Origin of the sequence: Mycolicibacter engbaekii, assembly GCF_002101585.1 — a bacterium.
GTDB lineage: Bacteria > Actinomycetota > Actinomycetes > Mycobacteriales > Mycobacteriaceae > Mycobacterium > Mycobacterium engbaekii.
Genome location: NZ_LQOT01000004.1, coordinates 57,672 through 101,759, shown reverse-complemented (window position 1 = coordinate 101,759; position 44,088 = coordinate 57,672). Strand labels below are relative to the sequence as shown.

Sequence of the window (44,088 nt, the reverse complement as noted above, 5' to 3'; positions counted from 1 at the left end):
TCTGTCGCCGGGTGGGTGGGGTCATGCGTCGGGCGCGCTGCCGCCGCACCTACCGGGGTCGGCCCGACGGTGGCGGTTGCGGGACGGCGCGCCACCCGGCGACGCTCGTCGGGCAGCCGGATCTCGCCGAGCCCGATCCGGTTCTGGAGGCGTTTCATCCAGCGTGGCGCCCACCAGCAGTCGTCGCCGAGAAGCTTCATCACCGCGGGCACCAGGAACATCCGGATGACGGTGGCGTCGAGCAGCAACGCCGCCATCAGGCCGAACGCCAGGTACTTCATCATCACCAAGTCGGAGAACACGAACGACGCGGCGACGACCGCCAGGATCAACGCGGCGGCGGTGATCAGCCGGCCGGTGGTGGCCGTACCGATCCGGATCGCCTCGGTGGTCGACATTCCCGATTCGCGTGCCTCCACCATTCGGGAGACCAGGAAGACCTCGTAGTCGGTGGCCAGGCCCCAGCCGACCGCCACAACCAGGGCGATCACCACCACCATCAGTGGTGTGGGCGTGAAGTTCAGCAGGCCCGCGCCATGGCCGTCGACGAACATCCAGGTCAAGATGCCCATGGTCGAGCCGATGGTCAGCGCGCTCATGACCGCGGCCTTCAACGGCAGAACCAAAGACCCGAAGGCCAGGAACATCAGCAGGGTGGTGGTGGTCAGCAAGATCACCAGCATCAGCGGTCCCTTGTCCACCATGGCGTGGATGCTGTCCTGCTCGAGTGCCGGGGTGCCGCCCACGAGCACGGTGAGGCCCTTGGGCGTGCTCATCGCGCGCAACGCCTTGATCTTCTGCGCCGCATCGTTGCGGTTGATCAGGCCGTTCTCGATCACCCGCACCGAGGGATCCTTGGATGCGCCGGGAAGGTACGGGCGTTCCTTCCACATTTCGCTGGGGTCGTCGTCGGGCACCACAAACCCGCCGATCGACATCGCCCGGTTGCGGATGTCGGCAACCTGCTGGTCGGTGACCGGCTTGCCGGCGTCGCTCTCGATCACCAGCGTCAGCTTCTCGGTGCGGAAGCCGGGGAAGATCTCGTCGAAGTGCTCCTGGGCCACCCGCGCGGTGTTGTCCGGCGGCAGGTACTTCTCGCTCATCCCGCCGAACGACAGCTTCCCCAGCGGGATGATCAGCAGGATCATCGCCACCACGATGGGAATCGCGAATGCCAGCGGCCGCTGCATGACGTAGTTGACCAGCTTGCCCCAGAATCCGGCCTCGACCTCTTCGCGAGTCTTGGTCTTCTGGGTCTTCTCGGCGAACCAGGCGATGATGCGGTTGGAGAATTCCCATTCCCGCAGGAACGGGATGCGGTACAGGGTGCGGACGCCGAGCGCGTCGACGTTGGTGCCCAGCACGCCCAGGATGGCCGGCAGCAGGGTGATCGACAGCAGCGCGGCCAGCCCCACCGAGGCGAAGAACGCATAGGTCAGCGAATGCACGAAGCCCTGCGGAAGTACCAGCAGGCTGGCACACGACACGATGATCAGCACCGCCGAGAACACCACCGTGCGTCCCGCGGTCATCACCGAGCGCCGGACCGCTGCCTCGGTGTCATAACCCTCGGCGATCTCTTCGCGGAACCGGCTCACCACGAACAGTCCGTAGTCGATCGCGATGCCCAGGCCGATCAGCGACACCACCGGCTGGGCGAAGAAGTGCACCGGCCCGAAGTGCGTGGTGAGCTGCAGGATGCCGGTCGCCCCGGCGATGCTGAGGCCACCGACGATAACGGGCAGGCTGGCGGCGATCACCCCGCCGAACACAAAGAACAACACCACCGCCACCAGCGGCAGCGCCAGCACTTCCATCCGTTTCTGGTCGCTGGCGATGGTGCCGGTCAACGCGTTGGCGATCGGTTGCAGGCCGCCGAGCTCGACCTTGCCGCCGTCGAGTTTCTGCAGGTCGGGTTCGACCGCCTGGTAGTTCTTCAGGATCGTGTCGTCGTCGTCGCCCTTGAGCTGGATCGACGCGAAAGCATGCTTTTTCTGCGGGTCGGCCATCGAAGACAGCGCTTCGGGATTGGTGAAGTAGCCGACCCAGCTCAGAATCTCGTCGGGGTGCTCTTCCTTGACCTTGTTCAGGCCACCCTTGACCGAATCGAACCATTCCTCATCGTCGACTGTCTCGCCCTTGGGAGCGGTGAAGACGGCCACCACATGGCTGGTGCGGTCTCGTCCGTAGACCTCGTCGCCGACGATCGATGCCCGCACCGACTGGCTGCCGTCGTCGTAGAAGCCGCTCTGGGTGACGTGGTCGCCCAGACTCATCCCATAGACGCCGCCACCCAGGCAGAGCGCCACCATCACGCCGATTACGATGAACCGGTAGCGGTATACAGTTCGACCCCACCAGGCGAACACCTATACGCTCCTTACTAAAGTCTGTGGAGACATCTTTTGGACCCGCGCTTCGCTGACATTCGGGTTCTCCAGTTGTCACTCTCGTGAGTTCAGCAGTGAACTCAGCGGCCGGAACGGCTGGAGCCACGCCCCCTGTTCCGGCAGCGAATCCAAGCTGATCCGCGGCAGCCGCTCCCGAAACACACCAGGGATGTCCTCGAGGTCGACGAACTCCAAGGTATCCGAGGCTAGCGCCCAGCTCGCATGTTCGCGAAATCCGAGCACGGTGACGGCTATGCCGAGTCCGCTAAGTTCTTCCAGCGGTTCCCGGAACGCCTGACCGTCGGCGGATGCCACGGCCACGGCCACCAGTCCCTGGTCCTTGCGGAGCGCGATGTGTTCGAGCATGTCGGAATCGACATCGCTGTCCTCATCGATCTTCGGCTTGGCAAAGACTGCGAAACCCACATTACGCAACGCTTCGACCCACGGGCGGACAACGTCGGCGCTGCCCGGAGCGATGTTGGTGAACACCGTGGCCTCAGGTTCGACGCGGATCTGCGGGTGTGCCGCCGCCACCTCGGCGGTCCGCTGGAGCAACCAGCGGCCCAGGGCGTCGAAGCGGGGCCGCTCCACCCCGGTCGGGCGGCGGCCCAGGATGGCCCCCAGGCCCATGTCCAGGTTCGGGGCGTCCCACACCAGCAACACCCGCTGTGCCGGCATCTCCTCGCTGCCCGGTTCGGCTCCGGTCGGCTCGGCGGCCAGCTCGGCGGCGGTCATGGGATCCGCTCCCAGACGAACTCGTTGATCGCGCTGCCCGCCGCACGGCCTTTGGCCTCGTACTTGGTGGTGGGGCGATCGATCGAGATCGGCAATACCGCGTCCCCGGACACCCGGCGCAGGCCCGGTTCTCCGTCACCGGCCTCGGCGATCTGCAGGGCGTAGTCGGCATGATCGGTCGCCGCATGCAGCACCCCGCCGGGCCGCAACCGATCGGCGATCAGGGCCATGGTGGCCGGTTGCAGCAGCCGCCGCTTGTGGTGGCGTGCTTTGGGCCACGGGTCCGGGAAGAACACGCGCACCCCGGTCAGCGATGCCGGGGCGATCAGGTACTCCAGCACGTCGAGACCATCGCCGCGCAACAGGCGGATGTTGCCCAGCTGCTCGCGTTCGATCGCGCACAGCAGCTGTGCCAGCCCGCGCTCGTAGACCTCCACGGCCAGCACGTCCAAGTCAGGCTCGGCCTGTGCCATCGCGACGGTCGAGGTGCCGGCTCCGCAGCCGATCTCGAGCACGACCGGGGCGTCGCGGCCGAACCAGCGGCGGGGATCCAGCGGTTGAGGACGCTCGGACCCCTGCGGGGGCACGACGTCGGCGCCCAGCTCCGGCCAGAGCCGCTCCCAGGTCTGGCGTTGGCCAGCCGACAGTGCCGAGTGCCGATAGCGGACGCTGAAGTTGCGGAAACGGCGTGGAGCGGAGGCTTGGACGCCAGGGACGTCTGATGTCGTTGCGACGTCGCGCGGCGAATGCATGCAGTCCATGGTGGCCCATAGACCCGTGAGTACCCACTTCGCGGTCCACATTGATACGCAACAGTTGCCTGGCGCAGCGGTGACTCGCGGCGCGGCCGCGCAGCTGAGACCATGGCCCCGGGCCGATTGCGGGGAGGCAGGGTCGTGACACCGGGACACCAGCACTTCGCCACCGAGCTGACCGGTCTGGCCGCCCAAATCTCCGACCCCCGGCTGGCGATGCTTGCCGCCGGCATCACCGCGCCGCTGCGGGTCGCCGTGCACGGTAGGCGAGGCGTCGGTCGACGGACGGCGGCTGCGGCGCTGGCCGCCACGGGGCTGCACATCGCCGAGCAAGCCGATGCCGCCGACCTGACCGTCCATGTGGTCGCCGAGGTGGTCAAGCCGGAGGACATCGCCGCGGTGCGCGCCGCGCGCGAGCCGGTGCTGGTGGTACTGAACAAGGCTGACCTGCCGGGTCGCGGCGGGGCGGCGATGCCGATCCCGGTCGAACCCCTCTCGGCGCTCTTCGCGCTGGCGGCGCGCCCCGGCGGGCTGGACGATCCCCTGTGGGAGGCGCTGGGCCGTCTGGCATCCCGGCCTGCCGATCTGCGCTCGGCCGAGCACTTCGTGAGCTGTCCGCATCCGGTGCCGCGCGCAACGCGAGAGCGGTTGTGCGCCGGTATCGACGTGTCCGGGGTCGCGGCGCTGCTCGGCCTGGCCGGGCAGGGCGGCACCGCGGCGCAGGCGCGCGCACTGCTGGGCCGGCTCAGCAACCTCGACGGCGTTGCGGCCCGGCTGGCGGCGCTGGGTGCCGCTGTTTACCACCGGCGCATGGCGGAGGCGGTGACCCGGTTGGCGGCGATGGCCGTCGCCGACGATCGCATCGACGATTTCCTGGTTCGCGATGCGACGGTGGCCGCCCGGCTGGCGGCCGCGGCCGCCGCGGTCGCCGCGCCGGACGAACCGGTGCTGGCGCGGGCCCGTCGCTGGCAGGCCCTGCGCAGCGCGCCGGTCGGTGCCGCCCAGCGGGCGTGTGCGGCCGATATCGCCCGGGGGTCGCTACGGGCCTGGGCGGCCACCCGGGGCTCGGTGTGAGCGTCCCGGACCCGGGCCCGGCCGCCGGGGTGGATGCCCTGATCGCCGAAATCGCCCCCGGGCTGCGCCCGCCGGCGGTCCGTCGCCGCGACGTGGTGGTGGTGACCGGGCCGTGGCTGGCCGGAGTCGGCGCGATGACCGCCGCGCTTGCCGACCGGTTGCCGCAGTGGCCGGTGCGGGAGGCCGGCGATCTGGCCCCCGGGGACGTGCCCCTGGCGGTGGTGTTCGTGGTGTCGGCGGCCGCCGCGTTGACGCCGTCGGACTGTGCGTTGCTCGATACCGCGGCGGCCCACACCGACGTGGTGATCGGCGTCGTGTCCAAGATCGACGTGCACCGGCAGTGGCCGCAGATGCTGGCGGTGGCACGCGAGGTCCTCGCCGGCCACGCCGCGCGCTACCGCGATGTGGTCTGGGTGGGAGCGGCCGCCGCACCCGAGCGCGGCACCCCGCGGGTTGACGACGTGATCGCGGCACTGGCCGCCGCGCTCGGCACCGGCGATGCCCACCGGCGCAACCGGTTGCGTGCCTGGCAGTGCCAGTTGCGCGCCGACGCCGACCGCACCGACCGCGACGTACGCGCCGAAGGGCGGCGCGCTCGGGTGCAACTGGTGCGGGAGCGGCGCGAGCAGTTGGTGCGCCGGCAGCGGATCGTGAAGGCGGAGCGGGTGATCTCGCTGCGCAGCCGCTTCGCCCAGGCCCGGGTGCAGCTGTCCCAGTTCGCCGACAGGCGGTGCGCTGCGGTGCGCGGCGAACTCACCGAAGACGTCACGGGCATGACTCGACGCAGGCCGGCCGAGTTCCAGACCTATGTCGGCGACCGGATGGCCGAGGTGGCGGCCGAGGTCGACCATGCGATCGGCGACCAGGTGGCCGGCATCGCGGGGGGACTGGGGCTGGCCGAGGGTTCGTGGTCGGCGGGGGACCGCCCGCCGATGCGTGTGGCCGACCCCGGTGCGCCTCCACTGGAGTCCCGACGGCTGGAGACTCAGCTGATGACGGTGCTGGGCATCGGTTTCGGGCTGGGCACGGCGTTGACGTTGAGCCGGGTCCTCGCAGATCTGGCGCCGGGTCTGGCGGCGGTCGGGGCGGCCGGCTGTGCCGTTGCCGGACTGGCGATCGGCGGGTGGGTGGTGCGGATCCGGGGAATCCTGCGCGACCGGGCGGTGCTCGAACGCTGGGTCGGCGAGGCCGCCGGCGTGCTGCGCTGCGAGCTACGGGATCTGGTGGCCCTGCGGCTGGTGTCCGCCGAGGCGGCACTCTCGGCCGAACTGGCCGCCCGCAACGAGGCCGACGCCGCGCGCGTCGCCGGCCGGGTAGCCGAGCTGGATCGGGAACTGCGCGAGCACGCCGCCGCCGCGGCCCGGGCGGCGGCGGTCGCGGAGCGTGCGCTGCCGCAGCTGCGGCGGGCCCTGGAAAGAGTCGGCGCTGAGCTGGGAGAATCTGCGTAACCCGGTGCCGACGGCCCGGCTCGGCGCCGGCCGGATGTGGCCGCTTCGACCCGCGAAGCTATCCACGGTAATCTCTTATCTAATGACGGTATAAGAGGTGAGCAGCGGCGCGCATCTGCGGCAACGCCACCAAGTGACACAGGTTACACAGGAGAGCTCAATGACCTCAGCGACCATTCCCGGTCTGGACGCCGCCCCGACGAAACACAGCGGGTTGCTGGCCTGGGTGCGGGAGGTCGCGGAGCTCACTCAGCCCGACCGCGTGGAGTGGTCGGACGGCTCCGAAGAAGAGTGGAACCGGCTGATGGCCATGCTGGTGGAGTCCGGTGCGGCGGTCAAGCTCGACGAGGAGAAGCGCCCCAACTCCTACCTGGCACTGTCCGACCCGGCCGATGTGGCCCGGGTCGAGTCGCGGACCTACATCTGCAGCCGCACCAAGGAAGACGCCGGCCCCACGAACAACTGGGTGGACCCCGACGAGATGCGGGCCACCATGACTGAGCTGTACCGGGGCTGCATGCGCGGCCGCACCATGTACGTCATCCCGTTCTGCATGGGCCCGTTGGGTGCCGAAGACCCCAAGCTGGGCGTCGAGATCACCGACTCGCCTTACGTGGTGGCGTCGATGAAGGTGATGACCCGGATGGGCACCGCGGCGCTGGAGAAGATCGGCACCGACGGGGATTACGTCAAGGGTCTGCACTCGGTGGGTGCGCCGCTGGCCGACGGAGAGCAGGACGTGCCGTGGCCCTGCAACGCCGACAAATACATCACCCACTTCCCGGAGACCCGTGAGATCTGGAGCTACGGCTCGGGATACGGCGGCAACGCCCTGCTGGGCAAGAAGTGCTACGCACTGCGGATCGCCTCGGCGATGGCCCACGACGAGGGCTGGCTGGCCGAGCACATGCTCATCCTCAAGCTGATCTCGCCGGAGAACAAGGCCTACTACATTGCGGCCGCGTTCCCCTCGGCGTGTGGCAAGACCAACCTGGCGATGATCCAGCCGACCATCCCGGGGTGGCGCGCCGAGACCCTCGGCGACGACATCGCCTGGATGCGCTTCGGCAAGGACGGCCGGCTCTACGCGGTCAACCCCGAGTTCGGCTTCTTCGGGGTGGCGCCGGGCACCAGCCGCAGCTCCAACCCCAACGCGATGGTCACGCTGGAGGCCGGCAACACCGTCTACACCAACGTCGCCCGCACCGACGACAACGACGTCTGGTGGGAGGGCATCGACGGGGACGTCCCCGAGCACCTGATCGACTGGAAGGGCAACGACTGGTACGGGGGTAAGACCGAAACCCCTGCGGCCCACCCGAACTCGCGGTACTGCACGCCGATGTCGCAGTGCCCCATCCTGGCGCCGGAGTGGGATGACCCGGCCGGCGTGCCGATCTCGGCGATCCTGTTCGGTGCCCGCCGCAAGACCACGGTGCCGCTGGTGAGCGAGGCCCGGGACTGGCAGCACGGCGTCTTCATCGGCGCGACCATGGGCAGCGAGCAGACCGCTGCCGCCGAGGGCACGGTGGGCAAGGTTCGCCGCGACCCGATGGCCATGCTGCCGTTCATCGGCTACAACGTGGGCGACTACATGCAGCACTGGATCGACACCGGCAAGAACGCCGATGTGTCGAAGCTGCCGAAGGTGTTCTTCGTCAACTGGTTCCGTCGGGGCGAGGACGGTCGATTCCTGTGGCCGGGCTTCGGCGAGAACAGCCGGGTGCTCAAGTGGATCGTCGAGCGGGTCGAGGGCAACGCCGGCGGCCGGGAGACCCCGATCGGTACCGTGCCGAGCGCCGCCGACCTGGATCTGGACGGACTGGACGTCTCGGCCGCCGACGTGGACCAGGCGCTGATCGTCGACGCCGACGAGTGGCGCGCAGAGCTGCCGCTGATCGAGGAGTGGTTCGAGTTCGTCGGCGACAAGCTGCCGACCGGCCTGCGTGACGAGTTCGACGCCCTCAAGCAGCGCCTGGGCTAGCAGGCCTTCTCTCTACGCACAGCAACCGCACTCGGGGACTCCCCGGGTGCGGTTCTGTTTGGCGCGCCTGCGTCAGGAGGGCACCACTTGACAGCCGTCAAGTTTGGTCCCAGTACAGTCAGCCCATGCAGATTCGCGAACATGTCGATGCCGACAACCCGGCCATCATCCTGCACCCCTCGGGAACCGTCGTCAGTTTCGGTGAGCTGGAAGCCCGGGCAAACAGACTGGCGCACTTCTTCCGGGCCGCAGGTCTGGTCGAGGGCGATGTCGTGGCGATCCTCATGGAGAACAACGAGCACATCCATGCCGCGATGTGGGGCGCGCGGCGCAGCGGTCTGTACTACGTACCGATCAACACCCACCTGACTGCCGCCGAAGCCGCCTACATCATCGACAACAGCAACGCCAAGGCGATCATCGGCTCGGCCGCGCTGCGCGAGACCTGCGCGAACCTCGCCGAGAACCTGCCGGCCGGCCTGCCCGATCTGCTGCTCATCGCTGATGGCGACCTGGACGGCTGGCAGAGTTACCCGCAATGCGTTGCCGACCAACCGGCCACCCCCATCGACGACGAGATCGAGGGCGATCTGCTGCAGTACTCCTCGGGCACCACCGGCCGCCCGAAGGGCATCAAACGTCCGCTGCCGCACCTGCCCCCGGCCGAGGTGCCGGGACTGATGGCCATGCTGGTCTCGGTGTGGATGGGCCCGGGCTCGGTCTACCTGAGCCCCGCGCCGCTGTATCACACCGCGCCCTCGGTGTGGTCGATGCAGGTGCAGGCGGCCGGCCTGACCACCGTCGTCATGGAGAAATTCGACGCCGAGTCCGCGCTCGACGCCATCCAGCGCTACGGGGTCACCCACGCCCAGTTCGTGCCCGCACACTTCACCCGGATGCTGAAACTGCCTGCCGACGTGCGTGCTTCATACGACGTGTCCAGCCTCAAGCGGGTCATGCACGCTGCCGCGCCGTGCCCGGTGGAGATCAAGCAGCAGATGATCGACTGGTGGGGACCGATCGTCGATGAGTACTACGCCTCGTCGGAAGCGCACGGCTCCACGCTCATCAGCGCCGAGGAGTGGCTGAAGCACCCCGGATCGGTCGGCAAAGCCATGTTCGGTGCGGTGCACATCCTCGACGAGGACGGCAATGAGCTGCCCGCCGGCCAGCCGGGCGAGATCTATTTCGAGGGCGGCAACGCCTTCGAATACCTCAACGATCCGGACAAGACCGCCAAGTCCCGGCATCCCCAGGGCTGGACCACGGTCGGCGACGTCGGCTACCTCGACGACGAGGGTTACCTCTACCTCACCGACCGTCGCCACCACATGATCATCTCCGGCGGCGTGAACATCTACCCGCAGGAAGCCGAAAACCTGTTGATCACCCACCCCAAGGTGCTCGACGCCGCCGTATTCGGGATCCCCGACGACGAGATGGGTCAGAGCGTGAAAGCGGCGGTACAGACCGTCGACCCCGCCGACGCCACACCGGAGTTCGCCGCGGAACTGCTGGCGTGGGTACGGGACCGGTTGGCGCACTACAAGTGTCCGCGATCGATCGCGTTCGAGGAGCAGTTGCCGCGCACCGACACGGGCAAGCTCTACAAGAACGAACTGGTGGCCAAGTACTCGGCGTAGCGAGCCGGGCCCGCGGACGGGCTAAATCCCGCCGCGGGCCACCAGCTGCGCCGCGATCACGTTGCGCTGGATCTCGTTGGTGCCCTCACCGACGATCATCAGCGGCGCATCGCGGAAGTAGCGTTCCACGTCGTATTCGGTCGAATATCCGTACCCGCCGTGGATGCGCACCGCGTTGAGCGCGATCTCCATGGCCGCCTCCGAGGCGAACAACTTGGCCATGCCGGCCTCCATGTCGCAGCGCTGACCACTGTCATAGCGTTCGGCGGCATACCGGGTGAGCTGGCGGGCCGCGGTCAGCTTGGTGGCCATCTCGGCCAGGTAGTTGCCCACACTCTGGTGCTTCCAGATCGGCTGGCCGAAGCTCTCCCGCTGCTGTGCGTAGGCCAGGGCGTCTTCGAGTGCGGCGGTCGCCACCCCCAGCGCTCGGGAAGCCACCTGGATGCGACCGGTCTCCAGGCCTTTCATCATCTGGGCGAAGCCGCTGCCGGGTGTCCCGCCGAGCACCGCGGTCGCCGGCACCCGGCAGCCGTCGAAGCTCAGTTCGCAGCTCTCCACGCCCTTGTAGCCCAGCTTCGGCAGATCCCGGGAGATCGTCAGCCCGGCGGTGGGGTTGTCCACCAGCACCACGGAGATACCCCGGTGCTTGGGCTCGGCCTTGGGATCGGTCTTGGCCAGCAGGGCGATCAATCCGGAGTACCGGGCGTTGGAGATCCAGGTCTTGGCACCGTTGATCACCAGATCGTCACCGGCCGGCAGGGCCGTAGTCGTCATGTTCTGCAGGTCGCTGCCGCCGCCGGGCTCGGTCAGGGCCATGGTGGCCCGCAGTGCCCCGGTGGCCATGGCGGGCAGATAGCGCTGCTTCTGCTCCTCGGTGCCGAACAGGGTCAGCAGCTTGGCGACCACGGTGTGGCCGCCCATCGCCCCGGCCAGGCTCATCCAGCCGCGCGCCAGCTCCTGCGTGACGAGCACGTAGCACGGCATCGACACCGGTGTGCCGCCGTACTCCTCGGGAACCGCGAGACCGTAGATGCCGAGATGCTTCATCTGCTCGATCCACGCCTGCGGGTAGGTGTTGGCGTGCTCCACGTCGCGGACGCTCGGCTTGACCTCGCGGTCGATGAACTGCCGGACGGTTTCGACCAAGATCGACTCTTCAGGGGTCACCGCTACACCGTATGTCAGGATTTTCCCATGACCAGCGGCCCCTACTTCGATGATCTTCAGGTCGGCCAGGTGTTCGACGCGGCACCGGCGATGACGCTGACGGCCGGTGCTGCGGCGCTGCATCAGGCGATTCTCGGCGACCGGCTGCGGCTGCCGCTGGACGCCGAGTTGTCGCGGGCGGTGACCGGGGCGACGACCCCGCTGGCCCACCCCGGGCTGGTCTGCGATGTCGCGATCGGGCAGTCCACCCTGGTCACCCGGCGGGTCAAGGCCAACCTCTTCTACCGCGGCCTGGCCTTCTTCCGGTATCCGGTGATCGGAGATACACTGTTCACCCGCACCGAAGTCGTTGGCCTGAAGCAGAATTCGGCCAAACCCGGGCGGGAGGCGACCGGGCTGGTGGCGCTGCGGGTCACCACCATCGACCAGGTGGACCGGCTGGTTCTCGACTTCTACCGCTGCGCGATGCTGCCGCTGTCGCCCGAAGCCCCCGACACCGGGCACCGCGACGACCTGTCCGCCGTGGGCGCGGGGCTCGCAGCGCCGCCGGATGTGACCGCGGACTGGTCCGCGGCGGAGTATCGCCAGCGGGTCCCGGGGCCGCACTTCGACCCGGGTCTGGCCGGTACGGTGCTGACCAGCACCGGCGACGTCGTCTCATCGGCCCCGGAGCTGGCCCGCCTGACCCTCAACATCGCCGCCACCCACCATGATTCGCGGGTCGCCGGCCAGCGGCTGGTCTATGGCGGTCACACCATCGGACTGGCGCTGGCGCAGGCGTCGCGGCTGCTGCCCAACCTGGTCACCGTGCTGGGCTGGCACTCGTGCGATCACACCGCGCCGGTGCACGAAGGCGACACCCTCTACAGCGAACTGCACGTCGAATCCGCCTGCGACAATCTCCTCGAGCTGCGGTCGCTGGTCTACGCCGCCGGTGAACCGGATCGCCAGGTGCTGGACTGGCGGTTTTCCGCGTTGCTGTTCTGAGCCAGGTTAGTGCGGCAGGTCCCGGAACGGGGCGTCGCGGTAGGGGTCGGGCTCCTTGGGCAGGCCCAGCACCCGCTCGCCGATGATGTTGCGCTGGATCTGGTCGGTGCCGCCGCCGATCGAGGTGAAGTAGGCGTTGAGGGCCCGGAACGTCACCGCGTCGCCGACCGGATTCTCCGGACCGCTGAGCATCGACTCGACACCGACGATCTCGGTCTGCACCCGGGCCGTCTCGTGCAGGATGCGCGACATCGCGATCTTGCCGAGCGCAAGCAGGGTCGCCGACTCAGCGAAGTCCTTGCTGGTCTTGGCGCGCTGGTTGTTCCACCGGTTCACCGTCGTCAGCGCCTGTATGCGGGCGATCTCCTGACGAATATGCGAGTCCGCAAGGCAACCGGCATCGCGCGCCAAGTCGACCAAGCCACTGGACTTCTCTTTGCTCCGAGCGGTACGCGCGACGTCGCCCATCAGCCGGCGCTCGTAGCCCAGCGCCACCTGCAGCACCGACCACCCCTCGCCCGGTTCGCCGATCCGGTTGGCGTCGGGGACCCTGGCGTCGGTCAGGAAGACCTCGTTGAACTCCGACTCGCCGGTGATCTGGTGGATCGGCCGGACCTCCACGCCGGGCTGGCGCATCGGCAGCATGAAAAAGGTGAGCCCATTGTGCTTCGGCACATCCGGGTCGGTGCGCGCCACCAGCATGCCGTAGTCGGCGGTGGTGGCAAAGGACGTCCACACCTTCTGGCCGTTGACGATCCAGTCGTCGCCGTCGCGCTCGGCGCGGGTACGCAGGCCGGCCAGGTCAGAGCCGGCGCCGGGCTCGCTGTAGAGCAGGCACCATTTGCTCTCCCCGCGCAGCGCCGGGGGCAGCAGCCGACGCTTCTGCTCGTCGGTGCCGCGGTCGTGCACCGTGCAGGCGAACAAGTCGGTGCGGTCACGCCCGCTGCCCGGTGCCCCCGCAGCAGCGAATTCTGCGGCCACCAAACGAGACTGACGGTCGGTCAATCCGCGGCCGTACCACTCGGGCTCCCAGCTCGGGGCGGTCCAGCTCGCCGCGAGAATCGCCTCCGCGAACGTGGCACGGTCGGTGCCCGGCGACCAGTTGGCCGCCAACCACTCCCGGACTTCCTGGCGCAGGGCATCGTCGTCTCGAGCGTCGGGACGCGTCATCTCAGGCTCCGATCTCTTGCAGGTAACGCTCCCGGTGCCAGGAGGGGCTGCCGAAAAGCTGTGCATCACTGCGCGCCCGGCGCAGATACCGATGCGCGGGGTGCTCCCAGGTGAATCCGATACCGCCGTGCACCTGAATGTTGGTGGCACCCACGTAGACGAAGGCATCCGAACAATAGGCCTGAGCCAGTGCGAGCTCAGCGGTCCAGCCCGGCGCTTCCTGGGCGCCGGCCGCGGCCACATGGCGGGCTGCCGACACCGCAGATTCAGCCTCGAGCAACATGTCGGCGCACATGTGCTTGACGGCCTGGAAGCTGCCGATGGCGCGGCCGAACTGGAAGCGGGTCTTGGCGTAGTCGCGGGCCATCTCCATCGCGGCCCGGGCAGCGCCGGCCTGCTCGCCCAGCAGCGCCACCGCCGAGCGATCCAGCGCTGCGGTCAAAGCGGCGACTCCCTGACCAGCCGGGCCCACCAGCGTCGCCGGGGCCTCGTCGAACCGGACGCGACACAGCCGGCGGGACAGATCGACCGTGGTCAGCGGTTCCACCGTGACGCCCGGGCCGGCCGGGTCGACGGCGAAGATCGCGGGGCCTTCCTCGGAGTCGGCCAGCACGTAGAGCCGCTGGGCGGTGTCGGCGTCGAGGGAGAACCGTTTCTCGCCGGAAACCACCGGCGCCGCCCCGCCGCGGGCCGTGGTGGCCGGCTTCTCGGGGGGCCGGGTGGAGTTGCCCTCGGTGAAGGCGACCGCGACTCGGGTGCGGCCGGCGGCGATCTCCGGCAGCACCGCCTCGCACTCCTGCCGGTCGTCGAGCGCCAGCAGCAGGTTGACTCCAAGCACCGCCGTGGACAGGTACGGGCCAGGGAAAAGGACGCGGCCGAGCTCCTCGGCAACCACGCCCACCTCGATCAGTCCGGCCCCGGCGCCGCCGTACTGCTCGGGCACCAGCAGACCGAGCAGGCCCATCTGAGCCAGCTCGCTCCAGACGTCATCGTCGGGTGAGCGTTTGGCCATCAGCTCTGCGACCGCGGTGCGCAGCGCACGCAGTTCGTCCCGGGTGGGTGCAGGCACTTCTCAGCCTTTCTCGTAGGCGTCGCGCAAGCTCGCGCATTGGCTGGCAAAGAACTTCTGCGAGACCGGCGCCTTGGGCATCAACAGGTCGAAACCGTGGAATGCGCCGGACACCGTCTCGACGTCGCAGGGCACCCCGGCTTGCTGCAGTCGCCCAGCGTAGGCCAGGTCCTCGTCATAGAACAGATCCAGGGTGCCCACCCCGATCCAGGCCGGTGCCAGGCCGCTCAGGTCGGCCCGCCGTGCCGGCACCGCGACGCGCGGATCCGCGTCGCCCAGATACGCGGTCCAGGCCAACAGGTTGCTCCGCGGATTCCACAGGCGGTAACTCCGATTGGCCGGCAGTGCCGCGCTGCGATCGTCCAGCATCGGGTACGCCAGCAGCTGCAGCACGGGGGAGACGTCGCCGCGGTCGGCGGCCAGCTGCGCCAGCGCCGCAGCCAGCCCGCCGCCGGCACTGGCGCCGCCGATAGCGATCCGGGCCGGATCGACCCCGGGCAGCTCAGCGAGCCGGGTCAATGCGGCCCAGCAGTCCTCCAACGCGGCGGGATAGGGGTTCTGCGGCGCCAGTCGGTAATCCACTGACGCGACCGTGGCACCCAGTTCGGCGCTGAACCTGCGGCAGAGCCGGTCATCCTGGGCGGCCGTGCCGATGACGTAGCCGCCACCGTGGATCCACAGCAGTGCCGGTGCGGGATCGGCAGGCCGATTCGGCGGCCGAAAGATCCGGATGCTGGCGCCCGCGGGCAGGCCCACGACCTCGACGTCGCGGGGAGTGTGCCGGCCCTGCAACCCGGTGAGCGCCTTCAGCACCGGCAGCGTTCGACGCCCGAGTCCGCCTCGCGGAAGGAATCGGGCAGTTCTGCGCAGATCTGGATGGAACCCGCTGCTTACCATCGGCTCAGTATTACCGGCGCCTCACCGGCGGCGTCGCGAACCCACCGATTGCGGCCGCCTCCGACCCCAAACGCGGTACCCTGCGCCAATGACGGGACGATCGCAGACCCCGGAGACCGGGCTCGACCTGGCCGGCCGGCTGCGTTGGCTGATGCGAGCTCGACCGAGCGACTACCTGCTAGCGCTCAGCATGGCCTCAGCGTCTTTGCCGGTGGTCGGGAAGCACCTGGAACCCCTGGGTGGGATGACCGCAATGGGGGTATGGGGTACCCGCCACATGCCGGAGTTCTTCTCCAGTGCCGCCAAATCCTGGCTGGCCCCGGGGGCGGCGGCCGTCCGCAAGCAGGAGCGCGAGCAGACCCATGTGGTCAGCGACGCCGCGCTGCGGGGTGTGGTGTCGGCGGCCGATCTCGACATCGACTGGCCCGAACCGGAGCAGGCTCCGCCGGTGGTGAAGGCGTTGCAGCACCGTCGGCACATCTATCGCTCCGGTGTGCAGTACGGCAGCGACCCCGAGCAGGTGCTCGATGTGTGGCGGCCGCGCGAACTGCCGGACGGTCCGGCGCCGGTCCTGATCTACGTTCCCGGCGGTGCCTGGGTGCACGGCAGCCGAATCTTGCAGGGTTATGCACTGCTGTCCCACTTGGCCGAACAGGGCTGGGTGTGCCTGTCGATCGACTACCGGGTCGCGCCGCACAACCGGTGGCCGAGTCACATCGTCGACGTCAAGACCGCGATCGCGTGGGCGCACGCCAACGTCGACAAATTCGGCGGTGACCGCAATTTCGTGGCCGTTGCGGGCGCCTCGGCCGGCGGACATCTGGCTGCCCTGGCCGGGCTGACCGGAAGTGCGGTCAGCGACTCCGAATTCGCCGACCAATTGCCGGCGGGCGGGGACACCTCCGTGGACGCCGTGGTGGGCATCTACGGCCGCTACGACTGGGAGGATCGCTCCACCCCCGGACGCGTCGCATTCGTCGACTTCTTGGAGCGGGTGGTGGTCGGTCGATCGATGCGACGCCATCGCGATATCTACCGGCAGGCATCCCCGATCGCGCGGGTGCATCCGGATGCGCCGCCGTTCCTGGTCGTCCATGGCAGCGCCGACACGGTCATCCCGGTGCAGCAAGCCCGTAGCTTCGCCGACCGACTGCGGGCGGTGTCGCGTTCCAAGGTCGGGTACCTGGAACTGCCGGGCGCCGGGCACGGTTTCGACATGACCGACGGGGCCCGCACCGGTGCGATGAGCACGGCAATCGGTTTGTTCCTCAACCAGATTCACCGCGACCGCACCACGGTCGGGAGAAAACAGATCATCTGAACCCGCCCGCCACGGTATTGTCCGTGCATGGCGAGGGGTGTGGGGTGAAGCGGCTCACCGGGTGGGATGCGATCCTGCTGTACAGCGAGACGGCGAACGTGCACATGCACACTCTCAAGATCGCGGTGATCGAGCTGGACGCCGATCGCCGCAGGTTCGACGTCGAGGCCTTCCGGCGGGTGATTCATGGCCGGCTCTACAAGCTGGATCCGTTCCGATACCAACTGGTGGACATCCCCGGCAAGTTCCACCACCCGATGTGGCGGGAGAACTGCGAAGTCGACTTGGCGTATCACATCCGGCCATGGTCACTGCCCGCTCCGGGTGGCCGCCGCGAACTCGACGAGGCCATCGGCGAGATCGGCAGCACACCGCTGGATCGCAGCCGCCCACTGTGGGAGATGTACTTCATCGATGGCCTGGCAAACAACCGGATCGCGGTGGTCGGCAAGATCCACCACGCACTGGCCGACGGGATCGCGTCGGCGAATCTGATGGCCCGCGGCATGGATCTGGTGGTCGGTTCGCAGAACGAGCGTGACTCTTACGAAACCGATCCCGCGCCCACCGGCGGGCAGTTGGTGCGGTCGGCGTTCCGCGACCATTTCCGGCAGATGGGCAAGATCCCGGCGACCATCGGCTACACCGCGGCCGGCATCGGACGGGTTCGGCGCAGCACGCGCAAACTCTCCGCTGATCTGACCCGGCCGTTCACCCCACCGCCGAGCTTCATCAACCACGTGCTCACGCCCGATCGCCGGTTCGCCACCGCAACGTTGGCGCTGGCCGATATCAAGGCGACCAGCAAGCAGTTGGGCGTCACCATCAACGACCTGGTGCTGGCCATCTCGGCCGGGGCGTTGCGCACGCTGCTGCTGCGCTACGACGGGAAGGCGGATCACCCACTGTTGGCGTCGGTGCCGATGAGCTTCGACTTCTCCGCGGACCGGATCTCCGGTAATCGGTTCTCCGGAGTGTTGGTGGCACTGCCGGTCGATGTGGCCGATGTGCGGGAACGGGTCGCCCAGGCTCGGGAGGCGGCCGATCTGGCCAAGGAGGCCCACCACCTGGTGGGGCCGGAACTGATCAGTCGGTGGTCGGCGTATTTCCCGCCCGCACCGGCGGAGTCACTGTTCCGGTGGCTGTCGGGCAAGGACGGGCAGAACAAGGTTCTCAACCTCAACATCTCCAATGTTCCCGGCCCAAGGCAGCGCGGCAGGGTCGGCGGTGCACTGGTCACCGAGATCTACTCGGTGGGGCCACTGACCGCCGGCAGTGGCCTGAACATCACCGTGTGGAGCTATGTCGACCAGCTCAACATCTCTGTGCTGACCGACGGCGCCACCGTAGAAGACCCGCACGAGGTGACTAGCGCGATGGTGGAGTCTTTCCTTGAGATCCGTCGCGCCGCAGGTCTTTCAGAGACGCTGACGGTTGTCGAGACCGCGATGGCGCCCGCCTAGACTCAGTCGGACGCTGCCAGCGCCTGCAGTTCGCGACGGAGTACCTTGCCGGTGTTGTTGCGCGGCAGCGCAGCCATGATGGTGATGTCACGCGGCACCTTGTAGCCGGCAAGATTCTCCCGGACGTGCTGCTTGAGTGCATCGGGCGAGGCGCAGGCGCCGGGTGTCAATACCACGAAGGCCACCAGGCGCTGTCCGTAATCGGCGTCGTCGACACCGATGACGGCGGCCTCGGCCACTGCGGCGTGGGTGATCAGCGCCTTCTCCGCCTCGATCGGGTAGACGTTCTCGCCCCCGGAGACGATCATCTCGTCATCCCGGCCGACCACGAAAAGCCTTCCGGTGTCGTCGAAGTAGCCCAAGTCGCCGGACGCCATGAAGCCGTCGTGGAACAGCTTCGAGTCGCCCCCGGTGTAGCCGTCGAACTGCGAGGAGTTGCGGACGAAGATCTGCCCGGTCACGCCGGCGGGAACCTCGGCGAGATCAGCATCCAGGATCCGGATCTCGCTGCCCGGGGCCGGGCGGCCGGCGGTCTCGGGGGAGTAGCGCAGGTCTTGCGGCGTCGCCAGCGCGATCATGCCGGCTTCGGTCGCGTTGTAGTTGTTGTAGACCACATCGCCGAAGGAGTCCATGAACGCCGTCACCACGTCGGGATGCATCCGCGAACCGGACGCTGTCGCGAACCGTAGTGATGTGCAAGGGTATTGGTCCCGGACTTCGTCCGGCAGCGCCATGATCCGGTCGAACATAACCGGTACGACGCACAGCCCGGCGGCGTTGTTCGATTCGATCAAGGCCAGGGTAGCTTCAGGGTCGAACTTGCGCCGGGTGGCGATGGTGCAGGCCATGGTCAGCGCCAGCGCCAGCTGGGAGAACCCCCAGGCGTGGAACATCGGCGCGGCGATGACCACGGTTTCCTCGGTGTGCCAAGGGATCCGGTCGAAAATTGCCTGAAGGTCGGCAAGGCCGCCCCCGCCGCGTCCGGAGCGGCGTGCCCCCTTGGGGGTGCCGGTGGTTCCGGAGGTGAGCATGACCAGCTTGCCGCTCCGAGCTGCTTTGGCCGGTCGGCGTCCGGCGTTGGCGTGGATCAACTCGTCTGCCGTCAGGCCGGGGACCTCACTGTCGGTCCAGCTCACCACCCGCGTGCACCCCGAGTCGGCCGGCACCGCCAGATCCACTGCGGCGGTGAACTCTTCGTCGTAGAAGATCAGGTCGACGCCTTCACGGGCGACGACTTCAGCCAGCGCCGGCCCGGCGAAGTTGGTGTTGAGCAACAGCACGTCGGCGCCGATCCGGTTGGCGGCCGCCAGCGCCTCGATGAAGCCGCGGTGGTTACGGCACATCAGGGCGATCGCCCGAGGTGTCCGTCCGGGCAGCCGTTGCAGACCGGCGGCCAGCGCGTTACAGCGCCGGTCGAGCTCGGCGTAGGTACACGTACCGCGCTCGTCGATGATCGCCGTGCGATCGCCACACCGCTGGGCCGCCATGGCGATCCCGGTAGTGGTGGTACCGCCTTCAGCCGCCGCTGCGGCGGCTATTCGGAGATATTTGTCCGGGCGCATGGGCGCCAACAACCCGGCCCGGCTGAAGGTCACCAGCATCGAGCCGACCCGATTGAGCGAGTCGAACAGGCCCATCCCGCTCAGCCCAGGACCGGCAGGCGGCGTTCGCTGGCGAGCTTGTCCAGCGCCTTCTGCATGACTGCGCGCACATGCGCGTCGACGACGTCGATGTCGGGGTCCTCGCCGAACTCCGCGACGATATCGATCGGCTCGCATACCTGCATGACGATCTTGGTGGGCAGCGGCAGGTTGACGGGCAACACCGCGGAAATCCCGAACGGGAAACCGAATGAGATCGGCAGAATCTTGACCCGCATCAGTTTGTCGAGCCGCAGGGCCTTGGCCAGCCCGGTGCCGCGGGTCAGGTAGAACTGGCTTTCCTGGCCGCCGATCCCGACCGTGGGCACGATCGGCACACCTGCGTTGAGCGCGGCGCGGATATAGCCCTTGCGGCCGCCGAAGTCGATTCTGTTCTCTTCCAACGTCGGTCGGTACACGTCGTAGTCGCCGCCCGGGAATACCACCACCACGCCCCCGGAGCGCAGGGCCTCGTCGGCGTTGGAGTGGTTGGCCGGGATGAATCCGGTTCTGCGGAAGAAGTCGGCGGTGAAACCGGTGAAGATCAGGTCATGGCTCAGGGTGTAGACGGGACGTTCGTAGCCGAACGTGTCGTAGAAACCAGTGGCGAACACCGGGACATCCATCGCGAACAGGCCGCCGGAGTGGTTCGACACCACCAGGGCGCCCCCGTTCGGGAATGACTCAAAGCCCCGTACCTCGGCACGGTGGTAGCCCTTGATGAACGGTCGCAACAGGCCCATCACCCGTTCGGTCAGACCGGGATCCCACTTCGTGATGGGCCGTGGAACGTCGTCCGACCAGTCGTTGTCCGGCGTGTCCACCGCGGCCCCCTCAATTGGAACGTGTTCTAGTTTTGCCTATATTACCGGCTCAGGCCCGGTGGTGGATACCATCAGCAAACTGTTCTGGGTACCTGAGGGGAGCTCCGCATCGACCTGCAGGCGTACTTCGACCGCATCGACTACCGCGGTGGCACCGAGCCGACGCATGAGACGCTCACCGCCCTGGTGTCCGCGCACGTCCGCCGCATCCCGTTCGAGAACCTGGACCCCGTGATGGGTGTGCCGGTGATCGACCTCAGCTCGGCGGCACTGAGCGCCAAGCTGGTGGCGCGACGCCGCGGCGGCTACTGCTACGAGCACAACAATCTGATGCGCGACGTGCTGTGCGCGCTCGGCTTCGGAGTCGAGCGGCTGGCCGGACGGGTGGTGTGGATGAGCCCGGAGGGGATGGACGGGCCGCCGCGCCCCCAGACCCACCAAGCTTTGGCGGTGACCATCCCCGGCTCGGATCAGCGGTATCTGGTCGACGTCGGCTTCGGCGGGCAGACCCCGACGGCGCCGATCCCCCTGGTCCCCGATGCCGTCCAGCAGACCTCCCACGAGCCGTTCCGGATGCGCGAGCACGGCGCCGACTACGTGGTGGAGACCATGATCGGGCAGCGCTGGCGGCCCCTGTATGTCCTGGCGATGCAGCCACGGCCACTGATCGACATGCAGGTGGGCAGCTGGTACGTGTCCACTTACCCCGAGTCGAACTTCGTGGTCGGTCTCAGCGCGGCGCTGGTGACCGACGAGGCGCGCTGGAACCTGCGGGGGCGCAACCTGGCCATCCACGCCGGCGGCAGTACCGAGCGGGTCAGGTTCGGCGACGCCGCACAGGTGTGTGCCGCGCTGACCGAACGCTTCGGGATCGACCTGACCGGACTGGGCGACATCGAAGCCACCGTGGCCGCGGTGCTGGACACCTGATGGCGAGGTTCGTAGCGGCGGGCGTGGTGGTGGCGGCGGGATTGGCGTTGGCCGGTGTGGCCTCGGCCGCCCCGATGCCGGGCATCGAACTGCTGGACGAAAACAGCAGCTGTACAGCGGGTTTCGTCACCCAAAACGACGAGGGTGACTATTACCTGCTGACCAGCGGCCACTGCGACTCGCACGACGGCTCGCAATGGACCGACGCCTTCGAGACGCCGCTGGGACGTATCACCGCGAGCGAAAACAACGGCGAGGACCGCGACGCCGCCATCATCCGGCTCGACCCGGCAGCCGGTCGACCCAACCCCAAAATCGCCGGCCGTTACCCGGTGGCCAACGTGCTGACCGCCGACCAGATTCACGTAGGGATGACGATCTGCAAGATCGGTGCCCAGACCGGTGAAACCTGCGGTCCTGTCAGCGCCATCATCGGCAACCTTGTGGAGACGGATATATACAGCACCATCGGCGACAGTGGCAGTCCCGGCTATGTGGTCAACCCGGACGGCACCGTCAGCGCGGTGGGTCTGCTGATGGGCGGACCGGTGGACGACGACTATTCCACCGACTTCGTCCTACTGGACCCATTCCTTCGCCAGTGGGGATTACACGTAGTGCGTTAGAAGGTGCCCAATTCCGCCCGACCTGCGCGTCTGCAGGTGCATTCTGGAGTTATGGGTCACTACAAGAGCAATGTCCGCGACCTGGAATTCAACCTCTTCGAGATGCTCGACCTGGAGAAATGCCTGGCCGACGACGCGTTCGGAGATCTCGACGGCGACACCGTCCGCCAGATGCTGTCCGAAGCCGCCCGGCTGGCCGAGGGGCCCGTGGCGGCGTCATTCGCCGACAGCGACCGTCACCCGCCGGTGTTCGACCCGGCCACGCACAGCGTGGCGCTGCCGGAACCCTTCAAGGAGTCGTTGCGGGCCTGGCGGGAGGGCGAATGGTTCCGCATCGGCCTGCGCGAGGAAGTCGGTGGGGTGCCGGCGCCGTCGATGGTGTCCTGGGCGATCAACGAACTGGCGTTGGGCGCCAACCCCGCCGTGTTCATGTTCATGGCCGGTCCGATCTTCGCCAACATCCTCTACGACCTGGGCAACGAGCAGCAACGGCACTGGGCGTCGATGGTGATCGACCGGAACTGGGCCGCCACCATGGTGCTCACCGAACCGGACGCCGGCTCCGATGTCGGTGCGGGCCGCACCAAGGCTGTCGAACAGCCCGACGGCAGTTGGCACATCGACGGGGTGAAGCGGTTCATCACCAACGGCGACACCGACGACATGTTCGAGAACATCATGCATATGACCCTGGCCCGTCCCGAGGGCGCCGGGCCGGGTACCAAGGGGCTGAGCCTGTTCCTGGTGCCGAAGTTTCTGCCCGACCCCCAGACCGGCGAACCCGGCGAGCGCAACGGGGTGTTCGTCACCGGACTGGAACACAAGATGGGACTGAAGGTTTCGACCACCTGCGAACTGACCTTCGGCCAGCACGGCGTGCCGGCGAAAGGCTGGTTGGTCGGAGACACCCGCAACGGCATAGCGCAGATGTTCCATGTCATCGAGTATGCGCGAATGATGGTGGGAACCAAGGCAATCGCTACGCTGTCCACCGGATATCTCAATGCGCTGGAATACGCCAAAACCCGTATTCAGGGTGCGGACATGACGCAGATGACCGACAAGACCGCGCCGCGGGTGACCATCATCCACCACCCGGATGTGCGGCGTGCTCTGATGATGCAGAAGATCTACGCCGAGGGGATGCGGGCCCTGTACCTCTACACCGCGGCGCACCAGAACGCTGAGGTGGCGTCGCAGGTTTCGGGCGCCGACGCCGAGATGGCAGCACGAGTCAACGACTTGCTGCTACCGATCGTCAAGGGCGTCGGATCCGAACGGGCCTACCAGTATCTGACCGATGCATTGCAGACTTTCGGCGGGTCCGGCTTCCTGCAGGACTATCCGATCGAGCAGTACATCCGGGACGCCAAGATCGACTCGCTCTACGAGGGCACCACCGCCATCCAGGCCCAGGACTTCTTCTTCCGCAAGATCGCCCGCGATCGCGGTGTCGCTCTGGGACATCTGATCGCTCAGATCGAGGAATTCCTCGACCGTGCCGACGGCCGAGCGGAACTGACCGAATCCCGAAAGCAGCTGGCCGCCGCCCTCGACGACACGCGGGCCATGGTGGCCGCCATGACCGGATACATGTTCGGCTCGCAGCAGCAGGCCCGCGAACTCTACCGGGTGGGCCTGGGTTCGGTGCGGTTCCTGCTGGCCGTCGGCGACCTGGTGATCGGGTGGCTGCTGCTGCGCCAGGCCGAGGTCGCCCTGACCGCCCTCGACCACGGGGCCTCCGGCGAGCACGCGCACTTCTACCAGGGGAAAGTGGGTGCGGCAAAGTTCTTCGCCGCCAACGTGTTACCCCGCCTCGGTGTGGATCGACGCATCGTGGAGACCGAGGATCTCGCGCTCATGGACCTGCCCGAGGAAGCCTTCTGAATCGGTCAGCGCGGCCGGGGTTCAGCCGCGCCGTTGGCGCACCTTGTAGGTCGACGGCCAGGACACCCGGGTCTCGTCACCGACCAACGGTGTCCCCTTGGTGCCGACGGTGATGTTGTAGGCCTCCTCGCCGGGGCCGATCTCGCGCTTGGCGTGTTCGGTGGCCAGGTAATACAGCTGATCGATCTCCAGGTCGATGAAGGCGACGAAGCTCGTCTTACGCACCGCATCGCCGAACCCGGCGGTCATCCGGTCGGCCAGCAGGCGCGACCCGATCGCCGCCACGCTCAGAATCCCAAACGGAATGACCCAGTAGCACAGGTAGATCAGCGGATCGTGCGGTTGGCGCGCGGCGGCATCGGCCAGTGCGATCGGGGGCACCGCCGCGCAGACCGTCATCGCCGCGAGGGCACCCAGCCAGGCCCACGTCAGCCGCTTCACCAGGGGCGCGAACAGCTCGGATTGCGCCACCGGCGCCGCCACGTCGGCCGTGACGACGGCTTCCATCACGGATCTGCGCAGGGCGACGCCGGTGAGCAGCGTTGCGAACAGGCCGGCGAAACTCAACGCCAGCAGCCATCTGGGTGCCGCGGCACATCCCCACGGCAGCACGGCCAGCAGGGTGAACGTCGCCAGAGCCCCTCCCGCCAGGACCCGTAGCGACGGCTCCCGACCGGTGGCCGCGGCGGCCAGCGCGGCGGCCAGCGCCACCACCGCGGCGATCACCGGCGGAGCATTTCCCACCAGCACCCAGTACAGGCCCCAGGGTGCGAACCACAGCAGCACGCCCACAGAACGGCAGTATAGGGGCTTACCGTTGCAGCAACGGCAGGTGAACCCGGGCGGGCCGGTGCCCGATCAGGCGTCCAGGGTGTAGCCCATCGGCATCAGCACGCTCTTCTGCTGGGTGAAGTGCTCCACACCCTCTTTGCCGTTCTCCCGGCCGATCCCGGAGTTCTTGTAACCGCCGAACGGGCAGCACGGGTCGAAGGCGTACCAGTTGATTCCGTACGTCCCGGTGCGGATCTTCTTGGCGATCTCGATCCCGCGCTCGACGTTGGAGGTCCACACGCTGCCGGCCAGTCCGTACACCGAGTCGTTGGCGATCGCGACCGCGTCGTCTTCGGTGTCGTAGGCGATGATCGACAGCACCGGCCCGAAGATCTCCTCCTGGGCGATGGTCATGGAGTTGTCCACGTCGGCGAAGACAGTCGGCTCGACGAAGAAGCCGGAGTCCAGGCCCTCGGGACGGCCGCCGCCGCAGACCAGCCGCGCCCCCTCCTCGATGCCCTTGGCGATGTAGCCCTCCACGCGCTCGCGCTGTTTCTCGCTGATCAGCGCACCAATCTGGGCGGCCGGGTCGTCCGGCAGACCGACCGGCAGCGCGGCGACGAAGTTCTTGACGGCCTCGACCACTTCCTCATAGCGCGACCGCGGCGCCAGGATGCGGGTTTGGGCGACGCACGCCTGCCCGGTGTTCATGATCCCGGAGAACACCAGCATCGGGATCGCCGACGCCAAATCGACGTCCTCGAGCACGATGGACGCCGACTTTCCGCCCAATTCCAGCGTGCAGGGCTTGAGCAGGTCCGCGGCGCGCTTGCCGATCTCCTTGCCGACCGCCGAGCTGCCGGTGAAGGAGAAGATGTCCACGTCCGGGTTGGAGGTCAGCGCCTGACCGGTCTCGGCGCCGCCCGGCACCACCGACAGCACACCTTCGGGCAGACCCGCATCGGCGAACGTCTGCGCCAGCAGGTTCGCGCTGAACGGCGTCTCGGCAGCCGGCTTGAGCACCACCGTGCAGCCGGCCAGCAGGGCCGGACCCAGCTTGTTGACCGCCAGGAACAGCGGCACGTTCCACGCCACGATCGCACCGACCACCCCGATCGGCTCGCGGCGCACAATCGTCTGACCGTAGGCGCCGGTGCGAACCTCTTCCCAGCTGACCTCGTCCACGGCGGGACCCGCGAAGAAGTTCAGGGCGCCCAGCGAGCTCATCCAGTGCATGGTCTCGACACTCAAGGGGGGCTGGCCGGTCTCGGCGCCCAGCAGGCGGGTGAACTGGTCCTTGCGCTCTTCCATGAGCTTGATCGCGGCGGCGATCACCGCGGCGCGTTCGGCCGGCGGGGTCGACGGCCAGGGGCCGGAGTCGAACGCTCGACGGGCCGCCGCGACTGCGTTGTCAACGTCCGCCTTGGCCGCCAGCGGCACCTTGCCGACATACTCGCCGGTGGCCGGGCTGCGAACCTCGATCACCTGATCGGTGGACGGGGCGGTCCACTTGCCGCCGATGAAGAGGGTGTCGTATTCGGTGATGCTGGAGTCGGTCATGGGCGCCACCCTACCTAGCCGGTGCACGGATTAGAACACGTTGCAGTCAATCGTTCAGTTCGGTCGCAGAACCAGCACCAGATTGCTCACGCCGAACTCGCGAATGCCCGGCGCCTTCGTCATCGGCCACGCCCATCGCGGGTGATAACGGGGGAAAGCCGCCACCAGGGCGCCGGTGTGGCGGGCCCAGTCCAGCCCCGCGGCGGCCGACACCGCGAACAATGACGAGCCGTAGTTGTTCTTCGGCGGGTGGCCGTGCCGGCGGGTATAGCGCCGGGCGGCCCGGTGCCCGCCCAGATAGTGGCTGAGCCCCATTTCGTGACCGCCGAACGGACCCAGCCACACGGTGTAGGAGAGCACCACCAGGCCGCCTGGCCGGGTGACCCGCAGCATCTCATTGCCGAGTCGCCAGGGCCGCGGCACATGCTCGGCGACGTTGGAGGACAGGCAGATGTCCACGCTGGCATCCGCGAACGGCAGGGCCATCCCGGAGGCCCGCACGAACCTGCCCGGGGAAGACGCGGCCCGTGCCGCGTGCATGGCGTGGACTTCTGTGGGGTCGGGTTCCACGCCGATGTAACGCAACCCGGCGCCGGCGAACGCGCTGGCGAAGTAGCCCGGCCCACCGCCCACGTCGAGCAGTGTCCTTCCGGCCGGCTCGTCGCCGCGGACCCCCCGCCACAGCTCGGTGACCATGGCCGCGGTGTCTGTGGCCAGCGCACCGTAGAACCGTGCCGGTGCGGTCTGTTCGTAGCGGAACTGGGAAAGCAGGCGCACCGCACGGCCCAGCGTCGCGTGTCGCGCGAACTTCTCGGTGGCAGCCACCGGGCCAGCGTAGGCCCCGCCGCCGCCCGACCCCGGCCGCCACCGGTCCGCCCCTGCCGCCCCGCGCATATTCGGCCGGGCGCGGCGAGCGGGCCGACTACGCTGGTCGGCGTGTCTGCTGTGCGCTCGGTCCTGCTGCTGTGCTGGCGTGACACCGGGCATCCGCAGGGCGGCGGCAGTGAGACCTACCTGCAGCGCATCGGTGCCGAGCTGGCCGCCGCCGGCGTGGCGGTCACCCTGCGTACCGCCCGCTATCCGGGGGCACCCAAGCACGAGGTCGTCGACGGGGTGCGCATCAGCCGCCGCGGCGGACCGTACACGGTGTACCTGTGGGCGCTGGCGGTGATGGCGGCGGCTCGCGTCGGCCTGGGACCTCTGCGGGGCGTGCGGCCGGACGTGGTGATCGACACCCAGAACGGGCTGCCCTTTTTGGCGCGCCTCATCTACGGGCGCCGCGTCGTGATGCTGGTGCACCACTGCCACCGCGAACAGTGGCCGGTAGCCGGGCCGGTGCTGAGCCGGATCGGCTGGATGGTCGAGTCGAGGTTGTCGCCGTGGCTGAACCGGCGCAATCAGTACCTGACGGTGTCGTTGCCCTCGCTGCGCGACCTGGTCGAACTGGGTGTGGGTGCCGAGCGCATCGCGGTGGTCCGCAACGGCCTCGACGAGGCACCGCCCGCCACGCTGACGGATCCGCGCTCGCCGGCGCCGCGGGTGGTGGTGTTGTCGCGCCTGGTTCCGCACAAGCAGATCGAGGATGCGTTGGAGGCCGTGGCGGCGCTGCGCGCCGGTATCCCGGACCTGCACCTCGACGTCATCGGCGGGGGGTGGTGGGCTGACCGGCTGGTGCAGTACGCCGCGGAGCTCGAGATCACCGACGTGGTGACCTTCCATGGCCATGTCGACGAGGTCACCAAGCACGAACTGGTGCAACGGGCCTGGGTCCATGTCCTGCCCTCCCGCAAGGAGGGTTGGGGGTTGGCGGTCATCGAAGCGGGCCAGCACGGCGTGCCCACCATCGGCTACCGGGCCTCCGGCGGGTTGTCGGACTCGATAGTCGACGGGGTCACCGGGATGCTGGTCGACGACCGCGACGGCCTGGTCGAGCAACTCAGGCGACTGCTGGCCGACGCGGTGCTGCGCGAGCAACTCGGCGCCAAGGCGCAGGCCCGCAGTGCCGAATTCTCCTGGCGGCAAAGCGCCGAGGGGCTGCATGCTGTGTTGACCGCGGTGCGGGAACGTCGCTACATCAGCGGCGTGGTCTGAGAAGCGTGCACGGGAGGCGATGCCGGTGACTGACCAGCCCACGGCTCCGGTGCTGCTCTACGACGGCGTCTGCGGAATCTGCAATCGATCCGTACAGACCATCCTCCGGTTCGACCGGCGCGGCACGCTGCGATTCGCAGCATTGGACAGCGATTTCGCGCGCGGGGTCATCGCGCGCCACCCGGGGCTGGGCGACATCGACTCGATGGTCTTCGTGCACAACCCGGGCCGGCCCGACGAGCGCATCGACGTGCGCTCGGCAGCCGCCCTGCGGGTGCTGAGCTATCTGGGCGGGCCATTTCGGCTGCTGCTGGCCGCCCGCATCATCCCGGCGGGGTTGCGCGACTGGCTCTACGACCGTTTCGCCGCGGTGCGCTATCGGTTGGGCGGTCGGCACGACACCTGCCCCGTCCCCGGGCCGGGCGTGCGGGCCCGCTTCCTGGACGCCTAAGTGCCCACTGCCGCTTACCTGGTCGACACGTTCACATCGGTGAGGTTCCGGGGGAACCCCACCGCTGTGGTGCTGCTGGACGGTCCCGCCGACGCTTCGTGGATGCAGGCTGTGGCAGCAGAGTTCAACTGCCCGGCAACCGCATTCATCGGGCCCGCTCATGGGGATCCCGGCCCGCGAAGTCTGCGGTGGTTCAGTCCGGTGGCCGAATTGGCGTTGTGCGGTTCTGGAACCCTGGCCAGTGCTCATGTCTTGGGCGGGGATCAGTCCTTCCGGGCGGGCGATCGCCTGCTGGCTTGCACGACGGATTCCGATGGTGCGATCAGCATGGCGTTTCCGGCGGACCCGGTGCGCGGCGAGTCGCCGACTGCGGAGTTGGTGGCGGGCCTGCCCGGGGTGAGCATCCGCTCGGTGTGGCGGGGCAGCCTGGACGTGGTCGTGGAAGCGGGGTCGGCTGCCGAAGTCCGGGCGCTGGTGCCGGACACGGCGGCGCTGGCGAAGGTCGACGCGCGTGCCGTCGTGGTTACGGCAGTCGGTGACGGTGACGCCGACATTGTGAGCCGGGTGTTCGCTCCCCGTTTCGGGCTGTCCGAGGATCCGGTGACCGGCTCGGCGCACTGCACTCTTGCCGCGCTGTGGGGCGGGCGTCTCGGAGTCGAGGAGTTCTCGGCGGAACAGGCCTCGCCGCGAGGCGGACGCTTGCGGGTGCGCCGTGACGGCGACTGTGTCCTGCTGATCGGGCACGCGGTGACCGTCTTCAGCGGGGAACTTCGCCGTTAACCGCGCAGGCGTCGTCGCAGCGGCGCCGCCGCCAGACCTGCCGCGCCCGCCGCCAGCATCGCCAGCCAGACCAGATGCGCGGCTATCGCGGCCCGGCGCGGCCCGGTCGGCACGTTCGGCGCATGGCCGCCGACCCGGTACACCGTCAGATCCGCATCCCGATAGGCCACTGGAAGCCGAGTCAGAGTTCTTTCCGCAGCACCGATCTCGCCCTGCGCATCGGTCTCTCGAACAACCCAGCCCACGCCCTTGACGCCGAGCGCAGCCGGTTCGGCGCCGGACAACAGCGCCTCCTGCACCGCCCGCGCGCGCGTGCCCTCGCCGGGAACGGTCTGCCCGCCGACCGTCAGATCGCCGGTGGTGAGTACCTCGGCGCGCACCCACCGGGGCAGCGGGTCCAGTACCGGGGCGGTACCCGCCCAGGGGAACCGGCGAATGGTGTCGGCGGGCAGCACGGCCACCGGCCGGGGATCGGCGTTGATCTTGGCCGCCACCGCCGCCCACCCCGGTGGGTAGTGCACCGGGGTGACCCGGCCGGCCACGCCCCAGGCCAGGTCCGGCACGACGACGATCAGCGCGACGCAGCAGACCAGCGCCGCTCGCGCCGGCGGCAGCCGCTTACGCAGGCCCACCACCGCCCCCGCTCCGGCCAGTGCATATCCCGGCACCGCCAGCGCCACCCACTTCTGGCCGTCGCGCAGCATTCCGAGTCCGGGCGCGATGTCGGTAGCCCAGCGCAGCAGGGCCACGCCGGGGCCCGTGGCCAGCAGGGCGAACGCCAGCACCGTTGTTGCGGCCAGGGCCAGCAGCGGCCGTACCGCAGGCAGGTCCCGCACCGACGACCAGCCCAAGCCCAATACGGCCAGGAACACCACGGTGGCCAGCAGTGCGAAGCCGGTGGTCCGTGATGCCGGGACCGCCTCGGAGTTCCAGATTCCGCCGAGCCCGGCGAGGCTTCCCAGGGTGCCCAGACCCGGCTCGGCGCGGGCCGCGAACGCCGCCGCCCCGGCCGATTCGCCGTGCGCGGACCCCGGGCTCAGCACCAGCGCCGTGAGCCAGGGCAGGGCGGCCGCCGTCGCGATCGCCATCGCGCCGGCGGCACACCACCACCGCGGCGGTCCGTCGCCGGGCGCGGCGACACACACCAGCGCCACCACCGTGGCCAGCACCAGGCCGGTCGGGGTCAGCCCGGCCAACGCCAGAAAGAACACCAAGCCGAACAGTCCGGTCGCCCCGGCGCGCAGCCCCAGCATCGCCACCGCCGCCCACGGCAGGCAGCCGTAGCCCACCAGCAGACTCCAATGGCCCTGCAGCAACCGCTCAGCCACATAGGGGTTCCAGATCGCCACGGTGACCGCGACCAGCTGACCGGGCAACCCCGCTTCGGGCGCGACGATGGCCACCAGGCGTGCGGCACCCCAGCCCGCCAGCCACAGACCCGCCACCAGCAGTGCTTTGACCACGATGCCGCCGTCGGCCAGCCGGGAGGCCAGGGCGACGGCGAAATCCTGCGGAACCGCTCGTGGCGCCGACTCGCTCAGCCCGAGGGCGGCCCCGGTCAGGTAGGACCGCGGCGTGGAAACCGCGTCTCGCAGCAGCAGATAACCGGGACGCAGCAGGGGCGCCAGAATCAGCAGCGTCAGGCCGAGTGCATAGCACGGCGCCCACCAGCGCCTGGCTTGCACCACCGCGGAACTACGGCTGGTCGGGCGCCGAATCCGGGGTGCCGCGATCCGGGGCGCTCGGCTCCGGTGGCGCCGCCGGCCGGTCCAGTTGGGGACGTTGCGTCGGCAGCTTCTCGGTCTCGGCCTCAGCTCCCGACGGTTGCTGGGCGGTCGGCGATTTGGGCGCGAACCCGCCGAAGAACCCTTCCTCGGAGCCCAGACGGCCGGGACGTCCCAGAGCGGCCTCGGCGGGCAGGCTGAACCAGCCGACCAGGACACCGCTGAGCAGACAGATCAGACCCGCGGCGGTGAAGGTGATCGGCAGGACCCGCGACCACAGGGCTACCCGATCCCGCTCGTTGCGGGCGGCGTCGACCTGTGCCTCGATGGTCTCCTCGGAGCTGGTGACCGTGTAGTCCACCAGCGCGACCTCCGGCTTGAGCGGGTCACGCGCGAAGTAGTGGTTGGCGTGCACTTTCGACTTGACGATGGTGCCCGAGACGGGGTCGACCCACATCGTGCGCTGCGCGGCGTAGTACCGCGTCATCGTGATGTCCTCGTCGGGATCGGCGCCTTCGATGTTCCACATCCGGGCCGGCGCGGTGATCTCGCCGTCTTCGTCGTGGCCATACAGCGACGGGTAACGGATCGGCTCGTTGAGGCTGCCGTCTTCGTCGTAGCCGACGTTCTGCACGAATCGGTAGGTGGTCAGCCCGTTGACGTCGTCCTCGCCCTCGTAGTTGGCCTCGTAGGCCTTCTGGGCGATCGGGTCGAAGTACTGGTACGACTGCTTCTCGGTGTCGAAGGGGAACCGGTAGGACAGTCCTTCGTGGGGCAGCGCGATATTGGTGGGCGGGTTCTCGTCCTCGAAATTGCGCGGGCGCTGCACCGAGCCACCCGGGTGGGTGTCATCGGAAATCGCCCGCGCCGTAGTGCGGTTGAGGGTCACGGTGTCGACGATCGCCAACAGCAGCCCGGTGTCCTTCTGCCGATCGGCGCGCCGCACCGACGATCCGACCTGCAGGGTCACCACGTCGGCGTTGGCCGGTGACTCGACCGTGATCTGCTCCTGCGACACCAGCGGCACATCCTGGTCCACGACGGCGTGTTCCCGGCCGAGGGACTCGGGATCCAGGGCGGAGCCGCTGCCGTTGCCGACCAGCGTGACGTCCAGATCCAGCGGGATCTTGGCGATCTTGCCTGCGGTATAGGTAGACAGCAACAGCGCCGCCACCAATAGAGCGGCGCCGAGGCCCATGACTGCGCATGCCGCGATACGCATCATGATTGCTCGGTTCACGTCGCCGCACCCTCCAGTTGAACCCGCACCTAAATTTGTTCGACCCTAACAGCAGCAGACGAAACAGCTACTGTGTGTCCATCGAAGCCTCGGTCCCTAATCAGATGAACGAGCAGGTGGGTGGCGTTCGCAGCTTCCTGCCCGCTGTCGAGGGTATGCGCGCCTGCGCGGCCATCGGCGTGGTGATCACCCATGTCGCATTTCAGACCGGGCACTCGTCGGGAATCAGCGGCCGGCTATGGGGCCGGTTCGACATGGCTGTCGCGGTGTTCTTCGCGCTGAGCGGGTTCTTGTTGTGGCGGGGCCATGCCGCCGCCGCGCGCGGGTTGCGTCCGGCGCCGCCGACCGGCCATTACCTGCGGTCGCGGCTGGTGCGGATCATGCCGGCCTACCTCGTGGCGGTGGTGGTGGTGCTGGCGCTGCTCCCCGACGCCGAGGGAGCCAGTCTGACGGTCTGGCTGGCCAACCTCACCATGACGCAGATCTATGTGCCGCTGACGCTGACCCCGGGACTGACCCAGATGTGGAGTCTGGCGGTGGAGGTCAGCTTCTACCTCGCGCTGCCGCTGCTGGCGCTGGCGGCGCGCTGGTTGCCGGTGCGCGCGCGAATACCGGCGATCGCGGCCGTGGCGCTGCTCAGCCTCGGCTGGGGATACCTGCCGATCCATACGCCCTACGGGGTGAACCCGCTGAACTGGGCGCCGGCCTACGGCTGCTGGTTCGGGGCGGGCATGCTGCTCGCGGAGTGGGCCTACAGCCCGGTCGGCTGGGTGCACCGGCTGGCCCGCCGGCGGCTACCGATGGCGGGCGTGACCCTGGTGGCGTTTCTGGTGGCGGCCTCACCGCTGGCCGGCCCGGAAGGGCTCACCTCGGCAACCGTCGAGCAGTTCATCGTGCGGACCGCGATGGGCGGGGTGCTGGCGTGGTCGCTGTTGGCCCCACTGGTGCTGGACCGGCCCGACACCGCGCACCGGTTCCTGGCCAGCGCGCCGATGGTGACCCTGGGCCGCTGGTCCTACGGGATCTTCATCTGGCACCTGGCGGCACTGGACATGGTCTTTCCGGTGATCGGGCGCTTCGCATTCACCGGGGACATGGCGGTGGTGCTGGCGCTGACGATGGTTTTCACCGTCGCGATCGCCGCGGTCAGCTACGCCCTGGTGGAGCAACCGTGTCGGGAGAAGCTGCGCGGCTGGGAGAACCGGCACGCGCCGCAACGCCCGGACTCGCCTCAGGCAGCCCGGCCCGACGGGGTGTACTCGGATGCGTCGCTGGTGAACTCGGGCGTGCCGTAGGTCTGCAGGCGCCGTTTGAGCAGCCGGAGGACGTAGGCTCCTGTGATGCGCCGCAACCCGGGGGTGCGGGCGGCGCGCTGCACCAGCATGAGGCGCCCGACCACGAACGGAGTCGTCAGCGCCACCCGGGCGTAATCGCCGAGACCGAGCGTGACACCCATCTTCGCGGCCACGTCGCGCCGGCCGCCGCTGAACATCCGAACGAAAAACACCTTGCTGTAGCTCTTCTCGACCGCGTCGGCGATGCGTTCGCGCAGCGTCTCTTCCGGCCGCAGGTAGGCGGCCATCGTCGAGCGCACCATCTCTCCGCAGGTGGCGTCGTCGAAGTCGTCGCGCAGCAGTGCCGCGCGGGCACTGAACACCCGGATGATCTCGGCGGGGGTGGTCGGCAGCAACTCCTGGGGCAGTCCGAGCAGGAAGTTGCGGTAATGGGTGAACTCGACGACGGCACGCTCACTCGGGGTGAATTCGGTGCGGCCCTTGCGGTGGGCGTCCATCGCCAGCACGAACAGATTGATCATCCCGGCGGGCATCTGGTCGATCTGCGGGATCGGCAGCCCGTAGATGTCGATGTCCCATTTCGGGGAACGCTTGAGGGCGTTGAAACGGACCATCGAGTGCATCAGGCGCACCATCGCCGCCGCCTCGAATCCCGGCCCGTGCCGGTCCAGCGCGCCGGGCAGGGTGGTGACGGTGAAGAAGCTGGTGGTCTCGTTGACTCGCCGGGCCGCGCGTTTGCCGGTCAGCGCGCCGGTCAAGGCCATCGGAAGTGCCGCGTAGGTGTTGAGGAAGGTCGCGATGAACGATCCCCGCACCACGAACGGCGCCAAGAGGGCCATCGGCACCTGCGACTCCTCGGCGCCTTTGCGGACCAGGTCCATGTCCAGCCAGTCCGGGGTGGCTTCCATATCGGCGATGAGCGCAGCCAGCTCGGGCGGCGCGTCGGGCACTGCCTCGATGCCCTTGCGGCAGGCGGTCTTGAGCATGCTGATCAAGCTGGTGACGCTGTACTGGCCCATCAGGGCGGCGTAGGAGTCCGCCACCACGTCCCCGAGCCAGGTCGCGGTCGAGATCAGTTCGACGGCAGCTTCATCGGCCAGCAGCTTGGCGCGAGTGGCGGGCTTGGCGCGCAGCGATGACACGTCGTCGGGGTCGGTCGTGGTGCGGTAGGGCTGCACATCGAAGTTCAGGTCGCCGTACAGATCCGGGAGCAGCTCGGCCTGGCGCCGGACGCGCTCGTACAGCTCGGGGTAGTGCGTGGGCATCCAAGAACCTCCGATGACTAGCAGATTCCGAGTGATCGGTCTGGCGTGCCGGCCGGCGGTGAATCGGTGGCGACACGGGGCCGCGCATCACGAAACCCGCGCAATGGCACAAACTTATGTAATTGTGTCACGATAGCACGCGGGAAGTCCCCGCTGACAGCGGCGGCCGCCGGGCATCGGCGGCTCTCCGCCGCACAGGACAGGAAGGGCGACATGGCCAGTCCGGCATCGGTCACCGTGCGCGATGCCATGGGTGGCACGGCAGGCGCCATCCTCGAGGCCGCGCGGGTCGAGTTCGCCAGGCACGGCTTTCGCCGGGCCAACATCGACGCCGTGGCCCAGCGCGCCGGTGTGAGCCGCCGCACGCTGTACCGGCACTTCCCCACCAAAGAGGCGCTCTTCGAGCAACTCGTCGAGGCCGACACCCAGGTCTTGTTCGTCGAGCTCGGCCACGCCGCCCGCGCCCAGGATGCCGCCGGCGCCATCGTGGAATGCTTCACCCTTGCCATGCGGCGTATCACCGAGAGCCCGCTGGCCACCGCGGTGATCGCCAACGAGCCGGAGCTTCTCATCGGGCTCAACACGCCCAAGGGAGAGCGGGCATTTTTGCGCGCCAGCAACCTGGTTGCCGCGACGCTGAGACTGTGCGGAGTCACCATGCCCGACGAAGCCGTGCAGACCACCGCGGAGATCTTGGTGCGCCTGGTCGGATCGCTGCTCACCAACCGAGGCGGAGTGCTCGACATCAACGACACCGTGGCGGTCCGCGACTACGCGGAAACGCACCTTGCGCGCCTGGTCTGGTGAGTGCGGCCCCCATCGCCGCTTCGGTGCCGTGCCCGGTCTGCCGGTCGGTGTGTAATCGATTGCGATGCCGTGGGATTCAGATCTGCTGTCGGGCGGTCGCCCCAGCCGGCCCGCATGACCGCCGGACTTCACAAACTCACAGGTTGCTGGTACCTCTAGCAACAGGAAGCTACTTATGCTGTCAGCCATGACTTCGGGGCCGTCGCGGCGGCGGATGACGGCGCAGGCCCGGCGGAACCAGATCCTCGACGTCACGCACGCCATCGTCGACGCCGAGGGGTTTCACGCCGCCACCCCGAACCGGATAGCCCGCGAGGCCGGTATCAACCGATCGCTGATCTATCAGCAGTTCGGTGACCCCGCAGGCTTGTTCGTCGCGTTGATCGATCGCGAGGCCGCTCGGGCGGGCGCCCAGTTCGCCGAGGTGATCTCCGCGACGACCGACGCGGACGCGGACGGCGTTCTGGTCAGCCGGTTCGACAGCGTGGTCGAGGCCGCCGACGCCCAGCCCGCCACGTGGCGACTGTTTCTGTCGCCCCCGCAGGGGGCGCCGCCGGAACTGCACGAGCGGCTTGGCCAGGCGCAGGAAGTGGTGCGCACCTACCTGGTGGGCGAGTTACAGCGCAGCTACCCCGGCCTGCCCGACCCCGACTACACCGCCCGCATGTTGCAGGCGGCCGCCCGCGAGCTTCTGCAATTGCGCCTCAGCGATCCCCAATCGGCGACCCGCGAGCGACTGCAGGCCCTGGTGCGGACCTTGGTCGTGCGCACCGGTTCGTTGGTGGGGTGACCTCCGGGGCCGGTCAGTAGGCCCCGGAGTGCTCGAAGATCTTGCGCGGGTTGTCGACCAGCATGGTGTGCAACTGGTCCTCGGTGACGCCGCGCTGGCGCAGCGCGGGCAGCACGTCATTGTGGATGTGCAGGTAGTGCCAGTTGGGTGCGGCCGTCGCGCTCAGGTCACCGGGTAAGGCGTCGAAGTAGCAGTTGGCGTCGTGGGAGAGCACCATTTTGTCGGCGTGGCCGCGCTCGCACATGGCCGCCACGGTGTTCACCCGCTCCTCGAACGGCAGGAACATGTCGATGCCGAAGCGGTCCATGCCCAGATACGACCCCGCGGCGATCAGTTCCTCCAGGTAGCCCAGATCGGTGCTGTCGCCGGAGTGGCCGATCACCACCCGGGACAGGTCGACGCCTTCTTCTTCAAAGATCCGCTGCTGTTCCAGGCCGCGCCGGGTGCCGGCATGGGTGTGGGTGGAGATCGGAACGCCGGTACGCCGGTGGGCATTGGCCACGGCGCGCAGCACCCGCTCGACTCCGGGAGTGACGCCCGGTTGGTCGGTGGCGCACTTGAGGATTCCCGCCTTGATCCCCGTGTCGGCGATGCCGGACTCGATGTCGCGGACGAACATGTCGGCCATCAGCTCCGGGCCGTCCAGCAGGGTGCCGGGGCCGCGGAAGTGGTAGAAGAACGGGATGTCGTCATAGGTGTAGAGCCCGGTCGCCACCACGATGTTGAGCTCGGTTCCGGCCGCGACCCGGGCGATCCGCGGAATGTAGCGGCCCAGTCCGATCACCGTCAGATCGACGATGGTGTCCACGCCGGCGGCTTTGAGCTCGTTGAGCCGGGCGATCGCGTCGGCCACCCGGGCGTCCTCGTCGCCCCAGACTTCCGGATAGTTCTGGGCGAGCTCGGTGGTCATGATGAACACGTGCTCGTGCATCAGCGTGACGCCGAGGTCGGCGGTGTTGATCGGACCGCGCGCGGTCTGGCATTGCGACATGGCCCCGATCGTATGGACCTTGCGGCCGCGGCCGATCGTCTTCGCCGAGAATGCCTACGGGTGCTCCAGCAGATTGTCGCGGATGCGGGCGTAGGAGTGGCTGAACAACTCCACCTCGCGGGGGCTCAGGGAATCGAACAGGCCGGCGCGCACCGCTGCGACATGACCCGGCGCGGCGGTGCGCAGTTTGTTGATGCCCGACTCGGTGAGTTCGGCGTACTGCCCGCGCTTGTCTTCCTCACACCTGACCTGGCGGACCCAGCCGGCGTCGGTCAGCCGTTTGACCGCGCGGGTCACCCCGCTGCGGGTGGTCACGGTGATGTCGGCCAGCTCGTTCATACGCATCCGGCGCTCCGGCGCCTCGGACAGCAGCGCCAGAATCTCGAAGTCGGACAGGCTCAGTCCTGAGTCGGCGGTCAATTGCCGGTCCAGGCTGCGCAGCAGCAGGCGTGTGCTGTCCAGATAGCCGCGCCACATGCGTTGTTCCTTCTGGCTGAGCCAGCGCGTGTCCATGCTCTCAATGTAGTTGCTTCGAGCATCACTGGACCGGGGAGGCGCTCGCTATATCCGCAATCCATCTCCGGAATGAATCGAAAACTAGTTGCGTTAGCAACTATCAGCTACAGTGATCAACAAGGAGGGCTTCGCGTGACCAACACCGGTATGCAGTTCGGCATCTTCACCGTCGGCGATGTCACCGCCGACCCGACCACCGGTCGTACGCCGACTGAGGCGGAGCGGATCCGGGCGACCGTGGTGATCGCGAAAAAGGCCGAGGAGGTCGGTCTGGACGTGTTCGCCACCGGCGAGCACCACAACCCGCCATTCGTGCCGTCGTCGCCGACCACCCTGCTGGGCTACCTCGCAGCGCAGACCGAGCGCATCGTGCTCAGCACCGCGACCACGCTGATCACCACCAACGACCCGGTGAAGATCGCCGAGGACTACAGCGTGTTGCAACACCTCGCCGATGGCCGGGTGGATCTGATGCTGGGCCGCGGAAACACCGGACCGGTGTACCCCTGGTTCGGCAGGGACATCGGGTCCGCGCTGCCGCTGACCGTGGAGAACTACCGGCTGTTGCGCCGGTTGTGGCGCGAGGAGGTCGTCGACTGGACCGGTGAGTACCGTGCGCCGTTGCGCGGTTTCACCCTGGCGCCGCGCCCGCTGGACGGAGTTGCGCCGTTCGTCTGGCACGGTTCGATCCGCAGTCCCGAAATCGCCGAACTCGCCGCGTTTTACGGCGACGGCTTCTTCGCCAACCATATCTTCTGGCCGGCATCGCACACCCAGCGGATGGTGCAGCTCTACCGCGAGCGTTTCGAACACCACGGCCACGGTGACCCCGACCAGGCGATCGTCGGTCTGGGCGGTCAGGTGTTCCTGCGGCCCAACAGCCAAGACGCGGTGAACGAGTTCCGGCCGTACTTCGACAACGCCCCGGTCTACGGCTACGGGCCCAGCCTCGAGGAGTTCAGCGCCCAGACGCCCCTGACGGTCGGTTCGCCCCAGCAGGTGATCGACAAGACCCTGGGGTTTCGGGAATACGTCGGCGACTACCAGCGCCAGCTCTTCCTGATCGACCATGCGGGGCTGCCGTTGAAGACCGTGCTCGAACAGCTCGATCTACTGGGGGAGCACGTGGTGCCGGTGCTGCGCAAAGAGTTCGCCGTCGGCCGGCCCGCACACGTTCCCGCGGCGCCCACTCACCAGTCCCTCATCGCGGCCGGGCGCACCCCGATCCGGGAGGCATCGTGAAGCCAAGCACTGCCGGCCGGCAGGAACTGACACCCACAACAACCAAGGAGACAAGGCAATGACGAAGCTGGCGGTTATCTACTACTCGGCCACCGGACACGGCACCGCGATGGCCCAGCGAGTGGCCCGGGCAGGTGAGGCCGCCGGCGCGCAGGTGCGGGTGCGGCACATCGAGGAGACGCGCGATCCGGCGAGCTTCGCCCACAATCCGGCGTGGACCGCCAACTACGCGGCGACCAAAGACCTGCCCGCCGCCACCGGCGACGACATCGTCTGGGCGGACGCCGTCATCTTCGGCTCGCCCACCCGATTCGGTTCCCCTGCGGCGCAATTCCGGAACTTCATCGATGGACTGGGCGGGCTGTGGGCCAAGGGCGAACTCGCCGACAAGGTCTACGCCGGGTTCACCTCGAGTCAGACCGCGCACGGCGGGCAGGAGGCCACGCTGCTGAACCTCTACGTGTCGCTGATGCATTTCGGCGGCATCCTGGTGCCGCCGGGCTACACCGACCCGATCAAGTTCGCCGACGGCAACCCCTACGGCGTCGGGCACGTCACCGGTGCGGACAACCAGAACCAGCTGGACAAGCCCACCCTTGCCGCACTCGACCACCTGGCCACCCGGGTGGTGGGCATCGCCGCCAGGATCGCGGGCTCATGACCGGACTCAGGCCACCCACACCGTCTTGAGGTTGCAGAACTCCCGGATGCCGTGGCCCGAGAGCTCGCGGCCGTACCCGGACCGCTTGATCCCGCCGAACGGCAACTCCGGGTAGGACACCGTCATCCCGTTGATGAACACCTGGCCGGCCTCGATCTCGTCGGTGAAACGGCTGATCTCGGCTTCGTCGCGGGTCCAGGCGTTGGAGCCCAGGCCGAACGGGCTGGCATTGGCGATCTCGATGGCCTCATCGATGTCTGCGGCGCAGTACACCGACGCCACCGGGCCGAACACCTCCTCGGTGAAAATCGCCATGTCACGGGTGATGTCGGTGATCACGGTGGGCGGGTAGAACCACCCGGGGCGGTTGAGCCGCTTTCCGCCGCAACGGATCACCGCCCCGGCAGCCGCGGCGGCGTCCACCTGCTGCGCGACCTCATCGCGTCCCGCCTCGGTTGCCAGCGGCCCGATGTCGGTGTCCGGATCAGTCGGATCGCCCACCCGAAGAGCTGACATCTGGCTTACGAACGCAGAGGTGAATTCCTCGTAGATGTCGGCATGGACGATGAATCTCTTTGCCGCGATACATGATTGACCATTGTTCTGCACCCTCGCGGTAACCGCGGTGGCAACCGCCGAGGCCAGGTCGGCCGAGGGCATCACGATGAACGGGTCGCTGCCGCCCAGTTCCAGCACGGTGTGTTTGATCTCGTCGCCGGCGATGGCGGCTACCGAACGGCCGGCGGGTTCGCTACCGGTCAGCGTGGCCGCGGCTACCCGCGGATCGCGCAGCACACGCTCGACCGCCCCCGACGGGATCAGCAGGGTCTGGAAGCAACCCTCGGGAAAGCCGGCCCGGGACAACAGCTCGGCGAGGTACAGGGCGGTCTGGGGCACGTTCGAGGCGTGCTTGAGCAGTCCGACATTGCCGGCCATCAAGGCCGGGGCGGCAAACCGCACGGCCTGCCACAGCGGGAAGTTCCACGGCATCACCGCCAGCACCACCCCGAGCGGCTGATAGCGCGCGAACGCCTTGGATGCGTTGACCTTCGGTGCGTCGGCGTTCTCGTCGGCCAGCAGTTGCTCGCTGTGGTCGGCGTAGTAGCGGAAGCCCTTGACGCACTTGAGTGCTTCGGCCTTCGCCGCTGTCAGGGTCTTGCCCATCTCCAGGGTCATCATGGCGGCGACCTCGTCGGCCTCGGCTTCGAGCAGGTCGGCCGCGGCGTGCATCCATCGGGCGCGTTCGTCGAAACCGGTGCGACGGTATGTGACGAACCTATTCGCCGCGCGGGTGATCGCGGCGTCGACTTCGGCGTCGCCGGCGGCGGTGAACGTCTTGACCGTTTCCCCGGTTGCCGGGTTGATCGTCGCTATCGGTGTTGCGGGCACGCGGAACCCCCTTCGGTGCTGCGGTGTGACGACTACATGTCCAGCCTGCCACCATCGAACCGCGTAGGCTCGCCACGAGCCAGCATCAGTACGTCGATACGGGAGTCGCCCGATGCGTTTCAACCCACCGCCCACCTGGCCGCCTCCGCCGCCTGGCTGGGCGCCGGATGCCAACTGGGCGCCTGATCCGACCTGGCCGCCCCCACCTCCCGGCTGGCAACTGTGGGTCCAGGACGAACCTGGCATGCCCCCCGGCGGGGTCCCGCCCTACGGTGCGCCGTGGCCGATGCCGGGTCCGCCCGAGCCCAAGTCGCGCAGATTGCTGTGGCTGTCGCTGGGCGGGGTGGCGGTCGTGGTGATCGCCGGACTGGTACTGGTGCTCGGCGGCCGGTTCGCGGCCGAGGAGAAGCCATCGCGCAAGCCCGACATCACGAATCTGTCGTCGGAGATGCTGGTCGAGCGCTCCGCCTTCCCGGACCCGTCCGGCGGCAAGTGGATCAGCGGCGTCGACAGTGCCGGCGACACCCCGTCGGATATGCCGAATCTGACCGTCGACCCACCCGAATGTGCCGATTTCTACTCCAGCCCGGCCTCCGCCACCCAGACGGCGACGGCGACCTTGGCCAAGTTTCAGCCCGGCGGCCTGCACACCATGCGGGTGCGGCTGGCACTGACGCCGGACCACCCCAACCTCAAACGGTTCGTGGAGAAGTGCAAAACCTTCACCCAGACCTTCGAGCAGGGCGGGCGTTCGGTGACCACCGATATCCAGCTGGAACCGTTGGAGGCCGACGGGGTGCCGCCGTGGGCGGTCGCGACGGTGATCACGAGCGCCAGCAAGGCCACTGTCCGGCTGCCGATCTCGATCACCGCCTCCACCATCTCCGGCTACTACCGCGGAGTGCTGGTCGTTGCCACCAGCAACGACATCGGACTGCGTCCCGACGCCGACGATTCCGGTGACGCCACCCACGCCGAGGAACTGGTGCGGCTGTTCAACACCCAGATCGAGAAGCTCGAAGCCGCGCCCTAGCCAGCGCGACTCCGTCGAGCTTGCGACATCACGACGGCGGTGGCTGACAGGGCGGCGAGGGAGATCAGTGCCGCCAGCTGGACTCCGGCGGAGTGGCCGGCGTAGCCGTCCACCGACCGCCAGGGGTGCCGGCACAGCATCGCCCCCGCGGCGGTCAGCCCTCCCGCACTCAACCCCAGCCGAACCGCATCGAAGGCCCGTTGCCGATGCCGCAGCGCCCACAGCAGGACCATCGCCGCGCCGAACACCGCCGCTCCGGCGGGCCCGGCGATCAAGAAACCGGCCGTCAGCGCTGTCCCCGCCACCACGCGGCGGCCCGGCTGCCACGGCAGCGCCGGGGGACCGGGATCGCGAGCCCGCCGCGCCGGCCACCAGGCCAGCAAGGCCAGCAGCGGCAGCAGCGCCAGTCCGCCGGCCATCCCGAGCCGGTAGAGCCGATTGGGCCCGAAGGTCACGGTGATCGCGCCGTCGGTGCCGGCGGGCAGCACGAAACCCTGCTGCCATCCGTTGACCGCCACCGGCGCCAGCGGGGTGCCGTCCGAACGGCGAGCCACCCACCCGCTGTTGATGCTCTCCGGAACCACCAGCACCCGCCCGGCCGCCGCACCGGGCACCGTCACCTCGCGCCGGCCCGCGCCCCACGAACCCAAGACCGCCGGTGTCGTCTCCGTGGTGCCGACGGTCGCAGACGCACCGGACAACGTGGCGCTGTCGACCACGAACGCCGGCCCCGGGCTGACCACCAACTCCTGGGCGCCCGGCGGCAACGCGATCGGACGTTGGTCGCACGCCTTGGCCGCCACCGGCTGATCGTCGAGCAACGCTCCGACAGTCGTGGTGATCGTGGTGTGCACAAACCGCCCGGCGATCGCGATGATCGGGCCGTGCCCGCAGTCGACGTGCACCGCACGCGCGCGGTTGCGGGCGGGATCGGCGGGGGCGACCGGACGTCCGCCGGCGCCGAGCACGCTGACCTCGGCCAGGCCCGGTGGTTTGAGCTGATCGAAGCCGATTGCGGTGCGGTCGATCACGTCCTCCCAGCCCAGCAGGCTGATCCGCACGGTATCGGTGACGCGCGGCAGCAACTGCACCTGCTGCTCACCGGATTCGGCCACTTGGCGAACCTGCGGCCCCGACCCCAGATCGATCGCGACCAGGGTGGGTCGCGCCGGCAGCGGAGACCGGCTGGCGGTGAACCGCAATCCGGTCACTTGGACCGGCCGCGGCAGGGTGACGGTCAGGGTGGGCGGCGACCGATGCGCGACCACCCGTTGCGACGCCGTCCACGCCGTGCCCGGATCGCCGTCGGCGGCGGCGTAGGCCGATCCGAGCACGTCGAGCACGTCGGCGTCGCCGTGGGCCCGTGCGGCACCCGGTTCGGCGATCAGATCGACCAGGTGCGGGCTCTGCCGTGGTCGCACCCAGATCGTCGGGGTCACCGACATGGCCCGCGGAACGTTCAGGGTGCG

At 68.4% G+C, this 44,088-nt stretch carries 38 protein-coding genes (1 of these 38 cut by a window edge); 19 read left to right on the top strand and 19 right to left on the bottom strand.

Annotated features, from left to right (window positions below; all coding sequences use genetic code 11):
• The 3 genes from mmpL3 to trmB all read right to left on the bottom strand — a co-directional run.
• The coding region (gene mmpL3 / locus AWC02_RS00500; protein WP_085126250.1) for a trehalose monomycolate exporter MmpL3 at positions 1–2,369 on the bottom strand (2,369 nt) is incomplete at its 3' end.
• 75 nt (positions 2,370–2,444) lie between these two features.
• Positions 2,445–3,128, bottom strand: a complete 684-nt coding sequence (locus AWC02_RS00495) for an NYN domain-containing protein (protein ID WP_085126222.1) — start codon at positions 3,126–3,128, stop codon at positions 2,445–2,447.
• Entirely contained in the window at positions 3,125–3,880 is a 756-nt protein-coding gene (trmB, locus tag AWC02_RS00490) for a tRNA (guanosine(46)-N7)-methyltransferase TrmB (protein WP_085126248.1), read from the bottom strand. Before trmB ends, AWC02_RS00495 begins: the two co-directional genes overlap by 4 nt.
• Positions 3,881–4,024: 144 nt before the next feature.
• Here trmB and AWC02_RS00485 point away from each other — a divergent pair, with 144 nt between their 5' ends.
• The 4 genes from AWC02_RS00485 (at position 4,025) to fadD4 (ending at position 10,032) form a co-directional block, all read left to right on the top strand.
• Positions 4,025–4,957: a hypothetical protein gene (locus AWC02_RS00485; RefSeq protein WP_237160259.1), complete on the top strand. Its 933-nt coding sequence runs from the start codon at positions 4,025–4,027 to the stop codon at positions 4,955–4,957.
• Complete coding sequence (locus AWC02_RS00480; protein WP_085126220.1) at positions 4,954–6,405, top strand: hypothetical protein; 1,452 nt, start codon at positions 4,954–4,956, stop codon at positions 6,403–6,405. Before AWC02_RS00485 ends, AWC02_RS00480 begins: the two co-directional genes overlap by 4 nt.
• Before the next feature lie 160 nt (positions 6,406–6,565).
• Positions 6,566–8,389, top strand: coding sequence for a phosphoenolpyruvate carboxykinase (GTP) (locus AWC02_RS00475; RefSeq protein WP_085126218.1), 1,824 nt, complete (start codon positions 6,566–6,568; stop codon positions 8,387–8,389).
• A 125-nt stretch (positions 8,390–8,514) separates the two neighbouring features.
• Positions 8,515–10,032: a fatty-acid--CoA ligase FadD4 gene (gene fadD4 / locus AWC02_RS00470; RefSeq protein WP_085126216.1), complete on the top strand. Its 1,518-nt coding sequence runs from the start codon at positions 8,515–8,517 to the stop codon at positions 10,030–10,032.
• A 21-nt stretch (positions 10,033–10,053) separates the two neighbouring features.
• Here fadD4 and AWC02_RS00465 read toward each other — a convergent pair whose 3' ends face one another.
• Positions 10,054–11,199 (bottom strand): acyl-CoA dehydrogenase family protein, encoded by a 1,146-nt coding sequence (locus AWC02_RS00465; RefSeq protein ID WP_109560793.1) that lies wholly within the window; start codon positions 11,197–11,199, stop codon positions 10,054–10,056.
• A gap of 27 nt (positions 11,200–11,226) precedes the next feature.
• Here AWC02_RS00465 and AWC02_RS00460 point away from each other — a divergent pair, with 27 nt between their 5' ends.
• Complete coding sequence (locus AWC02_RS00460; protein WP_085126214.1) at positions 11,227–12,186, top strand: MaoC family dehydratase; 960 nt, start codon at positions 11,227–11,229, stop codon at positions 12,184–12,186.
• Between the two features lie 6 nt (positions 12,187–12,192).
• Here the strand turns inward: AWC02_RS00460 and AWC02_RS00455 are convergent, their stop codons facing one another.
• Genes AWC02_RS00455 through AWC02_RS00445 form a run of 3 tightly spaced genes read right to left on the bottom strand, consistent with a single transcriptional unit; the run spans position 12,193 to position 15,322 of the window.
• The gene (locus AWC02_RS00455) at positions 12,193–13,356 is read right to left on the bottom strand and encodes an acyl-CoA dehydrogenase family protein (protein WP_085126212.1); all 1,164 of its coding nucleotides are present in this window, start codon (positions 13,354–13,356) and stop codon (positions 12,193–12,195) included.
• 1 nt (position 13,357) lies between these two features.
• A complete protein-coding gene (locus AWC02_RS00450) occupies positions 13,358–14,425 on the bottom strand; it encodes an acyl-CoA dehydrogenase family protein (protein ID WP_237160258.1) in 1,068 nt (355 codons plus the stop codon).
• A gap of 3 nt (positions 14,426–14,428) precedes the next feature.
• Complete coding sequence (locus AWC02_RS00445; protein WP_085126210.1) at positions 14,429–15,322, bottom strand: alpha/beta hydrolase; 894 nt, start codon at positions 15,320–15,322, stop codon at positions 14,429–14,431.
• Between the two features lie 88 nt (positions 15,323–15,410).
• Here AWC02_RS00445 and AWC02_RS00440 point away from each other — a divergent pair, with 88 nt between their 5' ends.
• Together AWC02_RS00440 and AWC02_RS00435 are read left to right on the top strand one after the other, a co-directional pair.
• Positions 15,411–16,643, top strand: coding sequence for an alpha/beta hydrolase (locus tag AWC02_RS00440; RefSeq protein ID WP_085126208.1), 1,233 nt, complete (start codon positions 15,411–15,413; stop codon positions 16,641–16,643).
• A gap of 44 nt (positions 16,644–16,687) precedes the next feature.
• The gene (locus tag AWC02_RS00435) at positions 16,688–18,106 is read left to right on the top strand and encodes a WS/DGAT/MGAT family O-acyltransferase (protein ID WP_085126206.1); all 1,419 of its coding nucleotides are present in this window, start codon (positions 16,688–16,690) and stop codon (positions 18,104–18,106) included.
• 2 nt (positions 18,107–18,108) lie between these two features.
• Here the strand turns inward: AWC02_RS00435 and fadD12 are convergent, their stop codons facing one another.
• On the bottom strand, positions 18,109–19,743 hold the full coding sequence (gene fadD12, locus AWC02_RS00430) for an acyl-CoA ligase FadD12 (RefSeq protein WP_109560792.1): 1,635 nt from the start codon (positions 19,741–19,743) through the stop codon (positions 18,109–18,111).
• A gap of 5 nt (positions 19,744–19,748) precedes the next feature.
• The gene (locus AWC02_RS00425) at positions 19,749–20,489 is read right to left on the bottom strand and encodes a 1-acyl-sn-glycerol-3-phosphate acyltransferase (RefSeq protein ID WP_237160261.1); all 741 of its coding nucleotides are present in this window, start codon (positions 20,487–20,489) and stop codon (positions 19,749–19,751) included.
• A 189-nt stretch (positions 20,490–20,678) separates the two neighbouring features.
• Here AWC02_RS00425 and AWC02_RS00420 point away from each other — a divergent pair, with 189 nt between their 5' ends.
• Genes AWC02_RS00420 through AWC02_RS00410 form a run of 3 tightly spaced genes read left to right on the top strand, consistent with a single transcriptional unit; the run spans position 20,679 to position 24,013 of the window.
• Positions 20,679–21,500 (top strand): arylamine N-acetyltransferase family protein, encoded by an 822-nt coding sequence (locus AWC02_RS00420; RefSeq protein WP_085126201.1) that lies wholly within the window; start codon positions 20,679–20,681, stop codon positions 21,498–21,500.
• Positions 21,500–22,126 (top strand): S1 family peptidase, encoded by a 627-nt coding sequence (locus tag AWC02_RS00415; protein ID WP_085126199.1) that lies wholly within the window; start codon positions 21,500–21,502, stop codon positions 22,124–22,126. Before AWC02_RS00420 ends, AWC02_RS00415 begins: the two co-directional genes overlap by 1 nt.
• Before the next feature lie 51 nt (positions 22,127–22,177).
• Positions 22,178–24,013: an acyl-CoA dehydrogenase gene (locus AWC02_RS00410; RefSeq protein ID WP_085126197.1), complete on the top strand. Its 1,836-nt coding sequence runs from the start codon at positions 22,178–22,180 to the stop codon at positions 24,011–24,013.
• A gap of 21 nt (positions 24,014–24,034) precedes the next feature.
• Here AWC02_RS00410 and AWC02_RS00405 read toward each other — a convergent pair whose 3' ends face one another.
• From AWC02_RS00405 to AWC02_RS00395, 3 genes are all read right to left on the bottom strand, one after another.
• On the bottom strand, positions 24,035–24,805 hold the full coding sequence (locus tag AWC02_RS00405) for a hypothetical protein (protein ID WP_085126195.1): 771 nt from the start codon (positions 24,803–24,805) through the stop codon (positions 24,035–24,037).
• Positions 24,806–24,871: 66 nt separating this feature from the next.
• Positions 24,872–26,344, bottom strand: coding sequence for an aldehyde dehydrogenase (locus AWC02_RS00400; protein WP_085126193.1), 1,473 nt, complete (start codon positions 26,342–26,344; stop codon positions 24,872–24,874).
• A gap of 54 nt (positions 26,345–26,398) precedes the next feature.
• Entirely contained in the window at positions 26,399–27,169 is a 771-nt protein-coding gene (locus AWC02_RS00395; RefSeq protein ID WP_085126191.1) for a class I SAM-dependent methyltransferase, read from the bottom strand.
• Positions 27,170–27,280: 111 nt separating this feature from the next.
• Between AWC02_RS00395 and AWC02_RS00390 the strand changes: the two genes are divergently transcribed.
• The 3 genes from AWC02_RS00390 to AWC02_RS00380 are packed head-to-tail and all read left to right on the top strand — an operon-like array spanning position 27,281 to position 29,666.
• Complete coding sequence (locus AWC02_RS00390) at positions 27,281–28,435, top strand: glycosyltransferase family 4 protein (protein WP_085126189.1); 1,155 nt, start codon at positions 27,281–27,283, stop codon at positions 28,433–28,435.
• 19 nt (positions 28,436–28,454) lie between these two features.
• Positions 28,455–28,886, top strand: a complete 432-nt coding sequence (locus AWC02_RS00385; RefSeq protein ID WP_109560791.1) for a thiol-disulfide oxidoreductase DCC family protein — start codon at positions 28,455–28,457, stop codon at positions 28,884–28,886.
• Positions 28,887–29,666, top strand: coding sequence for a PhzF family phenazine biosynthesis protein (locus AWC02_RS00380; protein WP_085126187.1), 780 nt, complete (start codon positions 28,887–28,889; stop codon positions 29,664–29,666).
• Here the strand turns inward: AWC02_RS00380 and AWC02_RS00375 are convergent.
• A complete protein-coding gene (locus AWC02_RS00375; protein WP_085126185.1) occupies positions 29,663–31,354 on the bottom strand; it encodes an MmpA family trehalose lipid delivery protein in 1,692 nt (563 codons plus the stop codon). The two genes, AWC02_RS00380 and AWC02_RS00375, sit on opposite strands and share 4 nt — an antisense overlap.
• Positions 31,355–31,361: 7 nt before the next feature.
• Positions 31,362–32,630, bottom strand: coding sequence for a cell envelope lipid trafficking protein PgfA (gene pgfA, locus AWC02_RS00370; RefSeq protein WP_165757806.1), 1,269 nt, complete (start codon positions 32,628–32,630; stop codon positions 31,362–31,364).
• Positions 32,631–32,734: 104 nt separating this feature from the next.
• On the opposite strand from pgfA, the gene AWC02_RS00365 reads away from it, so the two are divergent.
• The gene (locus AWC02_RS00365) at positions 32,735–33,925 is read left to right on the top strand and encodes an acyltransferase family protein (RefSeq protein WP_085126181.1); all 1,191 of its coding nucleotides are present in this window, start codon (positions 32,735–32,737) and stop codon (positions 33,923–33,925) included.
• Here the strand turns inward: AWC02_RS00365 and AWC02_RS00360 are convergent.
• Entirely contained in the window at positions 33,862–35,190 is a 1,329-nt protein-coding gene (locus tag AWC02_RS00360) for an oxygenase MpaB family protein (RefSeq protein WP_085126179.1), read from the bottom strand. The genes AWC02_RS00365 and AWC02_RS00360 overlap by 64 nt on opposite strands.
• 213 nt (positions 35,191–35,403) lie before the next feature.
• Between AWC02_RS00360 and AWC02_RS00355 the strand changes: the two genes are divergently transcribed.
• Together AWC02_RS00355 and AWC02_RS00350 are read left to right on the top strand one after the other, a co-directional pair.
• A complete protein-coding gene (locus tag AWC02_RS00355; RefSeq protein WP_085126177.1) occupies positions 35,404–35,997 on the top strand; it encodes a TetR/AcrR family transcriptional regulator in 594 nt (197 codons plus the stop codon).
• A 214-nt stretch (positions 35,998–36,211) separates the two neighbouring features.
• Positions 36,212–36,787, top strand: coding sequence for a TetR/AcrR family transcriptional regulator (locus AWC02_RS00350; RefSeq protein ID WP_085126176.1), 576 nt, complete (start codon positions 36,212–36,214; stop codon positions 36,785–36,787).
• 13 nt (positions 36,788–36,800) lie between these two features.
• Here the strand turns inward: AWC02_RS00350 and AWC02_RS00345 are convergent, their stop codons facing one another.
• Positions 36,801–37,778 (bottom strand): phosphotriesterase family protein, encoded by a 978-nt coding sequence (locus AWC02_RS00345; RefSeq protein ID WP_085126174.1) that lies wholly within the window; start codon positions 37,776–37,778, stop codon positions 36,801–36,803.
• A 54-nt stretch (positions 37,779–37,832) separates the two neighbouring features.
• On the bottom strand, positions 37,833–38,291 hold the full coding sequence (locus tag AWC02_RS00340; RefSeq protein ID WP_109560790.1) for a MarR family winged helix-turn-helix transcriptional regulator: 459 nt from the start codon (positions 38,289–38,291) through the stop codon (positions 37,833–37,835).
• Positions 38,292–38,441: 150 nt separating this feature from the next.
• Between AWC02_RS00340 and AWC02_RS00335 the strand changes: the two genes are divergently transcribed.
• Together AWC02_RS00335 and wrbA are read left to right on the top strand one after the other, a co-directional pair.
• Positions 38,442–39,536 (top strand): LLM class flavin-dependent oxidoreductase, encoded by a 1,095-nt coding sequence (locus AWC02_RS00335; protein WP_085126234.1) that lies wholly within the window; start codon positions 38,442–38,444, stop codon positions 39,534–39,536.
• A gap of 58 nt (positions 39,537–39,594) precedes the next feature.
• Complete coding sequence (gene wrbA / locus AWC02_RS00330) at positions 39,595–40,197, top strand: NAD(P)H:quinone oxidoreductase (protein ID WP_085126170.1); 603 nt, start codon at positions 39,595–39,597, stop codon at positions 40,195–40,197.
• Positions 40,198–40,203: 6 nt separating this feature from the next.
• Here the strand turns inward: wrbA and AWC02_RS00325 are convergent, their stop codons facing one another.
• On the bottom strand, positions 40,204–41,586 hold the full coding sequence (locus AWC02_RS00325) for an NADP-dependent succinic semialdehyde dehydrogenase (protein WP_085126167.1): 1,383 nt from the start codon (positions 41,584–41,586) through the stop codon (positions 40,204–40,206).
• Between the two features lie 286 nt (positions 41,587–41,872).
• Here AWC02_RS00325 and AWC02_RS00320 point away from each other — a divergent pair, with 286 nt between their 5' ends.
• Positions 41,873–42,619, top strand: a complete 747-nt coding sequence (locus tag AWC02_RS00320) for a hypothetical protein (protein WP_237160256.1) — start codon at positions 41,873–41,875, stop codon at positions 42,617–42,619.
• Here the strand turns inward: AWC02_RS00320 and AWC02_RS00315 are convergent.
• On the bottom strand, positions 42,616–44,088 hold the final stretch of the coding sequence (locus tag AWC02_RS00315; RefSeq protein WP_109560799.1) for an alpha-(1->3)-arabinofuranosyltransferase. It continues 2,769 nt past the right edge of the window; only the last 1,473 of its 4,242 coding nucleotides appear in the window; its start codon lies beyond the right edge, outside the window; the stop codon is at positions 42,616–42,618. The genes AWC02_RS00320 and AWC02_RS00315 overlap by 4 nt on opposite strands.

Bases quoted from the DNA above. Each gene is read 5' to 3' on its own strand.
- AWC02_RS00495 (WP_085126222.1), bottom strand. From the start codon at position 3,128: ATGACCGCCGCCGAGCTGGCCGCCGAGCCGACCGGAGCCGAACCGGGC.
- trmB (WP_085126248.1), bottom strand. From the start codon at position 3,880: ATGCATTCGCCGCGCGACGTCGCAACGACATCAGACGTCCCTGGCGTC.
- AWC02_RS00475 (WP_085126218.1), top strand. From the start codon at position 6,566: ATGACCTCAGCGACCATTCCCGGTCTGGACGCCGCCCCGACGAAACAC.
- fadD4 (WP_085126216.1), top strand. From the start codon at position 8,515: ATGCAGATTCGCGAACATGTCGATGCCGACAACCCGGCCATCATCCTG.
- AWC02_RS00460 (WP_085126214.1), top strand. From the start codon at position 11,227: ATGACCAGCGGCCCCTACTTCGATGATCTTCAGGTCGGCCAGGTGTTC.
- AWC02_RS00455 (WP_085126212.1), bottom strand. From the start codon at position 13,356: ATGACGCGTCCCGACGCTCGAGACGACGATGCCCTGCGCCAGGAAGTC.
- AWC02_RS00445 (WP_085126210.1), bottom strand. From the start codon at position 15,322: ATGGTAAGCAGCGGGTTCCATCCAGATCTGCGCAGAACTGCCCGATTC.
- AWC02_RS00440 (WP_085126208.1), top strand. From the start codon at position 15,411: ATGACGGGACGATCGCAGACCCCGGAGACCGGGCTCGACCTGGCCGGC.
- fadD12 (WP_109560792.1), bottom strand. From the start codon at position 19,743: ATGGGCCTGTTCGACTCGCTCAATCGGGTCGGCTCGATGCTGGTGACC.
- AWC02_RS00425 (WP_237160261.1), bottom strand. From the start codon at position 20,489: ATGGGCCTGTTGCGACCGTTCATCAAGGGCTACCACCGTGCCGAGGTA.
- AWC02_RS00415 (WP_085126199.1), top strand. From the start codon at position 21,500: ATGGCGAGGTTCGTAGCGGCGGGCGTGGTGGTGGCGGCGGGATTGGCG.
- AWC02_RS00410 (WP_085126197.1), top strand. From the start codon at position 22,178: ATGGGTCACTACAAGAGCAATGTCCGCGACCTGGAATTCAACCTCTTC.
- AWC02_RS00400 (WP_085126193.1), bottom strand. From the start codon at position 26,344: ATGACCGACTCCAGCATCACCGAATACGACACCCTCTTCATCGGCGGC.
- AWC02_RS00385 (WP_109560791.1), top strand. From the start codon at position 28,455: ATGCCGGTGACTGACCAGCCCACGGCTCCGGTGCTGCTCTACGACGGC.
- AWC02_RS00365 (WP_085126181.1), top strand. From the start codon at position 32,735: ATGAACGAGCAGGTGGGTGGCGTTCGCAGCTTCCTGCCCGCTGTCGAG.
- AWC02_RS00360 (WP_085126179.1), bottom strand. From the start codon at position 35,190: ATGCCCACGCACTACCCCGAGCTGTACGAGCGCGTCCGGCGCCAGGCC.
- AWC02_RS00355 (WP_085126177.1), top strand. From the start codon at position 35,404: ATGGCCAGTCCGGCATCGGTCACCGTGCGCGATGCCATGGGTGGCACG.
- AWC02_RS00350 (WP_085126176.1), top strand. From the start codon at position 36,212: ATGACGGCGCAGGCCCGGCGGAACCAGATCCTCGACGTCACGCACGCC.
- AWC02_RS00345 (WP_085126174.1), bottom strand. From the start codon at position 37,778: ATGTCGCAATGCCAGACCGCGCGCGGTCCGATCAACACCGCCGACCTC.
- AWC02_RS00340 (WP_109560790.1), bottom strand. From the start codon at position 38,291: ATGGACACGCGCTGGCTCAGCCAGAAGGAACAACGCATGTGGCGCGGC.
- AWC02_RS00335 (WP_085126234.1), top strand. From the start codon at position 38,442: ATGCAGTTCGGCATCTTCACCGTCGGCGATGTCACCGCCGACCCGACC.
- wrbA (WP_085126170.1), top strand. From the start codon at position 39,595: ATGACGAAGCTGGCGGTTATCTACTACTCGGCCACCGGACACGGCACC.
- AWC02_RS00320 (WP_237160256.1), top strand. From the start codon at position 41,873: ATGCCGGGTCCGCCCGAGCCCAAGTCGCGCAGATTGCTGTGGCTGTCG.